Origin of the sequence: Streptomyces bungoensis, assembly GCF_001514215.1 — a bacterium.
Taxonomy (GTDB): Bacteria; Actinomycetota; Actinomycetes; order Streptomycetales; family Streptomycetaceae; genus Streptomyces; species Streptomyces bungoensis.
The window spans coordinates 141,154-196,204 of record NZ_KQ948857.1 but is presented as its reverse complement, the minus strand read 5'-3'; the positions used below and the strand labels follow the sequence as shown (position 1 = coordinate 196,204).

Below are 55,051 nucleotides of genomic sequence, written 5' to 3'. Positions count from 1 at the left end.
CGAAGAGGTGGTCGGTCTCGTCCAGTGAGTCGGAGATGCCACGCAGGTCGTAGACGGTGGCCCCGAGGGCGTAGGCGTCGCGCAGCATCCGCCACTGCATGGCGTTGGAGGGGCGCACCTCACGGCCGATGTTGTCGGAGGCGCCGTAGGAGTACCACACGTGCCCGCCGACGATCAGCATCGTCGCGGCGGACAGGTTCACACCGTTGTGCCGGGCGAAGTACAGCCGCATCCGGTTGGGGTCCTCGCTGTTGAGGGCCGTCCACATGCGCTGGAAGTACGACAGCGGGCGGGGCCGGAAGTGGTCGCGCACGGCCGTGATCTCGTACAGGCGCTGCCATTCCTCGAGGTCCTGGTAGCCGCCCTGGACGACCTCGACGCCGGCCTTCTCCGCCTTCTTGATGTTGCGGCGCCACAGCTGGTTGAAGTTCTTGTGGACCTCTTCCAGGGAGCGGTTGGCCAGCGGCACCTGGAACACGTAGCGGGGCTGCACGTCGCCGAAGCCGGCTCCGCCGTCCTCGCCTTGCTGCCAGCCCATGCGGCGCAGCTTGTCCGCGACCTCGAAGGCGCGCGGCTCGATGAAGTCGGCCTCCATGTCGCGCAGGCGCTTCACGTCCGGGCTCTGGATGCCCTTCTTGATCGTCTCCGCGTTCCAGCGGCGGATGATCACCGGCGGGCCCATCTTCACGGAGAAGGCGCCCTGCTGCTTGAGGTGCGCCAGCATCGGCTGGATCCAGTCGTCCAGGTTCGGCGCGAACCAGTTGATGACCGGGCCTTCGGGGAGATAGGCGAGGTAGCGCTTGATCTTGGGCAGCTGGCGGTAGAGGACCAGGCCCGCGCCGACCATCTCGCCGGTGCGCTCGTCGAACCAGCCGAGGTTCTCCGAGCGCCACTCCGCCTTCACGTCGGCCCAGGCCGGGACCTGCATGTGGCTCGCCGACGGCAGGCTCTGGATGTACGCCAGATGTTGCTCGCGGCTGATGGTCCTCAGGGTCAGGCTCATGTCGGGGCGCTCCTCGGGCTGGTGTGTCCCCATCGTGACAGGGGCTCCGGCTCTCGCGCCGAAGCCTACTGCGCCTTTCGCGCGCCCCGACTGGGCGTACGGCACCTTCGCCCCGGCGCATGGGCTGCCGGGGCGCGGTGGGACGCCAGGGAGAAGCCCTGACGGGCGTGTGCGGCCGGCGGGCTAGAGCAGTCCGCCGAACAGTCCGCCGTTCGCCATGCCGAGGAAGAAACCGATTCCCGAGGCGCCGAGACCGAGGATCAGGCCGAAGCGTTCCCGCGTGGTCTCCGAGATCCACTGGCCGTACGCGCCCGTCAGGATGCCCGCCAGGCCGGCCCAGGAGGCCAGCAGGTGAAGGCTGCCGAAGAAGCAGGTGATGAAGGCGGTCAGGCCGAGTGCCAGCGTCACCACCATGAGGGTGTCCTGAAGGGGATGGGACTTGCCGTCTGTGGCGAAGAGGGAGCCACCTGTGGTGGGTCGCAATGCCTGCGTCATGGGCACCTCCTGCGGAAGGCGGCGCATCGTAGCGCCGCGCACACCGGATGTGTACAGACTGACGGGCTTCACCGCCGGATTTCAACCGGAAGCGGGTGTGCAGGTAGTCTGTACCGTCTGCACCGGTGTCTGCCCGGATCCGCGGCCGGGAATCCCAGCGGAGCCCCGATTGTCAGTGGCGGCCGATACCGTTGCGTACGCATCACAACCCTCCTGCCACGGAACGACCGTGGCCGCTGAGTCCGAAGGAGGTGGGTTCCACATGCGTCACTACGAGGTGATGGTCATCCTCGACCCCGATGTCGAGGAGCGCGCTGTCTCTCCGCTGATCGAGAACTTCCTGTCCGTCGTCCGTGACGGCGGCGGCAAGGTCGAGAAGGTCGACACCTGGGGTCGTCGCCGTCTCGCCTACGAGATCAAGAAGAAGCCCGAGGGCATCTACTCGGTCATCGACCTGCAGGCTGAGCCTGCGGTCGTCAAGGAGCTCGACCGCCAGATGAACCTGAACGAGTCGGTCCTCCGGACCAAGGTCCTCCGTCCCGAGACCCACTGAGCTCTCCCGCTCAGCTGATCTCGGGATTCGAGTAGCAGCAACCAAGCAGCCAGAGCAGCAAACCCGCCGAGAGGTTCCCCCATGGCAGGCGAGACCGTCATCACGGTCGTCGGCAATCTTGTCGACGACCCCGAGCTGCGCTTCACCCCGTCCGGTGCGGCGGTCGCGAAGTTCCGCGTCGCGTCCACTCCCCGCACCTTCGACCGCCAGACGAACGAGTGGAAGGACGGCGAGAGCCTGTTCCTGACCTGCTCGGTCTGGCGTCAGGCGGCGGAGAACGTCGCCGAGTCGCTCCAGCGGGGCATGCGCGTCATCGTGCAGGGCCGGCTGAAGCAGCGGTCCTACGAGGACCGTGAGGGCGTCAAGCGGACGGTCTACGAGCTGGACGTCGAGGAAGTCGGCGCCAGCCTGCGCAACGCCACGGCCAAGGTCACCAAGACCGCCGGCGGTGGTGCTCGCGGTGGCCAGGGCGGTTACGGCGGCGGTGGCGGCCAGGGTGGCGGCGGCTGGGGCGGAGGCTCCGGCGGCGGTCAGCAGGCCGGCGGCGGCGCTCCTGCCGACGACCCGTGGGCGACCGGCGCTCCCGCCGGTGGCAACCAGGGCGGCGGTCAGGGCGGCGGCTGGGGCGGAGGCTCCGGCAGCGGTGGCGGCGGCTACTCGGACGAGCCCCCCTTCTAGGGCTCGCATCCCCACTTCTTGATCACACAGGAGAAACACCATGGCGAAGCCGCCTGTGCGCAAGCCTAAGAAGAAGGTCTGCGCTTTCTGCAAGGACAAGGTCACGTACGTGGACTACAAGGACACGAACATGCTGCGGAAGTTCATTTCCGACCGCGGCAAGATCCGTGCCCGCCGCGTGACCGGCAACTGCACGCAGCACCAGCGTGACGTCGCCACGGCCGTCAAGAACAGCCGTGAGATGGCGCTGCTGCCCTACACGTCCACCGCGCGCTAAGGGAGGGTGACCGACTCATGAAGATCATCCTCACCCACGAGGTGTCCGGCCTCGGTGCCGCGGGCGACGTCGTCGACGTCAAGGACGGTTACGCTCGCAACTACCTCATCCCGCGGAAGTTCGCCATCCGCTGGACCAAGGGTGGCGAGAAGGACGTCGAGCAGATCCGCCGCGCCCGCAAGATCCACGAGATCCAGACCATCGAGCAGGCCAACCAGGTCAAGGCCCAGCTCGAGGGCGTGAAGGTCCGTCTGGCCGTCCGCTCCGGCGACGCCGGTCGTCTCTTCGGTTCCGTCACCCCGGCCGACATCGCCTCGGCGATCAAGGCCTCCGGTGGCCCCGAGGTCGACAAGCGCCGCATCGAGCTGTCCGCCCCGATCAAGACCCTGGGCGCCCACGAGACGTCCGTGCGTCTGCACCCCGAGGTTGCCGCCAAGGTCAACGTCGAGGTCGTCGCGGCCTGATCGCTGCGCTCGGTCTGAGCAGTTCCGACAGGGGCCGCACCCGTCACGGGTGCGGCCCCTGTCGCATGACCGGGAACGGCATGTTTCACGTGAAACGGTCAGCGGCTCGCGCCCGTCACGATCCAGCGGCCCGAGCGGGTACGCAGCCACAGGGTCAGCAGGCGCACCGTCATCATCAGCGCCATGGCCGCCCACAGTGCGGTGAGGCCGCCGCCGAAGGCGGGGACGAGCAGGGCGGCGGGGGCGAAGACCCCCAGGGTGACCAGCATCGCTCCGGCGAGGTAGGGCCCGTCACCGGCACCCATCAGAACACCGTCCAGGACGAAGACCACCCCGCAGATCGGCTGGGAGAGCGCCACCAGCAGCAGCGAGGGCAGCGCCATGTCCTTCACCACCGAATCATTCGTGAACAGGGAGAGGAACAGCGGACGCGCGGCCACCACGAGCAGGCCCAGGACGACACCGGTGGCGATGCCCCACTGGACCATTCGACGGCAGGCCTCCCGGGCTCCGCGGGCGTCGTCGGCACCGAGATAGCGGCCGATGATGGCCTGACCGGCGATCGCGATGGCGTCGAGGGCGAAGGCGAGCAGGCTCCACAACGACAGGACGATCTGATGCGCGGCGATGTCGGCGTCACCGAGGCGTGCGGCGACCGCGGTGGCGATCAGCAGGATCGCCCGCAGCGACAGGGTGCGGACGAGCAGGGGCGCTCCCGCCTGGGCCGAGGCGCGAATGCCGGTGGCGTCCGGACGCAGGGAGGCTCCGTACCGCCGGGCACCGCGCACGACTACGTTCAGATAGACGGCGGCCATGCCGCACTGGGCGATGACGGTGCCCCACGCGGATCCGGCGATGCCTAGCCCGGCGCCGTAGACCAGTCCCGCGTTGAGTCCGGCGTTGGCGACGAAGCCCGCGATGGCGACGTACAGCGGAGTCCGGGTGTCCTGCAGTCCGCGGAGCACTCCGGTGGCGGCGAGGACGACCAGCATGGCCGGAATGCCGAGCGCGGAGATGCGCAGGTACGTCGTGGCGTACGGGGCCGCCGTGGCGGAGGCGCCGAAGAGGTCCACGATGCCGGGAGCCAGGGGGAGGACCAGGGCGATGACCCCCGCTCCGAGAAGCAGGGCGAGCCAGATGCCGTCCATGCCCTGGCGGATGGCTGCCTGGAGATCGCCGGCGCCGACGCGTCGTGCCACGGCCGCGGTGGTCGCGTAGGCGAGGAAGACGAAGACGCTCACGGCGGTGGTGAGGAGGGCCGACGCCACGCCCAGTCCGGCGAGCTGAGCGGTGCCGAGATGGCCGACGATCGCGCTGTCCGCCATGACGAACAGGGGCTCGGCGACGAGGGCGCCGAAGGCCGGGACGGCCAGCGCGACGATCTCTCGGTCGTGCCGACGGCGGGTGGCCTGGGGGATCGCGCGGGCCTGTGTCATGAGCACCAATCTAATCGTCCACAGGTAAGTGACGCAATTGCCTACTGATCCTTACGTCATATCTGGGTCCGTGTGCTTGTGCACACCGCTGCGGGTGATCTTGATCCGACTGGGAAAGTTTTTCTTCTGCACAGCCGGTGGACGTCGAAGCCGCAGGTCAGGGCATTGTGCTCAAGGGGATCGAGGTCTTGTTCACAGGGCTGTCCACCGGCTCGTGCACAGGTTTCGGCGACTTCTCCACAGCATCCGGGCCTTCGTCCACATGGCCTGTGGATAACCAGATTGGCTGACGCTGCCGACGGGCCTACCGTGGTCCGGCGCCCGCTCCTTCCCCCGGCCCGGGAACCGTCACAAATCCGACGGGCTGGAACCGGAGTCGGGCCTCTCATGTGTCAGTGCCGTGCCGTACAACAGAGGGCACGGCGAGGTCCGCCCTGCGGACGGGAGGAGGTGGCTCGGTGAGCATTTCCGAGCCCTTGGACGATCCGTGGGCCGAGGCCGGACCCAGTGATCGTCTGCCCGCCTCCCGCCGACGCGGCGACAGCGGTGGCCGGGGCCGTGAGGAACAGCACGACCGGGGCCGGGAGAGCGGCGGCTGGGACGGCGGGGGTTCCGCCTTCGAACGGGTGCCGCCGCAGGACCTCGACGCCGAACAGTCCGTCCTCGGCGGCATGCTGCTGTCCAAGGACGCCATCGCCGACGTGGTCGAGATCCTCAAGGGCCACGACTTCTACAAGCCCGCACACGAGACGATCTACCAGGCGATCCTCGACGTCTACGCCAAGGGCGAGCCCGCCGACCCCATCACCATCGCCGCCGAACTCACCAAGCGCGGCGAGATCAACAAGGTCGGCGGCGCCGCCTACCTGCACAGCCTCGTCCAGACCGTCCCGACGGCGGCCAACGCCGAGTACTACGCGGAGATCGTCCACGAGCGGGCCGTGCTGCGCCGGCTCGTGGAGGCCGGTACGCGTATCACGCAGATGGGATACGCGGCGGACGGCGACGTGGACGACATCGTCAACCAGGCCCAGGCCGAGATCTACGCCGTCACCGAGCAGCGCACCAGCGAGGACTACCTGCCGCTGGGCGACATCATGGAGGGCGCGCTCGACGAGATCGAGGCGATCGGCTCGCGCAGCGGCGAGATGACCGGTGTGCCCACCGGCTTCACGGACTTCGACTCGCTGACGAACGGCCTCCACCCGGGCCAGATGATCGTCATCGCGGCCCGTCCCGCGATGGGCAAGTCGACCCTCGCGCTGGACTTCGCACGGGCCGCCTCGATCAAGAACAACCTGCCCAGCGTCATCTTCTCCCTGGAGATGGGCCGCAACGAGATCGCGATGCGTCTGCTGTCGGCCGAGGCCCGTGTCGCCCTCCACCACATGCGTTCCGGCACCATGACCGACGAGGACTGGACGCGGCTTGCCCGTCGTATGCCGGACGTCTCGGCCGCGCCGCTGTACATCGACGACTCGCCGAACCTGTCGATGATGGAGATCCGCGCCAAGTGCCGGCGGCTGAAGCAGCGCAACGACCTCAAGCTGGTGGTCATCGACTACCTCCAGCTGATGCAGTCCGGCGGCTCCAAGCGTGCCGAGAGCCGTCAGCAGGAGGTTTCGGACATGTCCCGTAACCTCAAGCTGCTCGCCAAGGAGCTGGAGATCCCGGTCATCGCGCTGTCCCAGCTCAACCGTGGTCCCGAGCAGCGCACCGACAAGAAGCCGATGGTCTCCGACCTGCGTGAGTCCGGCTCCATCGAGCAGGACGCCGACATGGTCATCCTGCTGCACCGCGAGGACGCCTACGAGAAGGAGTCGCCGCGCGCCGGCGAGGCGGACCTGATCGTCGCCAAGCACCGTAACGGCCCCACGGCGACGATCACGGTCGCCTTCCAGGGCCACTACTCCCGCTTCGTGGACATGGCCCAGACCTGAGCCCCCGGCCTGTGCGTTCTCGCGGCGCTGCCCGCGAAATGGACTCGACGCACACCGCCCCAGCGGCTGGACTGGGCTCATGACATCTCAGGAAAAGCTGCTCCCGGGCACCCGGCGGGCACTGCTGCACCGAATCGCCGTGGCGCAGTCCGAGGGCCGGGCGCCGTCGGTGGTCGCCGCGGTCGTGCGAGGGGGACGGGCCGTCTGGCACGGTTCCCGCTCGTCGGTGGACGGACACGCGCCGGACGAGGACGTGCAGTACCGGATCGGTTCGATCACCAAGACGTTCACCGCCGTCCTGGTGCTGCGGCTACGTGACGAGGGCGCGCTGGATCTCGGTGATCCGCTGGAGAAGCACCTGCCGGGTACGGGAGCCGGTGAGGCGACGATCGCCGACCTCCTCGCCCACACCGCCGGGCTGGCGGCCGAGTCGCCCGCGCCCTGGTGGGAACGGACTCCGGGCTCGCTGCGCCCGGAGCTGGGCGACGTCCTCGGCAGCCGGCCCTTTCTGCATCCCGTCGGCCGGCGTCACCACTACTCGAACCCCGGCTACACGCTGCTCGGCGCGCTGGTGGAGGAGCTGAGGGGCGCCCCCTGGGAGGAGGTGCTGCGCAGTGAGGTGCTCGAACCGCTCGGTCTGGAGCGCACCAGCGCTCAGCCGCGGGCACCGCATGCGGGTGGCTGGGCCGTGCATCCCTGGGCCGACGCGCTGCTGCCCGAACCACTGGAGGATCTCGGCCGGATGGCCCCCGCCGGCCAACTGTGGTCCACCACCGGGGACCTGGCGCGGTTCGCCGTCTTCCTGGCCGGGGGAGACGACCGGGTGCTGAGCGCGGAGTCGGTGCGCGAGATGCGGACACCCGCGGCGCCCGCCGAGTCCGCTGACGTGGCGGACGGTGTGTCCTACGGCCTCGGCCTGCAGATCCAGCACCGGGACGGCAGGTTGCTCGTCGGGCACTCCGGATCGCTTCCCGGTTTCCTCGCGAACCTCACCATCGGCGTGGAGGACGACGTGGCGGCGGTCGTGCTGGCCAACTGCACCAGCGGCCCGCTGCTGGGAGCCGTGGGCGCGGATCTCGTGCGGATCGTGGCCGAAGCCGAACCACGCATCCCGGAGCCGTGGCGTCCGCTGCGGCAAGCGGATCCGGCCGTCATGGAACTGGCCGGGCAGTGGTACTGGGGGACCCACCCCTTCGGCCTTCGGGTCACGGCCGACGGGCTCCTCGCGCTGGGTCCGCTGACCGGTGGCGGCCGACGGACTCGTCTGCGGTCGAACGGTGACGGGTCGTGGATCGGGCTGGAGGGGTACTGGGCGGGGGAGCTGTTGCGGCCCGTACGACGGCCGGACGGGTCCCTGAGCCATCTCGACCTCGGCTCGTTCGTGTTCACCCGGCAGCCGTACGAGGAGGGCGCCGGGGTGCCCGGTGGAGTGGACGCGGGGGGCTGGCGAGGCCTCTCGGAGTAGCCGGCCGGCGCTCGGGTGGGCGTTTCACGTGAAACGCCCACCCCGCTGCCGTCAGAGCTGCAGCTTGAAGCCCACGTGGGAGGCGGTGAAGCCGAGCCGTTCGTAGAAGCGGTGGGCGTCCGTGCGGCTGTTGTCGGAGGTCAGCTGCACCAACTGGCAGTTCGCACGCCGCGATTCCTCGATCGCCCATGTGATGAGCCGGGTGCCCAGGCCGCTGCCCCGCTCGTCGGCGTGGACGCGGACGCCCTCGACGATCGAGCGGGTGGCCCCCTTGCGGGAGAGCCCGGGAACGACCGTCAGTTGCAGGGTGCCGACGACCTGCCCCTCGCGCACCGCGACGACCAGCCGCTGGTTCGGGTCCGCGTTCAGCCGTTCCAGTGCCGCCAGGTAGGGCGTCAGATCGTCGGGCGACTCGCGCAGGGCGCCCAGCGGATCGTCGGCGAGCATGCCGACGATCGCCGGCAGGTCGTCCGCGGTGACACGGCGTATCTCGAGATCTCCCATGTCCGCACCCTATGCGGGCACGTGCAGGGACTCCACGACCCGTACCAGCGGGACGAGTTCCGGATTCTCCGCGGCCTCGTCGAGTGCCTCGCGCAGCGCGGCGTCATTGGTGGGCCGGGCCTCTTCCAGAAGTTTCAGACCCGCCTCGGTCACGTTGGTATAGATGCCGCGACGGTCGGTGGGGCAGAGGTAGCGCTCCAGGAGACCGCGGTCCTCCAGCCGGGTCACCAGCCGGGTGGTGGCGCTCTGGCTGAGGACGACCGCGTCGGCGACCTGCTTCATCTGCAGATGGCCCCCTTCGCCGTCGTGCTGCCGGCTGAGCACGTCCAGCAGGGAGTACTCGCGCACGCTGAGGTCGTGGCCGGCCTGCAGGGCGCGCTCGATGTGCGCCTCGATCCTCCCGTGCAGCAGGGAGAGAGCGCACCAGCCCTGGGCGAGGGCGGTGAGCGCGGGATCCGTCGCGGTCATGGGCGTTCTCCTCCGGCTTCTCCGACTCGGAGTGGCTGTGTCCCAGGATAGGGCAACTCCGCAATAGCCATTGGTTGCATTTAACCCGCGTCTGCAACTATTGTGGGCAGTCGTTAAGCGCTCCTGCAATCGTCTGGGAAGGTTCTCCCTCATGCCTCTCGCGCTTCTGGCCCTCGCGATCGGGGCCTTCGGGATCGGAACGACCGAATTCGTGATCATGGGTCTGCTGCCCGAGGTCGCGAGCGACTTCGGGGTCTCCATCCCCACCGCGGGCCTGCTCGTGACCGGATACGCCCTCGGCGTGGTGGTCGGCGCCCCGCTGATGACCGTCCTCGGTACCAAGGTCCCGCGCAAGCGGATGCTGATGCTGCTGATGGCCCTGTTCATCGCCGGCAACCTGCTCTCCGCCGTGGCCCCGACCTTCGCGGTCATGCTGATCGGACGGGTGGTCGCCTCCCTCGCCCACGGCGCCTTCTTCGGCATCGGTTCGGTCGTCGCGGCCGAACTGGTGGCTCCTGACAAGAAGGCCGGGGCCATCGCCATGATGTTCACCGGTCTCACGATCGCCAACGTCGTCGGCGTCCCGCTGGGCACGCTGATCGGTCAGAGTGCCGGCTGGCGTGTCACCTTCGGCATCGTCGCCGCCCTCGGCGTGGTCGGCCTGGTCGGCATCGCCAGGCTGGTTCCCGAGATGCCGAGGCCCGAGGGCGTGCACCTGCGCCACGAGCTGGCCGCCCTCAAGAACGTCCAGGTCCTGCTGGCCATGGCGATGACCGTCCTCGGCTTCGGCGGTGTCTTCGCGGCCATCACCTACATCGCGCCGATGATGACCCACATCGCAGGCTTCGCCGACGGGTCGGTCACCTGGCTGCTGGTGCTGTTCGGTCTCGGCATGGTCGGCGGCAACCTCGTCGGCGGCAGGTTCGCCGACCGGGCGCTGATGCCGATGCTGTACGTCTCCCTGGGCGCCCTCGCCGTCGTCCTCGCGCTGTTCACGCTCACCGCCCACAACAAGATCGCGGCCGCCGTGACCATCGCCCTGATCGGCGCGCTCGGCTTCGCCACCGTCCCGCCGCTGCAGAAGCGGGTCCTGGACCAGGCGCACGCCGCCCCGACGCTCGCGTCGGCCGTGAACATCGGCGCCTTCAACCTGGGCAACGCCCTCTCCGCCTGGCTCGGCGGCATCGTGATCGCGGCCGGCTTCGGCTACACCGCACCCAACGGCGTCGGCGCCGCCCTCGCCGCGGCGGCCCTGGTCCTCGCCGTCCTCTCGGCCACCCTGGAGCGCCGCACCGGCGTCCGGAGCGCCGTGGCCGCCCCCGGAGCACCGGCCGGGCGGCGGACCCCCGTCCACCACTGAGCCCCGCCGCGGCCGCCGGACGACGCCTCGCCCCGGCGGTCCGGGCGCCCAGCCCCGTATCACCCCAGCCCCGCACCACCCACCAGGAGAAACACTCCATGAGCACCACCACTGCCGCCACGCTCACGATCGAGGACGCCGAACTGCTCGTCACCGAGGCCCGGCGAGCGGCCGAGGAGGCCGGCGTACCCGTCAGCGTCACCGTCGTGGACGCCGGCGGTCACCTCCTCGCCTTCCGCCGCGACGACCGTGCCGTGCTGATCTCGGGCGAGACCAGCACCCGCAAGGCCTACACGGCGCTGCAGCTGAACGCCGCCACCGCCGACCTCGTCGACGCCGTCCAGCCCGGCGGGCTGTTCCACACGCTGCCCACGGCGCTCGACCGGCCCCTGCTGTTCATCGGGGGCGGCCTCCCCGTCCACCGGGACGGCCGTCCGATCGGCGCGATCGGGGTGGGTGGCGGCGCGCCGGACCAGGACCACGGCTTCGCCGCCGCGGCGGTGCGGGCACTCGTCTGACCGCACGCTCCGAGCCGCGACGACGCCGGCCACCGCCCTGGAGCGGTGGCCGGGGTCGCAGCCGTGTCCCTCAGCCCGCGGCGACCGTGAGGGGAGCGAACCGGCGCGTCCAGTCCCCCGGCAGGTCCGGGACGCCGAAGGTCATGACGGCGTTGAAGGTGACGGACGTCAGCCCCCGGGCCTTCGCCCAGCTCACCAGCTCCTCGTGGCGGATGTCGATGTCGGTGCGCAGCGGGCGGTCCGTGCGCTGCGCGAGCGAGGTGACCAGGGCCTTGGCGGTCTCCGTGTCCCGGGCGATCAGCGGGCCGACGACGTGGGTGTCCATGTTGGGCCAGGCGGCCGCGTAGCCGGTGATCCGGCTGTCCTCCTCCGCCACGAGCAGCTGGTCGGCGAAGGCGGGCAGGCGGGTGATCAGGGCGGTGCGGTCGGCGCCGAACACGTCCTCGTCGAGACGGAGGATCGAGGGCAGGTCCTCCGCGGTCGCCGCACGCGTCGCCACCTGGGACGTCTCCCCGCTGGGGACGAAGTGCCCCTTCAGCATCTCCGCTTGGCCCGTGACCTTGAAGCCCAGTTCCTCGTACAGCGGGCGGCCGAAAGGAGTGGCGTACAGGGTCAGGGGCGTGGCGCCCATGACCGAGACGACATGGCGCATCAGACGGCGTCCGACTCCCTGGCGGGCGTGTCGTTCCGCCACCAGGACCATGCCGACGGCGGCCAGTTCCGTACGCTCCCATGAGCCGTACTCCGTGACGGCGCACGCGGCGACGAGTCCGCCGTCGGGGTCATCGATGCCGTAGCCCTTGCCGGCCGTGAGGAGCAGACCCCACTTGTGTTCCTCGCGTGGCCACCCCCGATCCTCGGACAGGTCGGCGCAGGCGGTGAGGTCGCGGAACGTCAGACGGCGGATGGGCAGAGCGGCGAGGGAAGGAGTCGGCACGCAGGTCAGGCTGTCCGACAGGCACCCCCGGCGTCCACCTGTTTCGACGCCTACGCAGGTGCTTTTGGCCATGCCGGTGAGCCGCCCCTAGGAGACAGCAGGGGGTTTCACGTGAAACGTCCTGCACCGTTCGGCGGCGCGCCTACCCGAGGTCGGGGGCGTGCATGGCGCGGACGCCCTCGATGTTGCCGTCCAGGTAGTGCCGCAACGACAGGGGAACGAGGTGCACGGAGGCGATGCCCACGCGGGTGAACGGGATACGGACGATCTCGTACTCCCCGGCCGGCTGCTCCACCTCGGGGCCGTGGCGCAGCGAGAGGTCCATGGACTCCAGCCGGCAGACGAAGAAGTGCTGTACCTTCACGCCGGTCGCGCCGCCGTCCTCACCGATGTGCTCCACGGTGTCCACGAAGCAGGGCACCACGTCGGTGATCTTGGCGCCGAGTTCCTCGTACACCTCTCGGTGCAGGGCGTCGACGACGGTCGGGTCGCCGGGTTCGACTCCACCACCGGGAGTGACCCAGTAGGGATCGACACCGGGCTTGGTGCGCTTGATCAAGATCAGGTCGTCACCGTCCAGCAGAACGGCACGGGCGGTGCGCTTGACCACGGGTCGGACGGTCATGGAAGGAATGTGGCCCGGCTGGTTCCACGTGAAACATCGCACCTCCCCTCCGGGCGAGCGCAGGACGTGAACAGTGCGAACAGCACCTCAGCCCCAGCTCGTGGCTGCCCGCTGGAGCCCTTCGTGCGCCCGCGCGATATGCGGCATGGCGAGCGTGCCCGTGCGCACCACCAGGAAGTACGTGCGCAACGGCGGCACCGCCGGGTCGTGCAGCATCACGATCTCACCGCGGTCGAGAACGGCGGCGCACAGATAGCGGGGCAGTACCGCCAGCCCGGCACCGGAGACAGCGCAGGCGAGCACCGCGCGCAGGTCGGGGACGATGACCGTGCCCGAGGCGGCCGGGCGTGAGTCGAAGACGGAGGCCCAGTAGCGCGAGACGAAGGGCAGCGACTCGTGGACCTCGACGACGGGCAGGTTCTCCAGGGCGGGTGCGCCCTTGAGGCGCAGCGCCTCGGGGCCGATCCGCTCGGCCCAGCGCGGGGAGGCGACCAGGACGTGCTCCTCGTCGCACAGCGGGGTGGCGGTCAGCAGGGCCCCGCGCGGGCGGGCGGTGCTGATGGCCAGGTCGTGGTGGCCGGCGGCCAGTCCCTCCAGTGCCTCCTCCGCGGTGCCGAAGGAGGCGCGCAGCGTGAAACCCTGGCCGTCGTCACCCGCCAGTTCCGTCAGGGCGGGAAGGGCACGCTCGCCGGTGAACTCCGGCGGTCCGGCGAGGTGCAGGGTGCGTGACGAGGACTCGCTGTCCAGTCCGCTCTCGGTGATCTCGACCAGTGCGTCGAGATGGGGGGCCGCCTTGTGGGCGAGTTCGTCGCCGATGGTCGTGGGCGTCACCCCGCGGGCCTGCCGCAGGAACAGCGGGCGGCCGAGCTGGCGCTCCAGCGTGCGGATCTGGGAGGTGACGGCCGGCTGGGACAGACCCAGCAGGGCCGCGGCGCGGGTGAAGGAGCCGGCCCGGTGCACGGTGACGAAGGTGCGGAGCAAGGCCAGGTCCATGGCGCGGCCTCCCCTTTCCCTGCCCTCTCCAGCCCCCGGGCAGGCACCAACTATAAATAAGTCGATAGGTCTCTGTCGCTACCGTGATTGGACACTGACACAGAGTCAACTAGCCTTGTCCGCACGGTTCTTCGCGCGCGGAACCGAGGACGGTCCGAGCCACGAGGGGGGAGGCTCGGACCGTCTGCCCGTAGAGAGGCTGTCACCAGCCGGGTCACTCCGCCGATGCGTCGAGGGCGCGCAGGACGTCCGCCACCAGGTCCTCCGGGTCCTCGGCGCCCACGGACATGCGGATGAAGCCCTCCTCGACGGCGTCGCCGCCCCAGCGGCCCCGGCGCTCGGCCGTGGAACGCACCCCGCCGAAGCTCGTCGCGTCCTCGACCAGGCGCAGCGCCTCGAGGAAACGCTCGGCACGCGCGCGCGTGGGCAGCGTGAAGGAGACCACACAGCCGTAGCGGCGCATCTGCTGCGCGGCGACCTTGTGCGCGGGGTCGCCGGGCAGTCCGGGGTAGCGCAGCCCGGACACCTCGGGCCGGCGGCGCAGGGCCTCGGCGACCGCGAGGGCGGTGGCGTTCTGCCGGTCGACGCGCAGCTGGAGGGTGGCGATGGAGCGGTGCGCGAGCCAGGCCTCCATGGGACCGGAGATGGCGCCGACGATCTTGCGCCAGCGGCGCACGGCGGCCATCGCCTCGCCGGTGCGCCCGGCGACGTAGCCCAGCAGGACGTCACCGTGTCCGGTGAGCTGCTTGGTGCCGCTGGCCACGGCGAAGTCGGCCCCCAGCTCCAGCGGCCGCTGCCCGAGCGGGGTGGCCAGGGTGTTGTCGACGGCCACCCGGGCGCCCTGCGCGTGCGCCGCCTCCACCAGCCGCCGGATGTCGCACACGTCGAGCCCCGGGTTCGACGGCGACTCGATCCACAGCAGCCGGGCCCCGGCGAGGACCTCCAGCTGGGCGTCGCCGCCGGTGGGCGCGGTCCGCACCTCGACGCCGTACGCCTCCAGCTGGGCGCGGACCAGCGGCAGCGCCTGGTAGCCGTCGGAGGGCAGCACGACCGCGTCCCCGGCCCGCAGCTGGGAGAACAGCACCGAGGAGATCGCCGCCATACCGGAGGCGAACACCAGCGTCTCGACGTCGTCCCGGCCGGGCGCCTCCAGCTCGCCGATGGCGCGCTCCAGCAGCGTCCAGGTGGGGTTGTCGTCACGGCCGTAGGAGTACGGTCCCGTCACCTCGCCGGGCAGGTGGAAGTGCGCGGCGAACACCGGCCCCGGCAGGGTCGGCTCGTGCTTGACCGGCTCGGGCAGTCCGGCCCGTACCGCGCGCGTGCCGTCGCCGGTGTGGTCCGCGTCCTCGGTGGCGTCGCTCATGCCGCCCGTCCCTCCAGTCGTTCCCGTACGGCGGCGAGCAGACCGCTGCTCGCCCCCTCCACCATCTCAAGGCACTCCTCGAAGCCGTCCCGGCCCCCGTAGTACGGGTCCGGCACGTCGAGGTCGTCGCCCGCCGCCGGGTCGAAGGAGCGCAGCAGGCGCACCTTGCGCGCCTCCTCCTCGGTGGGCGCGAGGCGGCGCAGCGCCCTCAGGTGGCCGGCGTCGAGGGCGATCACCAGATCGAGGCGGGCGAACCAGGAGGGCTGGAACTGCCGTGCGACGTGGTCGCTGCCGTAGCCGTGCTCGTCGAGGACCGAGACGGTACGCGGGTCGGCGGCCTCCCCCTCGTGCCAGCCGCCGGTACCGGCGCTGTCGACCTCCACCCGGTCCAGGAGACCGGCCTCGCCGACGCGCGCGCGGAAGACGGACTCGGCCATCGGGGAACGGCAGATGTTGCCGGTGCACACGAAACAGACGCGGAAGGTCATGGTGCGCTCAGTCCTCGTCGGGCAGGACGAGATGCAGCGCCCAGGAGACGACGGAGATGATCAGGCCGCCGAGCACGGCCGTCCAGAATCCGTCCACGTGGAAGCTCAGATCGAGCTCGCCGCAGACCCAGGACGTCAGCAGCAGCATCAGCGCGTTGACGACCAGGGTGATCAGCCCGAGCGTCAGGACGAACAGCGGGAAGGTGAGGACCTTCAGGATCGGCTTGACCAGGAAGTTCACCACTCCGAAGATCAGTGCGACAACGATCAGCGTGCCGGCCTTCTTGGCCGTGCTGTCACCGGTGAGAGTGATCTTGTCGAGCAGCCACACGGCGGCGGCCAGGGCACCCGCGTTCACGATCGTCTTGACTAGGAAATTCTTCATGTGTCTGATCGTGGCAGACCGGATCGACGGCGAGCAGCGAACGAGGGCGGACAACAGCGATGAAGGCATTCCGGCTGGACGAACTGGAGGCGGAGCGCGCCGCCAACGAGGGGGCCTACCTTCAGTTCCTGCGGGAGCGGAACATGTCGGTCGGCCTCTACGCCCTCGACACGGGCGAGCACGACCCGCAGAAGCCGCACGACCAGGACGAGGTGTACTTCGTCGTCAGCGGCCGCGCGTCGATCACCGTCGGCCTGGAGACCACCGAGGTGGCGCGGGGCAGCGTCGTCTACGTCCCGGCCGGGGTGGCCCACAAGTTCCACCACATCAGCGAGGACCTGCGGGTCCTGGTCGTCTTCTCTCCGCCCGAGGCCTGAGCCCGGCCTCGGGGTTCCCTAGGGGGCGGGTCAGGGGAGGACAAGGGGTGCGGGACCCCCGCCGGGCCCTCTCGCGGCTCTAGCATCGAGAGCAGACATCGAGAACCGGACGCAAAGGACGAGGGCAATGCGAGAGATCTTCGCGGGGCTGCCGTGGTGGGTGAAGTGGGTCGCGGTGCCGGTCATCGCCCTGGTCGTGTTCGGCGGCCTGATAGCGACGGTCGTCGGCTTCGTGATCGGCCTGCTCTTCAAGGCATTGGTCTTCGTCGCGCTGGTCGGCGGACTGATCTACATCGTGCGCAAGTTCACGTCGAACTCCTCGTCGCGCAGCGACTGGTGAGGAGCACGGGGAACCGGTGGCGGTAACGCGCATCGCCGGTTCCCTCGGGGGAGGGAAGTTTCCCCGGCGGGCCGACTGCGCGCGGTGGCGGACGGTTAGAGTCCGGAAATCCACGGGGCCGGACCCCGCGGGCGGCGTACACCCCACCCCGTGTTCTTCCTCCGCACGGGCTGCCCCACCCTTTCGCTTCGGGAGCGACCCTTGGCCACGGTTGACACCGCACCGGCAGAACCCCACGCACCCCCCACCCCTCCGCGGTCCTGCGTGCCCCCCCTGCAGCGGCCGCCCACCGCCACCGTCCCCGCTCAGCCGTCCGCGACCCTCATCGGATCCGTGCAGCGCGCGATGCGCCTGCTGGAGGCCGTCGCCGACCACGAGTACGGCGCCCCCGCCAAGCAACTCGCCCGCGAGACCGGTCTCGCCCTGCCCACCGCCTACCACCTGCTGCGCACCCTCGTGCACGAGGGCTATCTGCGCCGGGACAGGGGCCTGTTCTTCCTCGGGGACGCCGCCGAGAGGCTGAGCAGCAGCGGAGCAGAGCAGAAACGTCGCAGCACGGTGGCCGACACTCTCGCGCACTGGCGGGATTCGATCGGTGTGCCGGTGTACTACGCGAGGTACCGGGACGGCGAGATCGAGGTCATCTGCGTCTCCGCCTCCCGGGAGATCCCGGCGGTCGAGGAGTGGGCCGACTTCCGCGAGAGCGGGCACGCGCACGCGATCGGGCAGTGTCTGCTCTCGCAGCTCGACGAGGACGCCCGCCGCGACCATCTGGCCCGCTATCCGGTGCGGCCCCTCACGCCGTACACCGTGCGCGACAGCCACACGCTGCTGCGCCGGCTGGCCGGGATGCCGCGGATGGAACCGGTGGTGGAGCGCCAGGAGTACGCGCTCGGCACGGTCTGCGCGGCGATCCCGATCACGGCGGGCACCGCGGCGGCCACCATGGCCATCTCGCTCCCCCTCCACCAGGCCGACCGGCTGCTGCCCGCGGCCCGCCGGCTGCAGGCCGAGATCGGACGTCACCTCGGTTCGCTGACGCTCTCTATCAGCATCTGAAAACTCACTCCTTGTGATCTGGTGTGTACGTTGAGCAAGATTTGACCCATGGCCGAGGATCGATCCCGGCCAGTGGACGTCATATGACGGGATAGGCGATGCGCGAATCCGTACAGGCAGAAGTCATGATGAGCTTTCTCGTGTCGGAGGAGCTCTCCTTCCGCATCCCGGTGGAGTTGCGCTACGAGACCTGTGATCCCTATGCCGTGCGGCTCACCTTCCACCTGCCCGGCGACGCCCCGGTCACCTGGGCCTTCGGCCGGGAGTTGCTGATCGACGGGGTCGGCCGCCCGTGCGGGGAGGGAGACGTGCACATCGCCCCCGCCGACTCCGAGGTCCTCGGCGAGGTGCTGATCCGGCTTCAGGTGGGCTGTGACCAGGCCCTGTTCCGTGCCTCGACGCCGCCGCTCGTGGCGTTCCTCGACCGCACGGACAAGCTCGTGCCGCTGGGTCAGGAAGGTGCGCTGGCCGACTTCGACGCTCACCTCGAGGAGGCGCTGGACCGCATCCTGGCCGAGGAGCAGAGCGCGGGCTGAAGCCGCGGCGGAAGGCGGCAGAGGGTGCTTCGTCATGCGCCCTGAAGGCACACGTGCCCGGGGGAGCCGCGCGAGACCATGCAGGAACGCTTCTCCTCAGGGCCCCGGCTGCGTCACGCTCTTCCCCTCGTCCAGCCTCTACCTGCGCCGGCGCCGGCCCCCGCCGCCACGCCTCAGGGCCGGCCCAGCCCCCGCAGGAGCCGCCTCGGCGGGTGCGGGACGGTCGGCGGAGACCACCAGGGCGGCGAGCGCGGTCGTGACCGGGACGGAGGCGACCAGGCCGATCGAACCCACCAGCGTGCGCACGATCTCCTCGGCCACCAGCTCGCTGTTGGCCACCGTCCCCACGCTGCTCTGCGCGATCGAGAACAGCAGCAGCAGGGGCAGCGCGGCGCCGGCGTAGGCGAGGACGAGGGTGTTGACCACCGAGGCGATGTGGTCGCGGCCGATCCGGATGCCCGCCCGGTACAGCGCGCGCCGGCCCATCGCCGGGTTGGCCTCGTGCAGCTCCCAGACCGCCGACGTCTGCGTCACCGTCACGTCGTCCAGAACCCCTAGCGAACCGATGATGACGCCGGCCAGGAGCAGACCGCCCATGTCGATCGACGGGAACAGGCCGTGGATCAGACCGGTGCTGTCGTCCGTGTTGCCGGTGAGCGCGGCCCAGCCGATGAACCCAGAGCCGAGGACGCCGATGAGCAGGAGGGAGACCAGCGTGCCGAGCACCGCGACCGAGGTACGGGCCGATAGCCCATGGCACATGTAGAGCGCGATGAGCATGATCGCGCTCGAACCGACGACGGCCACCAGCAGCGGATTGGACCCCTGCAGGACCGCGGGCAGGATGAAGAGCGTCAGCACCAGGAAGCTCACGGCCAGCGCGACCAGTGCCATCACACCTCGCATCCGGCCCACCACCACGACGGCGAGCGCGAAGATCCCCGCGAGCAGCGCCATCGGGAACTTCCGGTTCACATCGGTGACGGCGTACTGGAGTTCGCGCGGCGCCGAGGGCTCGTAGGCGACCACGACCTGCTCGCCCTGGTGCAACTGCCGTGGCTGGTCCGGCTGCACGATCTCGGTGAACGTCCGGCCCTTGTCCTTGCCGGTGTCGACCCGGACCGTGGCCCTCTTGCAGGTACCGCCGTGCTCCTGCGGCACCGGGTCGCTCCCGGTGGCGGAGGTGTCCCCGGTCGGGGCGGACCCGGAACCGTTCACCGACCTGCAGTTCAGCTCGACGACCCGGGTGACCGTCGCCTGCTGCGTCTGCCGGTCGAAGCCCACGCCGGTCCGCTTGTGCGGCGGCGCTCCACCGGGCCAGAGCACCACCAGGCCGACCAGGACCGCGGCGGTGAAAGGGACGAGGATCGCCGCGATGACCTTGCGCAGATGTTTCGAGACGGGTGCGGCAGGGCCGTGGCTGTGACTGTGGCCGCCCCCCTGCGCGTGGCCATGGCCGTGCCTGCCGCCTTGTCCGTGGTCGTCTCGGTGCGGCGGATGCGGTGGTGGGTGCGGGTGCTGCTCCGTCGTGGTCACCGCCCGATCATCCCAAGAAGGGCGGGGGCCCTCTGTTCACCGCGCCCGACATGACGCTAGCGTGGAGGCACCTTTGCACACGCGGGAGCTCGGAGCACCGGGCTGAGAGGGCGCTGACCTCCGTAGACGCGATGTTTCACGTGAAACGAGTGATGTTCACGGGACGCCGTCGACCTACGGAAACCGCTGCGTCGACCGCCGAACCTGTTACCGGGTAATGCCGGCGTAGGGAGTAGGTCTCATGACCGACAAGGACGCACGCACGCCTGCCTCCGCTCAGGGCGACAAGCCCCAGGAGGCCGGGAAGTCCATCGGCTGGCACAAGGCGTACGTCGAGGGTTCCCGCCCCGACCTGCGCGTGCCGGTCCGTCAGGTGCACCTCACCAACGGGCAGTCCGTCACGTTGTACGACACGTCGGGCCCGTACACCGATCCACTCGTCGACACCGATGTCCGCAGGGGGCTGCCGCCGCTGCGGGAGAACTGGATCATCACCCGCGGCGACACCGAGGAGTACGCGGGGCGGCCTGTCCGTCCCGAGGACGACGGGATCAAGCACACCTCGCCGCGGGGCGGCCTGCGCAACCTGGACGCGGTCTTCCCCGGACGACCGCGTCAGCCGCGCCGCGGGCGGGACGGCCAGGCGGTGACGCAACTCGCCTATGCGCGCCGGGGCGAGATCACACCCGAGATGGAGTACGTGGCCATCCGGGAGAACGTCTCGCCGGAAGTGGTGCGCGAGGAGATCGCAGCGGGGCGCGCGGTGCTGCCGGCCAACGTCAACCATCCCGAGATCGAGCCGATGATCATCGGCAAGCGGTTCCTGGTGAAGGTCAACGCCAACATCGGCAACTCCGCGGTCACTTCCTCCATCGAGGAGGAGGTCGAGAAGATGACCTGGGCGACCCGCTGGGGCGCCGACACGGTCATGGACCTCTCCACCGGCCGCAACATCCACACCACGCGCGAGTGGGTGCTGCGCAACTCCCCCGTCCCCATCGGCACCGTGCCGCTCTACCAGGCACTGGAGAAGGTCGACGGCAAGGCCGAGGAACTGACCTGGGAGATCTACAAGGACACAGTGATCGAGCAGGCCGAGCAGGGTGTGGACTACATGACCGTCCACGCCGGTGTGCGCCTGCCGTACGTGCCGCTCACCGCCCACCGCAAGACCGGCATCGTCTCCCGGGGCGGCTCGATCATGGCGGCGTGGTGCCTGGCGCACCACAAGGAGTCGTTCCTGTACGAGAACTTCGAGGAGCTGTGCGAGATCCTCGCCGCCTACGACGTCACGTACTCCCTCGGGGACGGCCTGCGGCCCGGGTCCATCGCGGACGCCAACGACGAGGCCCAGTTCGCGGAGTTGCGCACGCTCGGGGAACTCAACCGGATCGCCAGGCGTTTCCACGTACAGACGATGATCGAGGGCCCGGGACACGTCCCGATGCACAAGATCAAGGAGAACATCGACCTTCAGCAGGAGATCTGCGATGAAGCTCCGTTCTATACGCTCGGCCCCCTGACGACGGACGTCGCGCCGGCGTACGACCACATCACCTCCGGTATCGGCGCCGCCATGATCGCCTGGTGGGGCACGGCGATGCTCTGCTACGTCACGCCCAAGGAGCACCTGGGCCTGCCCAACCGTGACGACGTCAAGACCGGCGTCATCACCTACAAGATCGCCGCCCACGCAGCCGACCTCGCCAAGGGACACCCTGGTGCGCAGGAGTGGGACGACGCGCTCTCCGACGCCCGTTTCGAGTTCCGGTGGGAGGACCAGTTCAACCTCGCCCTGGACCCGGACACGGCCCGGGAGTTCCACGACGAGACCCTCCCGGCGGAGCCCGCGAAGACCGCCCACTTCTGCTCCATGTGCGGACCGAAGTTCTGCAGCATGAAGATCAGCCAGAGCATCAACGAGCGGTTCGGTGGCACGGCGGCCGAGGGCGCCTCACCTGAGGAGATCTCCGAGGGGATGCTCCAGAAGTCCAAGGAGTTCGCCGAGGCCGGGAACCGGGTCTACCTGCCGATCGCCGACTGAGGGCCGGGCACGAGCGGTCCGGCCCGGTCGCCGGGCCGGACCCGCGGCGGTGGGACGGCGCGCCGGGGCCGTGCCGGGGATCCCGCCGCGCCCCGCCGGAGCGCGGGCCGGGTCACTCCGGCCGGTGCTCCGGACCGCCGAAGTCGGGACTGCTGTAGTCCGGGCTGGTGAACCCGGTACGGCCGGCGGCGGTGCCGTCGTCGGGGCTGCTGAAGCCGGGGCGGTCGTAGCCCAGGCGGGGCATCCTGCCGGTCGGTGCCGAGGGCGTGGTGCGGTGCACGGCGGGCGTGCCGGGCTGGGTGAGGGCCTCGCTCAGGAACGGCAGGATGCCGCGCCGCAGCAGCGCCTCCCGCCACGCCTCCCGGGCTCTGGCGACCTCCTCGGCGGCCGCTTCGTGGGCTTTCGCCTCCGCCGAGGCGCTGTTGCGCAGGGCGGTGAGCAGCAGCCCGACGGCGGCGACGAGGATGGCGGCGGCGGCCACGGCCCCGAACATCCAGCCCGCGGTGAGCATGGTCTGGGCGAAGGCCTGGCCCGGTGCCAGCATCTTCAGGATGTAGCCGACGAGCAGGAAGATGGCCGCCGCGGTCCCGGCGAGGACGGGGGCCAGTACGGCGATCACCGCGACGGCGCCCGCTCCACTGGTCTCGGTGGTGGCCTCGCCGAGGGTGGTGGTGAGGACGGTGGCGCCCGCTCCCGGCTCGGTGGAACCGGTGTCGCCGGTGACCGAGGGGCCGGCCGGGGCCGGGTGGCGCAGGTCTTCGCGGATCTTGACGTAGTGCTGGTACTCGGTCGCCGCGGCCGCCGTGATGAGGGCGGTGGCGTTGAGCGCCATGGTGCGCAGTTGTTCGGGGTTGAGCCGCTGTCCGACAGCGGCCAGTTCCGGTCGGTGTGGTGCGGAGCGCAGCGCCTCATCGAGGACCCGCTCGAATTCCTGGCGGTCCTCGCTCAGCAGGTGCTGCGGAACGCTGTTCATGTGCATCCCCCGATGCTCCGTAGGGCTGGGGGCTCGCACGCCGGCGAGCCGTCGGGCAGAAACGGAGGGGAGCCTGCTACGGATACGCCGATGGTAGAGCCGTTACGGCACACGGTGACAGGGGGTTGCCGGAAATTGCCTGCCCACCTGCGCCCGGACGACGGGGATGCGGGGTCTCGCGAAGGCTCAGTCGCCGAGCGGAAGTTGATGGACCAGTAGCTTTCCGGCCATGGTCACGCCGCCGTCCATGGCGATGGCGAGTCCGTCGGCGTAGACGTGCGGTCCCTCGACGACGGGTCCGCCGCCCTCCTCGCCGTCCTCGGAGCCGACTTCGCCGAGCAGGTAGGGGATGGGGCTGTGACCGTGAACGACGCGGGTGCCGCCATACGTATCGAGGAGGGAGCGCACGGCATCGGCGCCGCCCTCGTCGCGGAAGGAGAAGCGTTTGGTGAACTTGCGGAACAGGTCCCAGCACTCGTCCGCGTCGTTGCGGGTGAGGGTCTCGCGGACGGTGTCGTTGACCGCCTCGATCGAGTCGCCGTAGTCGAGGTAGGCGGTGGTGTCCGAGTGTACGAGCAGGTACCCGTCGACCTCCTCGACGGCGTCGAGGCGGGCCATCCACTGCAGGTGATGGTCCTGCAGGCGGTCCATGTCGGTCTTCTGCCCGCCGTTGAGCAGCCAGGCGGCCTGGAAGGTGGCGGTGCCGGCGCCGGAGTTGACCGGGGTGTCCCCGAACCGCTTGGCGCCGAGCAGCAGCAGTTCGTGGTTGCCCATGAGGGCCTTGCAGTAGCCGCCGGCCGCGGCGGCCTCGGCGGACAGCCGCATCACCAGGTCGATGACGCCGATGCCGTCCGGGCCGCGGTCGGTGAAGTCGCCGAGGAACCACAGCCGGGCGGTGCCGGCGCACCACTGGCCGGAGGCGTCAACCAGGCCCTTCTCCCGCAGGGCGGCCATCAGTTCGTCGAGGTAGCCGTGGACGTCGCCGACGACGTACAGCGGTCCGGGCCCGGCGGCCGACTGGGGGACCGCGGTCGCCGCGGGGGCCGGTTCGACGGGGACCTGGACGGTGTCGCCGCGGTTGATGACGGGCAGGTCGCGCTGGGTGGGCGTGTAGCCGTCGGGGTGGTCCTCGGCCAGGGGCGGGACGGTGTCGCCGGGGTGGGTGTGGACGTACGGACCGGTCTCGTGGACGTACGCGGGCACCCGGAAGTCGCGCAACGTCGCCGTCCGCTCCGCCTCGGGTCCCTGACCGGCCCCCTGAGTCATCAGACCCCTCCACCATCGCGCCGCATCTGCACCGCATCGGACTGCCTGGTCGCAGCGGCCCGCGGTGTCGTGGGCCCATCATAGGAATGCGCGTCGCGCCGTGTGATGACCCAGGGGTGGTGAATCGGAGCAGTACTCCGGTTCGTCGCGGCTTTCGCCCCGTTTGGGCCGCAGTTGGGCCGGCCGCCGGTCCCGGGCCGGTCGTGCGGTCCCCCGGTCGGCCGACCCGTTCGGCTGAGGCAAACCGCCCGGTGCGAGCCGCGGGTGCGGCCCGGCCAGGTCGTGCGCAGGGCCCGCCGCGGCCCGGCAGGGAGCCTGCGGTGGGTGGTCCGGCCGGGCTCGGCAGGCAGGCCGACAAGCGGGCGCGCGCGGTCCGGCCTGCTTCGGGCGGGCGTCCCGTCGGGTCCGTGGGCGGAGCCGCACGCGTCCGGTGGGCGGAGCCGCACGTTTCCGGTGGGCGTGCCGTCCGCCGGAACTTCGCCGGCTACCCCTTCTCCGGGGCGCGCGGCGGGCTGACGGTGGTGCGCGGGGGGCGTCGCTGGGACGAGGTGCGCACGATCAGCTCGGTCGGTATCACCTGCTCGACGGGCTGCTCCGACTCGACCCCCTCGATGGCGTCGATGAGGAGCTGGACCACCGCCGTGCCGATCCGGCGCGGTTTCAGGGAGAGCGTGGTGATGGGCGGCTCGGTGTTGGCGTACACCGTGGACTCGCTGCAGCACACCAGCAGCAGGTCGTCGGGCACGCGCAGTCCGTAGCGGCGGGCGGCGGCGAGCAGGTCGGTGCCGTTGGGGTCGAAGAGGCCGTAGACGGCGTCCGGGCGGTCGGGCCGGGCGAGCAGCCGGTCGGCGGCCACGGCGCCCGCGCACGGGTCGTGCGCCGGATAGGCCTCGTACACCGGGTCCTGGCCGACGCGCTCGCACCAGCGCAGGTAGGCGGTGGTCGACAGATGGGTGTACGTGTCCGTCGTCGTGCCCGTGAGCAGCCCGATCCGGCGGGCGCCGGCGGCGGCGAGGTGGTCGAGGATGTCGAGGACGGCGGTCTCGTGGTCGTTGTCGACCCAGGCGGTGACGGGGAGCGAGCCGGCCGGCCGCCCGTCGGAGACGACCGGCAGCCCCTGGCGGACGAGTTCGCTGACGACCGGGTCCTGGTCGGAGGGGTCGATGACGACGGTGCCGTCGAGGGCGACGTTGGACCACACGTCGTGGCGGGAGGTCGCGGGCAGGATCACCAGGGCGTAGCCGCGGGCGAGCGCCGCCGAGGTGGCGGCCCGGGCCATCTCGGCGAAGTACGCGAACTCGGTGAAGGTGAAAGGTTCATCCCCGTACGTGGTCACGGTCAGGCCGATGAGTCCGGACTTGCCGGTACGGAGGGTGCGGGCGGCGGCCGAGGGACGGTACCCCAGCCGGTCGGCGACCTCGCGGACATGGCGCCGGGTGGCGTCCGGGAGCCGGCCCTTGCCGTTGAGGGCGTCGGAGACGGTCGTGATGGAGACCCCGGCGGCGGCGGCCACGTCTCTGATGCCCGCCCGGCCCGGCCGGCTGCCTCGACGTGAGGTTTCCGCGCGGCTCACCTGGTGCTTCCCTGCTGCTGTCATGGCGAGCCGATAGTAGGGCTCATGCGGTGGGGTAGGGCGGACGCATATGCACGCGTTGACAGGCACGTTTCTGCATGGTCGTTGGCACCCAACTACCTTTGAAAGCATGGTAGTTGAACGATCCAACGTCAGGACGTGACGTGTCGACCCACACGTACCTGCCAACTGCCCGAGGTATCGAAGAGGTCTCAACTCACCTGCACGAGGGATGCGCGCCACGGCGTGAGCTACCGGCGCGTAGATATATGTACGGCGCGCCCCCCGATACGTACGCCTTCGTACGACGATGACCTTGATGCCGGTGGCTCGGGATGAGGTTCGCCTCTCGCCGTCCCCGACCTGTACGCAGCGGCGCCGAATCCTCTTAAGGTGAGCAGTATTGGAAGCCGGCGGCGTCGACGGTCCGCCGGTGGTCGCGAGGAGGACTGCGGTGAGCGAGACGAGCCCCAAGCTGCGCGCCGAGCTGGAGGGTATTCCCACCTACAAGCCGGGCCGGCCCGCCGCGGCCGGCGGGCCGGTCGCCTACAAGCTGTCCTCCAACGAGAACCCCTATCCGCCGCTGCCCGGCGTGATGGAGAGCGTGACGGCGGCCGCCTGCAACTTCAACCGCTACCCGGACATGGCCTGCACCGGGCTGATGGACGAGCTGTCGGAGCGCTTCGGCGTCCCGGTCTCCCACCTGGCCACCGGCACCGGCTCGGTGGGGGTCGCCCAGCAGCTGGTCCAGGCCACCAGCGGGCCCGGCGACGAGGTGATCTACGCCTGGCGGTCCTTCGAGGCGTACCCGATCATCGCGCAGATCAGCGGTGCCCGGTCGGTGCAGGTGCCGCTCACCGAGGGGGACGTGCACGACCTGGACGCGATGGCGGACGCGATCACGGACCGGACGCGACTGATCTTCGTCTGCAACCCCAACAACCCGACCGGCACGGTGGTGCGCCGGGCGGAGCTCGAGCGGTTCCTCGACCGGGTCCCCGGCGATGTCCTGGTGGTGCTGGACGAGGCCTACCGGGAGTTCATCCGCGACCCCGAGGTGCCCGACGGCGTGGAGCTGTACCGGGACCGGCCCAACGTCTGCGTCCTGCGCACGTTCTCCAAGGCGTACGGGCTGGCGGGGCTGCGGGTCGGCTTCGCGATCGCCCACGACCCGGTGGCGGCGGCGCTGCGCAAGACGGCCGTGCCCTTCGGCGTCAGCCAGCTCGCGCAGGAGGCGGCGGTCGCCTCGCTGCGCGCCGAGGACGAGCTGCTGGGCCGGGTCGGCTCCCTGGTGTGCGAGCGCAACCGGGTGGTCGACGCGCTGCGCGCCCAGGGCTGGACCGTGCCGGAGACCCAGGCCAACTTCGTGTGGCTGCGGCTGGGGGAGCGCACGATGGCGTTCGCGGCGGCCTGTGAGCAGCACGGGGTGGTGGTCCGGCCGTTCCCGGGCGAGGGCGTGCGGGTGACGGTCGGGGAGACCGAGGCGAACGACATCTTCCTCAAGGCGGCGGAAGGATTCCGCAAGGAGCTGTAGCTCCGGTGCGCCGAGCGGGGTCCCGCCCGGCGTCCAGGTGTCCCGGCCGGTGAGCGGTGGTCCCGCTCACCGGCCGGCTCGCGTTCGGGGTCGTGAAGGTCACAGCGGTAGGGCCACCCCGCCCTACCAGGCTGAAAATCAGTGCGTCATAATGGCTTGTGAATGTGAACGCTTTCACAAGCGCGTCCCGGTTGCTCCGTATGTGCGCAACAAAAGGGGCAAAGTGCCGCCGCCGCGGCGATGTAAGGAGCTGACGACGTGGACTTGGCTTTGGCGCCGGAGACACTGGCGCGCTGGCAGTTCGGCATCACCACCGTCTACCACTTCCTGTTCGTCCCCCTGACGATCTCCCTGGCCGCGCTCACGGCCGGACTGCAGACCGCCTGGGTGCGCACGGAGAAGGAGAAGTACCTCAAGGCGACGAAGTTCTGGGGCAAGCTCTTCCTGATCAACATCGCGATGGGTGTGGTCACCGGCATCGTGCAGGAGTTCCAGTTCGGCATGAACTGGTCGGACTACTCGCGCTTCGTCGGCGACATCTTCGGCGCCCCGCTCGCCTTCGAGGCCCTGATCGCGTTCTTCTTCGAGTCCACCTTCATCGGCCTGTGGATCTTCGGCTGGGACAAGCTACCGAAGAGGATCCACCTGGCCTGCATCTGGATGGTGGCACTCGGCACGATCCTGTCGGCGTACTTCATCCTCGCCGCCAACTCCTGGATGCAGCACCCCGTCGGCTACAAGATCGACAAGGCCAAGGGCCGTGCCGAGCTGACCGACTTCCTCGCCGTGCTGACCCAGAACACCGCGCTCAGCCAGGCCTTCCACACCCTCTCCGCGGCCTTCCTGACCGGCGGCGCCTTCATGGTGGGCATAGCCGCCTACCACCTGGCCCGCAAGAAGCACATCCGGGAGATGAAGACCTCGCTGCGGCTCGGCCTGATCACCGTGGTCATCGCCGGCCTGCTCACCGCGGTCAGCGGAGACGTGCTCGGCAAGGTCATGTTCAAGCAGCAGCCCATGAAGATGGCGGCCGCCGAGGCCCTGTGGGACGGGCAGGAGCCGGCACCCTTCTCGGTCTTCGCCTACGGCGACGTCGAGAAGGGCCACAACAGCGTGGCCATCGAGGTCCCGGGCCTGCTGTCCTTCCTGGCCAACGACAACTTCTCCTCCTACGTGCCCGGCATCAACGACGTGAACAAGGCCGAGCAGCAGAAGTTCGGGCCCGGCGACTACCGGCCCAACATCCCGGTCACCTTCTGGGGCTTCCGCTGGATGATCGGCTTCGGTATGGCCTCCACGGCCATCGGCCTCGCCGGTCTCTGGCTGACCCGCAAGAAGTTCATGCTGCCGCACCACCTGCGGGTCGCCGACGACGAAGTGCCGCACCTGGTCCTGTTCAGGGGCAAGGCGCTCAGCCCGAAGCTCACCGCCTGGTACTGGCGCATCGCGGTGTGGACCCTGGCCTTCCCGCTGATCGCCAACTCCTGGGGCTGGATCTTCACCGAGATGGGCCGCCAGCCCTGGGTCGTCTACGGCGTGCTGCGGACGCGGGACGCGGTCTCCCCCGGTGTCTCCCAGGGCGAGGTCCTCACCTCGATGATCGTCCTGACCGCGCTGTACGCCATCCTCGCCGTCATCGAGGTCCGGCTGCTCGTGAAGTACGTCAAGGCCGGCCCGCCCGAGCTGACCGAGGACGACCTCAACCCGCCCACGAAGATCGGCGGCGACACCCGTGACGCCGACAAGCCGATGGCCTTCTCGTACTAGGCCGAGGGAACAGTCATGCATCTTCACGACGTCTGGTTCGTCCTGATCGCCGTCCTGTGGACCGGCTACTTCTTCCTCGAGGGCTTCGACTTCGGTGTCGGCATCCTCACCAAGCTGCTGGCCCGGAACAGGGCCGAACGCCGGGTGCTGATCAACACGATCGGGCCCGTCTGGGACGGCAACGAGGTGTGGCTGCTCACGGCGGGCGGCGCGACCTTCGCCGCCTTCCCGGAGTGGTACGCCACCCTCTTCTCCGGCTTCTACCTGCCGCTGCTCGTCATCCTGGTCTGCCTGATCGTCCGGGGCGTCGCCTTCGAGTACCGGGCCAAGCGTCCGGAGGACAAATGGCAGCGCAACTGGGAGACGGCCATCTTCTGGACCTCGCTCCTCCCGGCGTTCCTGTGGGGCGTGGCCTTCGGGAACATCGTGCGGGGCGTGAAGATCGACCGGAACTTCGAGTACGTCGGCAGCCTGGGTGACCTGCTCAACCCCTACGCCCTGCTCGGTGGCCTGGTGACGCTCACGCTGTTCACCTTCCACGGGGCGGTGTTCACGGCGCTGAAGACCCTCGGGGACATCCGGCTGAGGGCGCGCAGGCTGGCCCTGCGGGTCGGTCTCGTCACGGCCGTCCTGGCGCTCGGGTTCCTGCTGTGGACGCAGGCCGACAGCGGGGACGGCAAGAGCCTGGTGGCCCTCGTGGTGGCCGTCGCCGCGCTCGTCGCCGCTCTGGTGGCCAACCAGGCGGGGCGCGAGGGCTGGTCGTTCGCCCTGTCCGGCGTGACCATCGTGGCGGCCGTGGCAATGCTCTTCCTGTCGCTCTTCCCGAACGTCATGCCGTCCACGCTCAACGGGGAGTGGAGCCTGACGGTCAGCAACGCCTCGTCGAGCCCCTACACCCTCAAGATCATGACGTGGCTGGCGGCCATCGCCACGCCCTTGGTACTGCTCTATCAGGGCTGGACCTACTGGGTGTTCCGCAAGCGCATCGGCACGCAGCACATCGCACCCGACCCTGCCGCCGCTCACTGAGTCCGCCGGGGTGTGTTTCACGTGAAACACACCCCACTGGGCCGAAGGGCATGTTTCACGTGAAACCCATCGATCCGCGTCTCCTGCGCTACGCCCGGGCCACCCGCCTCTTCCTGGCCGCGGTGGTCGGTCTCGGTGTCATCGGTGCCGGGCTGGTCATCGCCCAGGCGATGCTCATCGCCGACATCGTGGTCGGAGCGTTCCAGCACGGGCAGTCGGTCGCCGGCCTGCGCACTCCCCTGCTGCTGTTGGCAGCCGTCGCGGTGGGCCGGTCGGTCGTCTCCTGGCTCACCGAACTAGCGGCCCATCGCGCGAGCGCGGCCGTGAAGTCGGAGCTGCGCAGGCGGCTGCTGGAGCGTGCCGCCCGGCTGGGCCCCGGATGGCTGAGCGGTCAGCGGACCGGCTCGCTGGTCACCCTGGCCACGCGCGGGGTCGACGCCCTCGACGACTACTTCTCGCGCTACCTTCCCCAGCTGGGACTCGCGGTGGTCGTCCCGGTGGCCGTCCTGGCGTGGATCGTCACCGAGGACTGGGTGTCGGCGGCGATCATCGTCGTCACGCTGCCGCTCATCCCCGTCTTCATGATGCTGATCGGCTGGGCCACCCAGGCGCGGATGGACCGCCAGTGGCGACTGCTGTCCCGGCTGTCCGGGCATTTCCTGGACGTGGTCGCCGGACTGCCGACGCTGAAGGTGTTCGGCCGGGCCAAGGCCCAGGCCGAGTCCATCCGCCGGATCACCGGCGAGTACCGCCAGGCCACCATGCGGACCCTGCGGATCGCCTTTCTCTCCTCACTGGCCCTGGAGTTGCTGGCCACCCTGTCGGTCGCACTGGTCGCCGTGACGATTGGCATGCGGCTGGTCCACGGCGACATGGACCTGTACACCGGGCTGGTCGTCCTGGTGCTGGCGCCGGAGGCGTACCTGCCGCTGCGCCAGGTGGGCGCCCAGTACCACGCGGCGGCTGAGGGGCTCGCCGCGGCGGAGGAGATCTTCGCCGTGCTGGAGACCCCGGCCCCGGTGTCCGGGACCGCAGGGGTGCCCGCCGGGCCGGTGGCCTTCGAGGGCGTGACGGTCCGCTACCCGGGCCGGTCGGCGGATGCCGTCACCGACGTGTCCTTCACCGTCGAGCCCGGCGAGACCGTGGCGCTGGTCGGGCCGAGCGGTGCGGGCAAGTCGACCCTGCTCGACGTGCTGCTGGGATTCGTACGGCCGGGTGCGGGCCGGGTGCGGGTCGGGGGAGCCGATCTCGCCGGCGCGGACCTGGAGGAGTGGCGGTCGAGGATCGCCTGGGTGCCGCAGCGGCCGCACCTGTACGCCGGGACCATCGCGGAGAACGTACGGCTGGCCCGGCCCGGCGCGGACGACACCGCGGTACGCCGGGCGCTGCGGGACGCGGGCGCGCTGGAGTTCGTGGACGCGCTGCCCGAAGGCGCCGGCACCGTGCTCGGCGAGGACGGCGCCGGGCTGTCGGCGGGACAGCGGCAGCGCCTGGCACTGGCCCGTGCCTTCCTGGCCGACCGGCCCGTGCTGCTCCTGGACGAGCCGACGGCCGCGCTGGACGGGGCGACCGAGGCCGAGGTCGTGGCCGCCGTCCGGCGTCTCGCGGCCGGCCGCACGGTGCTGCTGGTGGTGCACCGGCCGGCGCTGCTGGACGTGGTCGACCGGGTGGTGCGGCTGGAGGGCGCGGAAGCACCGACGGCCTCGCCCCGCACCGGGCCGGCCAAGGAGCCTCGCCCCCTGGACCACTCGCCCGTCACCGCCCCCGGCCACCCGGGACATCACCCGGCGGAGCAGCCCCCGGCGGTTCGCCGGAACCCGCTCGCCCGGGTCCGGGACCTCGCCGGTCCCCGGCGCGGGCGGCTCGTGCTCGCGCTGCTGCTGGGCAGCCTGGCGCTCGGCAGCGCCGTCGGGCTCATGGCCACCTCCGGCTGGCTGATCTCGCGGGCCTCGCAGCAGCCGCCGGTGCTGTACCTGATGGTGGCCGTGACGGCGACGCGGGCCTTCGGTATCGGGCGGGCCGTCTTCCGGTACGCCGAGCGGCTGGTGTCGCACGACGCGGTGCTGCGGATGCTGGCCGACACCCGGGTCGCCGTCTACCGGCGGCTGGAGCGGCTGGCGCCCGCGGGGCTGCGGTCGGTGCGCCGCGGTGACCTGCTCACCCGGCTGGTCACCGACGTGGACGCGCTCCAGGACTACTGGCTGCGCTGGCTGCTGCCCGCGGGTGTCGCGGTAGCCGTCTCCACCGGCTCCGTCGCCTTCACCGCCTGGCTGCTCCCGGAAGCCGGGGCCGCGCTCGCGGCGGGCCTCCTCCTGGCCGGTGCCGGTGTCCCGGCCCTCACCGCGGCCGCGGCACGCCGCACCGAGCGACGGCTGGCGCCCGCCCGAGGCGAGCTCGCGACCCGGGTGACCGACCTGCTCACCGGCACCGCCGAGCTGACGGTCGCCGGCGCGCTGCCCGCCCGTTCGGACGCCGCCCGCCAGGCCGACGGCACGCTCACCCGGATCGCCTCCCGCGCGGCCGCGGTCACCGGGCTGGGCGACGGGCTCACCGCGCTGGTCTCCGGTCTGACCGTCACCGCCACGGCGCTGCTCGGCGCCCAGGCGGTGGCCGCGGGCCGGCTGGACGGCGTGACGATGGCCGTGGTCGTCCTGACGCCTCTGGCCGCCTTCGAGGCCGTCCTCGGGCTGCCGCTCGCCGTGCGCCACCGGCAGCGGGTCCGGCGGAGCGCGGAGCGCGTCCACGAGGTGCTGGACGCCCCCGAACCCGTCCGGGAGCCGGAGCGGCCCCGGCAGGCGCCCGCCTCGCCGTTCCCGGTCGTCGTCAAGGGGCTGGCCGCCCGGCACCCGGGGCAGCGGCGCGAGGCGCTCGCCGGGCTGGACCTCACGCTGGAGCGGGGGCGCCGGGTCGCCGTGGTCGGGCCGTCCGGTTCCGGCAAGACGACCCTGGCCCAGGTGCTGCTGCGGTTCCTCGACCCGGAGGCGGGTTCGTACACGCTGGCCGGTGTGGACGCCCGCGGGCTGGCCGGGGACGACGTGCGGCGGTTCGTCGGGCTGTGCGCCCAGGACGCGCACCTTTTCGACAGCAGTGTGCGCGAGAACCTGCTGCTCGCCCGGAAGGACGCCACCGAGGACGACCTGCGCGACGCGCTGGGCCGGGCCCGGCTGCTGGACTGGGTGGACGGGCTGCCGGACGGCCTGGACACGCTCGTCGGCGAGCACGGCGCCCGGCTGTCCGGCGGACAGGGCCGGCGCCTCGCCCTGGCCCGCGCGCTCCTCGCCGACTTCCCGGTGCTCGTCCTGGACGAGCCCGCCGAGCACCTGGACCTGCCGACGGCGGACGCGCTCACCGCGGACCTGCTGGCCGCCACCGAAGGGCGCACGACCCTCCTGATCACCCACCGGCTGGCCGGACTCGACGCGGTCGACGAGGTGGTCGTCCTGGAGGCCGGCCGGGTGGTGCAGCGAGGCCCCTACGCGGAACTGGCGGCCGTCGACGGACCGCTGCGCGCGATGATCCGGCGGGAGGCGGCGGCGGAGGTCCCGGCAGCGGTGCGGTGACCGCAGCCCGGCGGACGGGGCCGGGCGGCGGGGAGCGCTACGCCAGCAGTTCCTCGATCACGATCGCCACCCCGTCCTCGTTGTTGGCGACGGTGCGGCCGGAGGCGGCGGCGAGGACGTCCGGGTGGGCGTTGCCCATCGCGTAGGACCGGCCGGCCCAGGTCAGCATCTCGAGGTCGTTGGGCATGTCACCGAAGGCGACGACCTCCTCGTGCGAGATGCCGCGTTCGGCGCAGCACAGGGCGAGCGTGCTGGCCTTGGAGACGCCGGGCCCGCTGATCTCCAGCAGGGCGCTGGGGCTGGAGCGGGTGACGTTGGCCCGCCGGCCGATGGCGAGGCGGGCGAGCGTCAGGAAGGCGTCCGGGTCGAGCTCGGGGTGGTAGGCGAGGATCTTCAGCACCGGCTGGTCGGCGTCGGGGCCGTCGGGGGCGAGGAGCTCCTCGGCGGGCAGGAGGTTGTCCGGTATCTCCATGTGCAGCTTGGGATAGGACGGCTCCTGGTGGAAGCCGTAGGTCTGCTCGACCGCGAACACGGTGCCGGGCGCCGAGCCGCGCAGCAGTTCCACGGCGTCCAGCGCGTTCTCGCGGGCCAGCTCGCGCACCTCGACGAAGCGGTGGGCGCCGGGGCCGCCGTGCAGGTCGACCACGGCGGCGCCGTTTCCGCAGATCGCCAGGCCGTGGCCGTGGACGTGCTCGCTGACGACGTCCATCCAGCGGGCCGGGCGGCCGGTGACGAAGAAGACCTCGATACCGGCCTCCTCCGCGGCCGCCAGCGCGGCGACCGTCCTCGGCGAGACCGACTTGTCGTCGCGCAGCAGAGTGCCGTCGAGGTCGGTGGCGATCAGCCGCGGCCGGAGGGCGGCGGACGGGGTCCCGGGCTGTCTGGTCGCTGAGGTCACCGCGTCATTCTCGCGCATATGCCCGCACGCCCGGGCGGGAGTCCGCACATATGAGTCCCCGGAAACGCCGGGAATGGCCGACGGACGCCCCGTGCTCACGCCAGCTGGGCCCGGGTCTCCAGGGCGATCCGCTCGAAGACCTTCTCGTCCGCGGCGAAGTCGGAGTCCGGGATCGGCCAGTGGATCACGATCTCGGTGAACCCCAGCTCCTGGTGGCGGCCGGCGAAGTCCACGAAGGCGTCCAGGGACCTGAGCGGGCGGTCGCGGTCCGGGGTGAAGCCGGTGAGCAGGACCTTGTCGAGTTCCGCCGCGTCCCGGCCGGCCGCCGCGCAGGCCTCGGACAGCTTGGCCAGCTGTCCGCGCAGCGCCTCGACGGACTGCTCCGGGGTACCGGTCTCGTACAGCTTCGGGTCGCCGGTCGTCACCCACGCCTGCCCGTGGCGCGCGGCGAGCTTCAGCCCGCGCGGGCCGGTGGCGGCCACCGCGAACGGCAGCCGGGGCCGCTGGACGCAGCCGGGGATGGTGCGCGCCTCGTGCGCCGAGTAGTACCGGCCCTCGTACGTCACCGCGTCCTCGGTGAGCAGCCGGTCGAGCAGGGGCACGAACTCGGCGAACCGGTCGGCGCGTTCGCGCGGGGTCCACGGCTCCTGGCCGAGGGCGCTCGCGTCGAAGCCGGTGCCGCCCGCGCCGATGCCGAGGGTGACCCGGCCGCCGGAGACGTCGTCCAGCGAGATCAGTTCCTTGGCGAGGGTCACCGGGTGCCGGAAGTTCGGCGAGGTGACCAGCGTGCCGAGGCGGATCCGGTCGGTGGCGGCAGCGGCGGCGGTCAGTGTCGGCACGGCACCGAACCAGGGGCCGTCGCGGAAGCTGCGCCAGGACAGGTGGTCGTACGTGTACGCGGTGTGGAAGCCGAGCTGCTCGGCCCGTACCCAGGCCGCTCGGCCGCCCTCGTGCCAGCGGCGGTGGGGCAGGATCACGGTGCTCAGACGCGGACTCATGCCCCTGAGCGTACGGGGGCCCGGGGAACATGGCCGAAACCGGTCACCGCAGGTGCCGGCTGAGCCACGGACTGAGCAGGATCACCGGGAAGCGCTCCGTGTGCGCCCGGTCGCCGGGCAGCGGGACGACGAGGCGGTAACCGGGCGGGAAGCGGCGCGTGCGGACGTGGGCGAGACCGTCGAAGACGGAGCGGCAGAAGGCGGGGACGTCGTCGCGCGCGATGTCGTCGCAGGGAATGCCCTCGACGGTGATCTGCGCGTCGTCCTCCGGGTAGAGCCGCACCTCGACCCGGGGCAGACCGCCGAACTCCACGTACGCCTCGTGCGGCAGCGAGCCGTCCGGGTCCGTGGTGACACCGACGCCCGCGGCGGTGCGGCGGGAGGTCCGGTCGGCACCGATGTCGTGGGTCACCTCGATCTCGCGCGCGTACGCGGCGGCCAGGGCCCGCAGGGCGGTGACGGCGGCTTCGGTGGTCGGCAGGTGTCCGGGCGCGTGGTCCATGCCCCTGATCATGCAGGGTGCCCGGTGATCAGGAGGGGCGTCCGGCCGGCTGCCGGTGCGGCTCGGAGAACCGCAGGTAGCGGGCGGGGACGGTCCGGGTGAGCCAGACGCCGTTGGCGCTGACGTGGAAGACGTGGCCGTCGCGGTGCATGGCCGCGGCGTCCACGGTGAGCACGACGGGGCGGCCGCGGCGGGCGCCGACCCGGGTCGCGGTCTCGCGGTCGGCCGACAGGTGGACGTCGTGCCGGCTCATCGGCCGCAGGCCGCCGGCGCGGATCGCGTCCAGGCTGCGGGCGACCGTGCCGTGGTACAGGAACGGCGGCGGGGTGGCCGGCGGCAGGCCGAGGTCGACCTCGACGCTGTGGCCCTGGCTGGCCCGGATCCGGGTGCCGTCGACGGCGAACCGCTGCTTGTCGTTGGCGGCCACCACGTGGTCGAGTTCCTCGCGCGTGAACCGGAAGCCGTGTGCGCCGGCCGCGGCGATCAGCGCGTCGATCTCGACCCAGCCGCCCGCGTCGAGCCGGAGGCCGATGCGTTCGGGCTGGTGACGAAGGTGCTTGGAGAGGTACTTCGACACCTTGACGGTGCGTCTTTCGTCCATGGCTCCAGCGTGCGGCACGAGACGCGGATCACGCAGGTTGTTTTCCGCGGGAGGTTTGATCCACAGCAAGTGCGGTTGTCCACAGGCATGTTGGCGGTGCCTGTGGACAACTTGCTGTGTCACAACCTCGGTTCGACCTTCGCCATCCGCCGCAGCACCCCCGGCAGGTAGCGGGACAGCAGGTGCGCCCCCTTGGCCTCCGGTGTCACCGGAACCACCGCCTTGTCGCCGGCCACCGCGTCCAGCACGGCTGCGGCCACCTTCTCCGGCGGGTAGTTGCGCAGGCCGTACAGGCGGGCCGCGCGCTGCTGCCGGCGGCGCTCCTCGGCGGCGTCCACGCCGGTGAAGCGGGCCGTGGCGGTGATGCCGGTGTTGACCAGGCCGGGGCACACGGCCGTGACGCCGATGTCCTGTGCGGCCAGTTCGGCGCGCAGGCACTCGGAGAGCATCAGGACCGCGGCCTTGGAGGTGCTGTAGGCGGGCAGTGCGCGGGAGGGCTGGTAGGCGGCCGCGGACGCGATGTTGACGATGTGCCCGCCCTGGCCCCGTTCGGCCATGCGCGCGCCGAAGAGTCGGCAGCCGTGGATCACGCCCCAGAGGTTGACGTCCAGGACCGCGCGCCAGTCGTCGGTCGTGGTGGTGAGGAACGAGCCCGCCATGCCGATACCCGCGTTGTTGACCAGCACGTCCAGCACGCCGTACGTGCGGTGCACCTTCTCGGCCAGCTTCTCCATGGCCTGCTCGTCCGAGACGTCCGCCGGCTCCGCCCAGGCCTCGGGGGCGCCGCTCAGCCGGGCCTCCTCGGCGGTGCGCGCGGCGGTCGCGGCGTCCCGGTCGACGGCGACCACGCGCGCGCCGGCCCGCGCGAACGCCAGCGCCGTGGCCCGCCCGATGCCGCCGCCGGCGCCGGTGACCAGTACCAACTGGCCGCCGAACCGGTCCGCGTGGCGCCCGGTGGCCGCCACCCGTGCGCGCCCGCCCTCCACGGCGGTGACGAACTCCTCGACGCAGGCGGCCACCCGGTCGGGCCGCGTGCGCGGGATCCAGTGCCCGGCCGGGAGCGTCCGGCGGGTCAGCTGCGGCACCCACTGCTCCAGGCCGTCGTAGAGCCGCTCGGACAGGAACGGGTCGCCCAGGGGCGTGAGGAGCTGCACTGGCGCGTGCGCGTACGCGTCCGGGCGGGGCCTGCGCAGCCGGGCGCGCACGTTGTCCCGGTACAGCCAGGCGCCGTGCGCCGCGTCCGAGGGAAGGGACGGGGCCGGGTAGTCCCCGGCGGGGAGCTTCTCGGCGCGCCGGAGGATTGCGGGCCAGCGCTTGCCGAGCGGGCCGCGCCAGGCCAGTTCCGGCAGGGCCGGTGTGTGCAGCAGGTACACGTACCAGGAGCGGGCGCCCTGCCCCAGCAGCTGGACCGCCCGCCGGGGCGTCGGGCGCTTCACGCGCGCGTCGATCCAGTGCCCGAAGTGGTCCAGGGACGGACCGGACATCGACGTGAAGGAGGCGATGCGGCCCTTCGTGCGGGCCACGGTGACGAACTCCCAGGACTGCACCGAACCCCAGTCGTGGCCGACCAGGTGCACCGGCCGGTCCGGGCTCACCGCGTCCGCCACGGCCAGGAAGTCGTCCGTGAGCTTGGCCAGGGTGAAGCCCCCGCGCAGCGGCCGCGGCGCCGTCGAGCGGCCGTGGCCGCGCACGTCGTACGCCACCACGTGGAAGCGGCCCGCGAGGCGTTCGGCCACCTCGGACCACACCTCCTTGCTGTCCGGGTAGCCGTGCACCAGCAGCACCGTCGGCCGCGCCGGATCGCCCAGCTCGGCCACGCACAGCTCGACCCCGCCGGTCCGCACCCGGCGCTCCCGCGCACCCTTCAGCATCGCTCCGCCTCCGCTGTCCTGCCGCGCCGCCGCCGGCTGCGGTACGCGTCCGTCACGTGACCCGGCGAATCTGTCAGTTGTTAGAGGAAGCGTCAACAGGCTCGACCGGGAACGGGGGGCAAGCCCTGGGCGGGGGATCCCCTAAGGCCCCGTACGACTCGAGTCTGACGCCAAGACGGCTCTGTGGTCTGACGACCGGGGTGGTGCGGATCACTACCGTCGTAGGCGTGACTGTGATCGCGACCGAAAGCCTGAGCAAGCGGTTCCCCCGGGTGACCGCGCTCGACCGGTTGTCCGTGGACATCGGGCCCGGTGTGACGGGACTCGTCGGAGCCAACGGCGCCGGCAAGTCCACCCTGATCAAGATCCTGCTGGGTCTGTCCCCCGCCTCGGAGGGCCGCGCGCGGGTGCTCGGCCTGGACGTGGCCACCGAGGGCGCCGCCATCCGCGAACGCGTGGGCTACATGCCGGAGCACGACTGCCTGCCGCCCGACGTCTCGGCCACCGAGTTCGTCGTGCACATGGCGCGGATGTCCGGCCTGCCGCCCACCGCCGCCCGCGAGCGCACCGCGGACACCCTGCGCCACGTCGGCCTGTACGAGGAGCGCTACCGCCCCATCGGCGGCTACTCCACCGGCATGAAGCAGCGGGTGAAGCTCGCCCAGGCGCTGGTGCACGACCCGCAGCTGGTCTTCCTGGACGAGCCGACCAACGGCCTCGACCCGGTCGGCCGCGACGAGATGCTCGGCCTGATCCGCCGCATCCACACCGACTTCGGCATCTCGGTGCTGGTCACCTCCCATCTGCTGGGCGAACTGGAGCGCACCTGCGACCACGTGGTCGTCGTCGACGGCGGCAAGCTGCTGCGGTCCAGCTCCACCACCGACTTCACGCAGACCACGACCACGCTCGCGATCGAGGTCACCGACAGCGACGAACACCCCGACGGCACCCGCGCGGTCCGCGAGGCCCTCCACGCGCGCGGGGTGGACACCCACGCCGAGGGCGCGGGCCTGCCCGGCGCGGGCCACATCCTGCTGCTGACCGCGGCGGGCGAGGAGACGTACGACCTCGTGCGCGACGTCGTCGCCGACCTCGGCCTCGGCCTGGTCCGCATGGAGCAGCGCCGGCACCACATCTCCGAGGTGTTCACCGGCAGCGACGAGCAGCGGAAGGAGGCCGTCGGACATGGCGGTTGAGCATCCCCCGGCCGGCCCGGGCACCCTGGGGACTTCGCGCGGTGACCAGAGCCGCATCCACGACATCGGCTACCGCGGCTACGACGGCCCGCGCCTCGGCCGCGCCTACGCCCGCCGCTCGCTGTACTCGCAATCCCTGCGCGGCGCCTACGGCCTCGGCCGCTCGGTGAAGTCCAAGGTGCTGCCGATGCTGCTGTTCGCGGTGATGTGCGTGCCCGCGGCCATCATGGTCGCCGTCGCGGTCGCCACCAAGGCGCACGAACTGCCGCTGGCGCACGCCTACACCCGCTACGCGATCGTCACGCAGGCCGTGATCAGCCTGTACGTCGCCGCGCAGGCGCCGCAGGCCGTCTCGCGCGACCTGCGCTTCAAGACCGTGCCCCTGTACTTCTCGCGGCCCATCGAGACCGCCGACTACGTGCGGGCGAAGTTCGCGTCCCTCGCCTCGGCCCTGCTCATCCTCACCGGCGCCCCGCTGCTGGTGATGTACGTGGGCTCGCTGCTCGCCAAGATGGGCTTCGCCCACCAGAGCGAGGAGTTCGCCCAGGGGCTGGTCTCCGTCGCCCTGCTGTCGCTGCTGTTCGCCGGCATCGGCCTGGTCATCGCCGCCGTCACCCCGCGCCGCGGCTTCGGCATCGCCGCCGTGATCGCCGTGCTGACCATCTCCTACGGCGCGGTCTCCACCCTCCAGGCCATCGCCGACGCCCAGGGCAGCGCCGGTGCCGTCCCGTGGATCGGCCTGTTCTCCCCCGTCACGCTGATCGACGGCGTGCAGTCCGCCTTCTTCGGCGGCCGCTCCTCCTTCCCCGGCGGGGTCGGCCCGTCCCACGGCGAGGGCGCGGTGTACGTCCTGGTCGTGCTCGGCCTGATCGCCGCGTGCTACGCCCTCCTGATCCGCCGCTACAAGAAGGTGGGGCTGTGACGACCCTCAGCATCGACCACGTCTCCCGCTGGTTCGGCAACGTGGTCGCCGTCAACGACATCACCATGACCATCGGCCCCGGCGTCACGGGTCTGCTCGGGCCCAACGGCGCCGGCAAGTCCACCCTCATCAACATGATGGGCGGCTTCCTAGCCCCCTCCACCGGCTCGGTCACCCTCGACGGGCAGCCGGTGTGGCGCAACGAGGAGATCTACCGGCACATCGGCGTCGTCCCCGAGCGGGAGGCGATGTACGACTTCCTCACCGGACGCGAGTTCGTGGTCGCCAACGCCGAACTGCACGGACTCGGCGCCAAGGCGGCCCAGCGGGCCCTCGCCACGGTGGAGATGGAGTACGCGCAGGACCGGAAGATCGCCACCTACTCCAAGGGCATGCGCCAGCGCGTGAAGATGGCGAGCGCCCTGGTTCACGACCCCTCGCTGCTCCTGCTCGACGAGCCGTTCAACGGCATGGACCCGCGCCAGCGCATGCAGCTCATGGACCTGCTGCGCCGGATGGGCGACGAGGGCCGCACGGTGCTGTTCTCCTCGCACATCCTCGAGGAGGTCGAGCAGCTCGCCCGGCACATCGAGGTCGTCGTCGCCGGACGGCACGCGGCCAGCGGCGACTTCCGCCGGATCCGCCGCCTGATGACCGACCGCCCGCACCGCTACCTGGTCCGCTCCAGCGACGACCGCGCCCTCGCGGCCGCGCTGATCGCCGACCCGTCGACGTCCGGCATCGAGGTCGACGTCACCGAGGGCGCGCTGCGCGTCCAGGCCGTGGACTTCGGCCGCTTCACCGCCCTGCTGCCGAGGGTCGCCCGCGACCACGGCATCCGGCTGCTCACGGTGTCGCCGTCCGACGAGTCCCTCGAGTCCGTCTTCTCGTATCTCGTCGCGGCGTAGGAGGCCGAAATGTACGACCCCACCGTCGCCCGGCTCACCTACCGGGCCCTGCTCGGCCGCCGCCGGGCCCTCATCCTCGGCGCGCTGCCGCTGCTGCTGATCGTGATCTCCGTGGCCGTACGCGCCCTGACCGGCGCGGACGACCAGACGGCCGCCGACGTCCTCGGCGGGTTCGCGCTCGCCACCATGGTGCCGATCATCGGTGTCATCGCGGGCACCGGCGCCATCGGCCCGGAGATCGACGACGGCTCCGTCGTCTACCTGCTGTCCAAGCCGATCAAGCGGCCGACGATCATCCTCACCAAGCTGATCGTCGCCATCGGGGTCACCATGGTGTTCTCCGCCGTGCCGACCATGATCGCGGGGCTCATCCTCAACGGCAACGGCCAGCAGATCGCCGTCGCCTACACGGTGGCCGCGCTCGTCGCCTCCATCGCCTACTCCGCGCTGTTCCTGCTGCTGGGCACCGTGTCCCGGCACGCGGTGGTCTTCGGGCTGGTCTACGCCCTCGTCTGGGAGGCGCTGTTCGGCTCCCTGGTGCCGGGGGCGCGCACGCTGAGCGTCCAGCAGTGGTCGCTCGCCGTCGCCCACAAGGTGGCCGGCGGGGACCTGGTGACCTCCGACGTCGGGCTGACGACGGCCACGGTGCTGCTGGTCGCGGTCACCGTCCTCGCCACCTGGTACGCCGGCCAGAAGCTGCGGTCGCTGACGCTGGCGGGCGAGGAGTAGGCCGCCGGCGGCCTTGACGGGGACTTCACACCGGTCGCGGCACACTGGGCAAAACGGATGTACGGCTGGAAACGGGGCCTGGGAGGCCGGGTGATGGCGGAGGAGACGCCGCGCAGCAGCGGGGACGAGCGGTCCGGGGGCGACGTGTGGGACGACGTCGTGCTGGACGAGGACTTCATACGCGCCGCCGGCACCTCCGAGCCGTCCGCCCGCGCCCGGATGCTCGCCGCCCGCTGGCGCGCGCAGGAGCCCGAGCCGCGGCCCTGGCGCTCCGACGAGCCGCCCGCGGGCTGGTTCTTCGGCAAGGCGCGCCGGCGCAGGTGGCGGCGCCGCTAGGGCGGCCGGCGTACCGGCGTACCGGTTAATTCGGTGGCGGCGGACTCCTCTGCGGGGCACAGTGGTCATGCCCCGTTCGCCGGGAGTGTCCCGGCGCCGCGATCAGGGAGAGGAGGCGGGCGATGTCCATGCACGGCAGTACGCCCGGCTCCCGACAGGGTGGTCCGAGGCCGGCTCCGGAGTAGTCGCCACCACTCCGTGGAGCCACGGGAACCGCCCGGGGCGGCCGCTTCGAGCACGCGATGCCGCACTCGCGTGGGCCGCCCACCCGGAGGATTGGCCGAGTGGCAAGGCACCGGTTTGCTAAACCGTGGTCGGGTTGGGAAAGCCCGCGCACGTTCGATCCGTGCATCCTCCGCGAGACGTTGTCACCGGGACTCGGGCGCATTTCCGGCGTGCGGCACATGGAGTGGTCGGCCGGTGCCGCGGACGGGGCTGCGCCGTGGGGCTCGGGGCACGTGGCCGAGTGACGGCACCGTCGTGGCTCGTCCTCGTCGCGCGGTTCCCCGCGCCCCTGCTGCCGGGAGCGCCGGCCGTCGGGCGCGCTACGACAGCAACCGCTCCAGCACCTCCGCGATGCCGTCCTCCTCGTTGGAGGAGGTGACCTCGTCCGCGACCGCCTTGAGTTCCTCGTGGGCGTTGGCCATGGCCACGCCGCGGGACGCCCAGGCGAACATCGGGACGTCGTTGGGCATGTCGCCGAAGGCGAGCGTGTCGGCGGCCTTCATCCCCAGACGTCGCGCCGCCAGGGAGAGACCGGTCGCCTTGGACAGGCCCAGCGGCAGCAGCTCCACGATGCCCGCGCCCGCCATCGCCACCGAGACGAAACCGCCGGCCACGCGGCGCGCCGTCTCCGCCAGTTCGTCGTCGCCGAGTGACGGATGCTGGATGTAGATCTTGTTCAGCGGCGCCGCCCAGAGGTCGGAGGCGTCCGTGAAGGGCGTCCCCGGGAGGGATCCCGTGACCGCGTAGCCCGGGCCCACCAGCACGTCCCCGTCCAGGCCGTCCCGGCTGGCCGCCAGGTGCAGCGGGCCCACCTCGGCCTCGATCTTCGCCAGGGCCACGCCCGCCAGCTGCCGGTCCAGGGTGACCGAGGTGAGCAGGCGGTGCGCGCCCGCGTCGTACACCTGTGCGCCCTGGCCGCAGACGGCGAGCCCGTCGTAGCCCAGGTCGTCGAGGATGTGCCGGGTCCAAGGGACGGCGCGGCCGGTCACCACGATGTGCGCCGCGCCCGCCGCGGTGGCCGCGGCGAGCGCGTCACGGGTGCGCCGCGAGACCGACTCGTCGGAGCGCAGCAGCGTTCCGTCGAGGTCGGTGGCGATGAGCCGATAAGGGAAAGCCGTGGTCACTTGGCGACCGGCTCCAGGACCTCCCGGCCACCCAGGTACGGGCGCAGCACGGGCGGCACGTACACGGAGCCGTCGGCCTGCTGGTGGTTCTCCAGGATCGCCACGATGGTGCGCGGGACGGCGCACAGCGTGCCGTTGAGCGTGGCGAGCGGCTTGACCTGCTTGCCGTCACGGACGCGGATCGACAGGCGGCGGGACTGGAACTCGGTGCAGTCCGAGGTCGAGGTCAGCTCGCGGTACTTGCCCTGGGTCGGGATCCACGCCTCGCAGTCGAACTTGCGGGCGGCCGAGGAGCCGAGGTCACCGGAGGCCACGTCGATCACGCGGAACGGCAGCTCCAGCGAGGTCAGCCACTGCTTCTCCCACTCCAGCAGCCGCTGGTGCTCGGCCTGGGAGTCCTCGGGGGCGACGTACGAGAACATCTCGACCTTGTCGAACTGGTGTACGCGGAAGATGCCCCGGGTGTCCTTGCCGTGCGAGCCGGCCTCGCGGCGGAAGCACGGCGAGAAGCCCGCGTAGCGCAGCGGCAGCCGGTCGGCGTCGAGGATCTCGTCCATGTGGTACGCGGCGAGGGGGACCTCGGAGGTGCCGACGAGGTAGAGGTCGTCGGCGTCGAGGTGGTAGACGTCCTGGGCGGCCTGGCCGAGGAAGCCGGTGCCCGCCATCGACTGCGGGCGGACCAGGGCGGGCGTCAGCATCGGCGTGAAGCCGGCCGCCGTGGCCTGGGCGATCGCGGCGTTGACCAGCGCGAGCTCCAGCAGGGCGCCGACGCCGGTGAGGAAGTAGAAGCGGGAGCCGGAGACCTTGGCGCCGCGCTCCACGTCGATCGCGCCGAGGAGCGTGCCGAGCTCCAGGTGGTCCTTGGGCTCGAAGCCCTCGGCGCCGAAGTCGCGGATCGTGCCGTGCGTCTCGAGGGTGACGAAGTCCTCCTCGCCGCCGACGGGTACGTCGGGGTGGACGAGGTTGCCGAGCCGGAGCAGCAGCTCCTGGGTCTCGGCGTCGGCGGCGTCGCGCTCGGCGTCGGCGGCCTTGACGTCGGCGGCGAGCTGGCCGGCCTTCTTCAGCAGCTCGGCCTTCTCGTCGCCCGAGGCCTTGGGGATCAGCCTGCCGAGCTGCTTCTGCTCGGCACGCAGCTCGTCGAAGCGGACGCCGGAGGACCTGCGCCGCTCGTCGGCAGACAGGAGGGAGTCGACGAGCGCGACGTCCTCTCCACGGGCACGCTGGGACGCGCGCACACGGTCGGGGTCCTCACGGAGCAGGCGAAGGTCAATCACGAGCCCAAGGCTACCGGTGCGGGCTCCCCGCCCACGACTCGCTATTCCGGGAGTTCGGATTCGTCGCTTACGTTCCGTAATGCGTCTCCTGCCGACCGTGTCAAGGAATTTCGTCTCACTCCCTGGGACGGGTCAGGTGTCCGGCGTCACGTTGACCTGATTCCCTTGCGGGGAGCGGGACTTGGCGGGCCGGTTGTCCACAGGGGGTGCCCCCTCCCCGAGAGTTATCCACAGCTGTGTGGAAGGTCTGTGGACTTCGGAATTGATCACTCCGGAAGCGTCCGTCCGACCGAAGAATTCCCGGGTCAAAGTACGCCGACACCCACTTTCGGGTGGAAAAGGGTCGCTCTAAAAGATGAACCAAAGGAAACGAATGGACGAAGGGTGACCGATGCGCCGGTGGCCCCGTCTGGGAGCCGTAGGGCGATTTGTCGACCGGGTCGCCGTGCCGTGTCGACTTGTCCCCAGGTCGAGAGGAGCGCCTGTGGATAACCTCTGTGGATAACGACGATATGCAGGTACGACCGGCTGGGAGCAGCCTAAGGCCTTACTGGAACCGGCCGTCCTGGCAGCGCGCCACCCAGTCCGAAGCCGCCAGGAACTCCTGGTCCGAGGTTCCCGGCAGGGCGGTGCGCTCCTGGCCCGGCCGGATGTCGGCGCGCGGATAGGAGCCGAGGAAACGCACCTGGAGGCAGATCCGCTTCAGCCCCATCAGCGCCTCGGCGACCCGCCGGTCGGAGATGTGGCCCTCGGCGTCGATGCAGAAGCAGTAGTTGCCGATGCCGGCCCCGGTCGGCCGGGACTGCAGCAGCATCAGGTTGATCCCGCGGGTGGCGAACTCGCCGAGCAGGTCGCGCAGGGCGCCCGGGTGGTCGTCCCGCTGCCACAGCACCACCGAGGTCTTGTCGGCGCCGGTCGGTGCGGCGGGCCGGGCGGGGCGGCCGACCAGCACGAACCGGGTCTGCGCGTTCTCCGCGTCGTGGATCCCGGTCTCCAGGGCCCGCAGGCCGTACCGGGCGGCGGCGAACTCGCCCGCGAACGCGGCGTCGTACCGGCCCTCCTGGACCAGGCGCGCGCCGTCCGCGTTCGACGCGGCCGACTCCCAGACGGCGTCCGGCAGGTTCGCCCTCAGCCAGTTGCGCACCTGCGGCTGGGCCGCCGGATGGGCGGTGACCGTCTTGATGTCGGACAGCTGCGTGCCCGGCCGGACGAGCAGCGCGAAGGTGATGGACAGCAGCACCTCGCGGTAGATCATCAGCGGCTCGCCCGCGACCAGCTCGTCCAGGGTGGTCGTGATGCCGCCCTCGACGGAGTTCTCGATCGGCACGAACGCGGCCTCGGCCTCGCCCGCCCGCACCGCGTCCAGCGCGGACTGCACGGACACGTAGGGCAGCAGCTCCCGGGTGGCCGCCTCCGGAAGCGTGCGCAGAGCGACTTCCGTGAAGGTGCCCTCGGGACCGAGATACGCATAGCTCGCTGGCATGCCTTCACCCTAATGGCCGTGGGGAAAAGCGGCTTCCGTGTCTCATGAACACCACCCGGCCGGGTGGTTTGCAGGCCCGTGCGGGTGAATCACCGCTCTTCGGCTCACCCCTCCAGCAGCCGCTGGCCCACGTACTCTCCCTCGGCCGCCCCGCCGGGCACCGCGAACAGGCCGCTCGCCTCGTGCCGGATGTACGTCGACAGCGCGTCCCCGCGGTCGAGCTTGCGCTGCACCGGCACGAAGCCGCGCAGCGGGTCCGCCTGCCAGCAGACGAACAGCAGCCCGGCGTCGGGCGTGCCGTCCGCGTCGATGCCGTCGTGGTAGGAGAACGGGCGTCGCAGCATGGCCGCGCCGCCGTTCCGGTCGGGCCGGGTGATGCGGGCGTGGGCGTTGACCGGGACGACGTACGCGCCCTTGGCGTCGGCCTTCTCCAGGTCCATCGGGGTCGTCTCGTCGCCGCCGGACAGCGGCGCCCCGTCGGACTTGCGGCGCCCGATGACCGCCTCCTGGGCCGCGAGCGACAGCTTCTCCCAGTCGTCGAGGAGCATGCGGATCCGCCGGACGACGGCGTACGAGCCGTTCGCCATCCAGGCGGGCTCCCCCGAGGCGGGTACGAAGATCCGCTTGTCGAAGTCGGCGTCGGCCGGCTTCGGGTTGCGGGTGCCGTCGATCTGGCCCATGAGGTTGCGGGCCGTCATGGGGTGGGCGGTGGCGCCCGGGCTGCGGTTGAAGCCGTTCATCTGCCAGCGCACGCGGGCGGCGCCGGCGGCGTCCTTCTGGATCGCGCGCAGGGCGTGGAAGGCGACCAGGGCGTCGTCGGCGCCGATCTGCACCCACAGGTCACCGTCGCTGCGCGCCTTGTCGAGGTGGTCGGAGGAGAAGTCGGGCAGCGGGTCGAGTGCGCCGGGCCGCTGCTTCTCCAGGCCGGTCCGGCCGAAGAAGCTGTGGCCGAAGCCGAAGGTGACCGTCAGCGAGGACGGACCCGCGTCCCGGGCCACGGCGGTGTCGTCGTGCGGCGCCGGCTCGCCCGCCATCAGCCGCTCGGCCGTCGTCGACCAGCGGCGCAGCAGGGCCGCCGCCTGCCTGCGGCCCGCACCCGCCACCAGGTCGAAGGCGACGAGATGGCCCCGGGCCTGCAGCCCTTCGGTGATCCCGGGCTGATGTTTCCCGTGAAACATCGCCCGGTTCGCGCCCACCGAGGTCAGGGGAGTGGCCTGGGCCGGCGCGGCGGCGTAGCCCACGGCTCCGCCGGCGGCTCCGAGGGCGAGGCCGGTGGCTCCGGCGGTGCCGAGCAGGGCGCGCCGGGAGAGGCCCCGGCTGCCGTCGGCGGCCGGCTCCGGCTCCGCGGACCCGTGCGGGCGGGCCTGGGGAAGGGACTGGTCGGGCATGGTGTCGTTCAGCCGATCTGCGCGTTCTTGGAAACGGTCGCCTGGTCGATGTCGGAGGTGCGCACGGTCACGGCGATCTTCCAGTCGCCCGCCATGGGGATCTGCACCCCTTCGGCCGCCCAGTGGCCGGTGGTGATGTGGTCGGGGGTCACGGGCAGCGGCCCGAGCTTCTTCGCCTCCAGGGTGAAGGCGACCTTCACCTCGGGGACGTCGAAGGCGCGGCCGTTGGGCCGCTGCACGTAGACGTGCATCTCGTTGCCGCCCACCCGGGCGGGGTCGAGGTCGAGGCGGACCAGGCCCTTGCCGTCGGTGCCGCCGGTGTCGAACGCCATGTCCAGGGTCACCGCGCCGGACGAGGAGGACGACGCGGAGGAGCTGGAGGACGACGAGGTGGCCGCCTTGGCCTCCTGCTCGGTACGGCCCGGCTCGGTCTGGGTCAGCGCGGTCGTGACGGCGAGCAGGACGACCGCGACGCCCGCCTCGGCCAGCACCGAGCGGCGCAGGCCGAAGCGGTTCGGGTCGGCGTCGCGGAGCCGCTTTTGCCGGGCGGTGTCCGCGGCGGCTTGCTGGCGCGCGAGCTGCGCGGCGCGCTCGGTGTCCGCGGGAGCGGTGTCCGTGCCGGCGGTCTCCAGGCCGGTCTCCGTGCCGGCGGACGCCGACGCGGAGACGCGCTCCTTCTCGGGCCGCCTCCCGGATTCCCCCGCCTCGCCCTCCGCGGGGAGCGCCTCCCCGAGCCGTCCCGTCCAGCGCCGTGAGATCGACGCGATGCCGACCAGCAGCGCCACCAGCCCGATCTTGACCAGCAGCAACTGCCCGTAGCGGGTCTCGGTGAACGCCGACCAGGAGCCGAGCTGGCGCCAGGACTGGTAGGTGCCGGTGGCGACCAGGGCCAGGACGGAGCCGAAGGCGACGCGGGAGAAGCGCCGTACGGCCGCGCTGCCGACCGGAGTGTCCGCGGGTGCCCGGTACAGCGCGACGAGGAGGGCGGTGAGGCCGCCCAGCCAGGCGGCGACGGCCAGCAGGTGGACGACGTCGACGGGCATGGCGATGCCCGGCTGCAGCCCCGTGGAGGCGTGCTCGGCCATGGCCCAGCTCGCCGCGAGCCCGGCGGCCACGACCACTCCGCCGACGGCCAGCCCGAAGCTCAGGTCGCGCTTCTCGTCGCCCTCCTCCCGACGCTCATAGGCGCCGAAGAGCACGGCGATGAACAGCGCGGCGGCGGCGAGCAGCAGCAGCCGGGAGACCAGCGCGGCGCCGGTCTTGGTCTGCAGCACCTGGCCGAGCAGGTCCAGGTCGAGGACGTCGCCGAGCTTTCCCGAGCCGGTGTAGGAGCCGCGCAGGAGCAGCAGCCACAGGGTGGCCGCGGTGAGCGCGAGCCAGCCGCCGACCACGAGCCGCTGCAGGGGCCGTACGCCGGCGCCGCGCTGCCAGCAGGCGAGCACGAAGGCGGCGCCGCCCGCGAGCACGATGAAGCCGGCGTAGGACACGTACCGCCCGGCCGCGTACAGCGCGCCGACGACACCGCCGCCGGCCGTGCCGACGCCCGAGACGACGGTCTGCGAGGGCGCTCCGACGGAGAAGGTGTACGCGCCGGAGACGGGGTGGCTGTCCGCCGAGACCACCTGGTAGGCGACCGTGTAGGTGCCCTTGGCCAGGCCGCTCCTGAGCCGCACGGCGTACGTCGTGCCGCTCACGTTGGCCGGGGAGCCGACCTGGACCTTGCGGCCCTTGGGGTCGAGTACCTGCAGCGAGTCGCCGTTCATCGCGACCGTCTCGGAGAAGGTGAGCGACACCTGGGTGGGCGCCTTGTCGACCACCACCCCTTGTGCGGGGTCGCTGCCGGTGAGCGCGGCGTGCGCGGAGGCCGGACCGGCGCCCGCGAGCAGCGCGCCGGTGACGGCGAGGAGCAGCAGCACCAGGGTCCGCAGGCGGGGGGTGATGGTCCGGGTCAAGGTGGTCCTTCCCTCAGTTGCCGGTCGACGGGTGGTACGTGGCGGACCGCACCGGCATCTCGACGGTGAGCGGTCCGGTCCTGGCGAAGGTGAGTTTCACGGTGACCCGCTGACCCTGCTCCGGCTTGCGCTTCAGCCTCTCGAACATCAGGTGGTTGCCGCCGCTCTTGAACACGAGCCGGCCGTGCGCGGGGACGGCGAAGGAGGTCTTCTCCTCCATGGCGCCGCCGACGGTGCTGTGCATGGTGACCTGGCCGGCGACCGCGCTGGTCACGGAGGTCAGCCGGTCCCGCGTGCCGCCCTTGTTGGTGATCGTGAGGAAGCCGGCCGCCATGTCGGCGGAGACCGGCTGGGGCATGTACGCCCCGCTCACCGACAGCTCGGGCCCGGCGGGGCCGGAATCCGTCCCGCACCCCGCGAGGGCGAGGGTGAGGGCCGCGGCGCCGGTGAGCGCGGACGCGGGCAGGATGGTGCGCCTCACGGCCTGGCTCCCTTGACGAGCTTGGGCAGGTCCTTGGTGTAGTCGTCGACCGTGGTGTCCTCGCCGTACAGGACGTAGCCGCCGTCCGTCTTCGGGGAGAAGGCGATGACCTGGGTGCCGTGCACCGAGACGACCTTGCCGTTCTTGTCCTTCGTCGTCGGCTCGATGGAGATGCCGAGGGAGCGGGCGCCGGCCTGGATGGTGGCGAAGTCGCCGGTGAGGCCGATGAACTGCGGGTCGATGCCCTTGAGCCACTTGCCGAGCTCGGCGGGGGTGTCCCGGGCGGGGTCGGTGGTGACGAAGACGACCCTGAGGTCGTTCTGCTCGGTCTTGGGCAGCGCCTTCTTGGCCACGGCGATGTTGCTCATCGTCGTCGGGCAGATGTCGGGGCAGTGCGTGTAGCCGAAGTAGACCAGCGTCGGGTGGCCCTTGGTCTCGGCGCGCAGGTCGTACTTCTTGCCGTGCGTGTCGGTGAGCACCAGGTCGGGCTTCTCGAACGGCTGGTCGAGTATGGTCGCGGCCTTGCCCGAGTCGGACGCCTCGGAGACCACGGAGACGGGCGACTTGGCGTCGTCGCCGCTGCCGCAGGCGGAGAGGGAGAGGGTGGCGGCGGCGAGCAGCGCGGCCGCGGCGAACGTCTTCTTGCGCATAGAGAAATGTCCCAGATGTGAGGGCTCCGGCGCGCACCGGGGCCGTACGACAGCCTCGCACGACCCCGGTGCGCGGGTGGAACGGCAGGGTCAGGCGGTGGTGCGGCGGCGGCCGGCGAGGACGCCGTAGGCGACGCCCGCGGCGCCGACGGCGATGCCGATCACGCCGAGCACGCGCGCGGTGGTGTCGCTGCCGCCCGTGGACCGCGCGGCGGCCGCCGTCCGGCCGTCGCCCTTGCCGTCGGTCTTCTCGGAGGCGTCCGTGGCGGCCGCGGTGCCGTGGTGGTCGTCGGTGGCCGCGGACAGCTGCAGCACGGGGGCCGGGTTCTCGGGCTCCGCCCGGCCGTCCTGGGGCGCCTCGATCCAGCGCACGACCTCGTTGTCGGAGTACGTCTGGATCGCCTTGAAGACCATCCGGTCGGTGTCCTCGGGCAGGGCGCCGAGGGAGAGCGGGAACTTCTGGAAGTAGCCGGGCTGGACGCCCTTGCCGTCGGCGGTCCAGGTGACCTTGGTGACGGCCTCGTCGATCTTCCGGCCGTGCACCGTGAGCGGCTTGGCGAGCTTGGCCGTGGTCACCTTCACGTTCCAGCCCGGAACCGGCTGGGGCATGACGGAGGCGACCGGGTGGTCGGCGGGGAGGTTCACCTCGAGCCTGGTGGTCGAGGCGTCGTCGCGCTCGTTGGGGACCTTGAAGTCCACGACCGCGTAACCGCCCTTGGCCGCGCTGCCCTCGGGCTGCACGGAGACGTGCGCGAAGGCGGGCACGGACAGGGCGAGGACGGCCGTGCCCGCGACGGCGCCGGCGGCGGCGACACGGGAGGCGACACGAGAAGCCTGCATGGCAGGAACACTCCACTCTGGGTGAGATCCGGTGAGGAAGAGGTGCGCGCGGGTGCGCGCGGGTGGCCGCGCGACGGCGGCCCCTCTCCTTCGATGGCGTGGAGTGGTGGACGCGTCGCGTCAGGCGGCGAGACGGAACGCGGCGGCGGGCGGGCCGCGGCGGATCACCGTGTGCTGGAGTGCGGTGGTGTGCGGGGCGGGCGCCTCGTCCCGCGCGGTGCGACAGTCCCGCGGGAGCGGCCCGGCCGCGGGCAGCAGCCCGGCGTACAGGGCGTGCGCCAGCGCGAGCGCCGCGCGCAGGGATCGTACGAGCGCCCCCTCGGCGACTCCGTGCGCCGACAGTTCGATCAGCCGCAGGACGGCCAGATCGCCGCGGCGCAGCAGCCAGCCGGTGGCGACGGCCGCGAGGACGTGGCCGAGCAGCATCGGCAGGGAGGGCAGCAGCGACGCCGTGGAGCCGGCGGCGCCGGCCATGGGGGGCATGGCCGGCACGGCACCCTCGGGCCGGCCCGAGGCGTCGATGAGGTGGGCGTCCAGCAGGAGCCGGTAGGCGTGCCCCGGGGTGAGCGCCGACGGGCTGGATCCGCACAGCAGCCGGGTGGCCCGCTCGACGAGCGCGCCGTCGCTGAGCGAGGTGCCCACCGGTTTCGCCGGCATCGCGCCCATGGCGGCGGCCGTGCCGTGCCTGCTCAGCCCGAACAGCGTGTGCAGCACGGTCTGGCCGACGGCGAGCAGCGCGGCGATGCCCGGCAGCGAGCGGGTGCGTCCGGCGAGCGGTGCCACGAGCAGCAGCGAGCCGAGGAATCCCGCGCCGAGCGTCCACAGGGGCACGCGCGCGCAGGAGGCCAGGGTGTGCCCGGCCGCGGCCAGCACGACGCAGACCGCGGCGAACACCGCGGCCCGCAGGATCCGGAGCCCGGCTCCGGGACGCGCCGTGCGCGCGTGGGGGGCAGTCATGGCGGGCTCATCATCCCACCGGCCGGCCCGGCGTCCCGCGGCAGGTGCCCCGATTCCGTCACGTGGGGGCCTACGGCACGCCGGAGCGATCGGGGAAAGTGGCCCGCTATACACCTATTCGTCCCGCCGCACATCGGCCGTATGGGCGGAGTCACGCGAACGGTGTGCTTACGGACACGCACGCGCGGCAATAGGTAACGGTATGTCGAGCCGCGGCCTGGAGGCTGGAGCATGAGCATCTGGTGGTCTCTGCATCTGCGCCGCGAGGCCGCGAGCGTGCCGCTCGCCCGGCGACTGCTGATGGGCGCCATGGAGACGGCGGGGGTCGACCCGGACGTCTCCTTCGACCTGTCCGTCGCCCTCAGCGAGGCCTGCGCGAACGCCGTGGAGCACGGCGGCGACACCACCCGTGAGGACGCCGGCGAGGCGTACCGGGTGACCGCCTACCTCGACGGCGAGAGGTGCCGGATCGAGGTGGCCGACTCGGGGCCCGGGGTCCCCGCCGCCCAGGAGTTCCGGCTCGCCCGCCCGGACGCCGAGCACGGCCGCGGGCTCGGTTTGATCAGGGAACTCGCCGATCACGTGCACATCGGGGCCAAGCCGGGCCGGGGCGGGACCGTGGTGAGCTTCGACAAGATCCTCAAATGGCGGAAGGATGCCCACCTGATCGCCGTGTAGCCTGCCCGCTTCAGGCGTCCAGCACCTTCGCCAGCACCTCCAGCGCCTCCGGGTACGCCCGCTCCCGCGGCGTGCCGTAGCCGACGACCAGGCCCTGCGGGCGGTCCTCGCCGGGTGCGTGCCAGTGGCTGCCCAGACGGCCGACGGCGAGCCCCTCGGCCTCGGCGCGGGCCAGGACGGCGTCCTCGTCGGGGACGTCGACCAGCGCGTGCAGGCCGGCCGCGACACCCCGCACCCGCCGGCGGCCGCCCAGCCGGTCCAGCAACCGGTCCCGGCGGCGCCGGTAGCGCAGCCGGCACGCGCGCACGTGGCGGTCGTAGGCGTGGCTGTCGATCAGCTCGGCGAGGGCCAGCTGGCCGATCGTCTCGGTGTGGTGGTCGCTGTGCAGCTTGGCGTCGGCGACCGCGTCGGCCAGGTGGGGCGGCAGCACCATCCAGCCGAGCCGCAGCGCGGGGCCGAGGGTCTTGGAGGCGGTGCCGAGGTAGACCACCTGGCCCGGGGCCATGCCCTGCAGTGCGCCCACCGGCTGCCGGTCGTAGCGGAACTCGCCGTCGTAGTCGTCCTCGACGACGAGCCCGCCCCGCGCGCGTGCCCAGTCGGTGAGCGCGCGGCGCCGTTCGGGGTGCAGGGTGACGCCGGTCGGGTACTGGTGCGCCGGGGTGACCACCACGGCGTCCGCCCCGCCCAGTGCCTCGGGGCGCACCCCGCGCCCGTCCACCGGCACCGGCAGCACGCTGCCGCCGCCCCGCCGCACCACCTCCCGGTGGAAGGGCAGCCCCGGGTCCTCCATGGCGACCGCGGCGCCGTCCAGCACGCGCGTGAGCAGCGCCAGTCCCTGGACGTACCCGGAGGTGATCACGATCCGCTCGGGCGGCGCGAGCACGCCGCGGGCCCGACCCAGGTAGCCCGAGAGCGCGGTGCGCAGCTCGATCCGGCCGCGCGGGTCGCCGTAGCCGTACGCCAGGGACGGCGCCGTCGCCACGGCGCGGCGCAGGGCGCGCAGCCAGGCCGCCGCCGGGAACGCGCCGACGTCCGGGCTGCCGGGGCGCAGGTCGAAACGCGGCGCACGCGCGCGTGCGCCGGTCTGCGGCGCCTCGGCGGCCGGCGAGGGCGGCAGCGGGGCCACCCGGGTGCCGGAGCCCTGGCGTGCCGTCAGGTAGCCCTCGGCCACCAGCTGGTCGTACGCCGCCTTCGCCGTGCCCCGCGACACCCCGAGTTCGGCCGCGAGGCGGCGGGTCGCCGGCAGCCGGGTGCCGGGCGTGAGCCGGCCCTCCCGCACGGCGTCCCTCAGGGCCCGCTCGAGTCCGGCCCGGCGCCCGTCCGCGGCGTCCGGCTCCAGATGCAGGTCGACGCCGACACCCGACCAGAAGTCGTCCACGGAAATTCCCCCCAGGCATGCCGACGGCCGGGCACCTCCCCGGTGCCCGGCCCTCAGTCTCGTATCAGCCCTTCAGCGACGCCATCCACGCCTCGACCTCGTCGGAGCGGC

At 71.6% G+C, this 55,051-nt stretch carries 54 protein-coding genes and 1 tRNA gene (2 of these 55 running past the window's edge); 24 read left to right on the top strand and 31 right to left on the bottom strand.

Features of this window, described 5'->3' with window-relative positions; genetic code table 11:
• Nucleotides 1-1,003 carry the 5' portion of a peptidoglycan bridge formation glycyltransferase FemX gene (femX, locus tag AQJ66_RS17060; protein ID WP_061922170.1) on the bottom strand. 119 nt of this gene lie to the left of the window's left edge, so the window shows 1,003 of its 1,122 coding nt (coding positions 1-1,003); it begins with the start codon at nucleotides 1,001-1,003; the stop codon falls past the left edge of the window.
• A 183-nt stretch (nucleotides 1,004-1,186) separates the two neighbouring features.
• Complete coding sequence (locus AQJ66_RS17055; RefSeq protein ID WP_061922167.1) at nucleotides 1,187-1,498, bottom strand: hypothetical protein; 312 nt, start codon at nucleotides 1,496-1,498, stop codon at nucleotides 1,187-1,189.
• Between the two features lie 262 nt (nucleotides 1,499-1,760).
• Between AQJ66_RS17055 and rpsF the strand changes: the two genes are divergently transcribed.
• The 4 genes from rpsF to rplI all read left to right on the top strand — a co-directional run bounded on the left by rpsF (nucleotide 1,761) and on the right by rplI (nucleotide 3,470).
• Entirely contained in the window at nucleotides 1,761-2,051 is a 291-nt protein-coding gene (gene rpsF, locus AQJ66_RS17050; RefSeq protein WP_003991486.1) for a 30S ribosomal protein S6, read from the top strand.
• Between the two features lie 81 nt (nucleotides 2,052-2,132).
• Nucleotides 2,133-2,729: a single-stranded DNA-binding protein gene (locus AQJ66_RS17045; protein WP_061922165.1), complete on the top strand. Its 597-nt coding sequence runs from the start codon at nucleotides 2,133-2,135 to the stop codon at nucleotides 2,727-2,729.
• 40 nt (nucleotides 2,730-2,769) lie between these two features.
• A complete protein-coding gene (gene rpsR / locus AQJ66_RS17040; RefSeq protein WP_003949403.1) occupies nucleotides 2,770-3,006 on the top strand; it encodes a 30S ribosomal protein S18 in 237 nt (78 codons plus the stop codon).
• Between the two features lie 17 nt (nucleotides 3,007-3,023).
• Complete coding sequence (gene rplI / locus AQJ66_RS17035; protein ID WP_030640106.1) at nucleotides 3,024-3,470, top strand: 50S ribosomal protein L9; 447 nt, start codon at nucleotides 3,024-3,026, stop codon at nucleotides 3,468-3,470.
• Nucleotides 3,471-3,568: 98 nt separating this feature from the next.
• On the opposite strand, the gene AQJ66_RS17030 is transcribed toward rplI, so the two are convergent.
• Nucleotides 3,569-4,906, bottom strand: coding sequence for an MATE family efflux transporter (locus AQJ66_RS17030; protein ID WP_061922162.1), 1,338 nt, complete (start codon nucleotides 4,904-4,906; stop codon nucleotides 3,569-3,571).
• 458 nt (nucleotides 4,907-5,364) lie between these two features.
• Here AQJ66_RS17030 and dnaB point away from each other — a divergent pair, with 458 nt between their 5' ends.
• Nucleotides 5,365-6,846 carry a replicative DNA helicase gene (dnaB, locus tag AQJ66_RS17025; RefSeq protein WP_061922159.1) on the top strand — a complete coding sequence of 494 codons (1,482 nt, stop codon included), beginning with the start codon at nucleotides 5,365-5,367 and terminating at the stop codon, nucleotides 6,844-6,846.
• Nucleotides 6,847-6,925: 79 nt separating this feature from the next.
• Nucleotides 6,926-8,311, top strand: coding sequence for a serine hydrolase domain-containing protein (locus AQJ66_RS17020; protein ID WP_061922156.1), 1,386 nt, complete (start codon nucleotides 6,926-6,928; stop codon nucleotides 8,309-8,311).
• A 51-nt stretch (nucleotides 8,312-8,362) separates the two neighbouring features.
• On the opposite strand, the gene AQJ66_RS17015 is transcribed toward AQJ66_RS17020, so the two are convergent.
• Both AQJ66_RS17015 and AQJ66_RS17010 read right to left on the bottom strand, forming a co-directional pair.
• A complete protein-coding gene (locus AQJ66_RS17015) occupies nucleotides 8,363-8,815 on the bottom strand; it encodes a GNAT family N-acetyltransferase (protein ID WP_061922154.1) in 453 nt (150 codons plus the stop codon).
• Nucleotides 8,816-8,824: 9 nt separating this feature from the next.
• A complete protein-coding gene (locus AQJ66_RS17010; protein WP_061922151.1) occupies nucleotides 8,825-9,283 on the bottom strand; it encodes a MarR family winged helix-turn-helix transcriptional regulator in 459 nt (152 codons plus the stop codon).
• Nucleotides 9,284-9,434: 151 nt separating this feature from the next.
• On the opposite strand from AQJ66_RS17010, the gene AQJ66_RS17005 reads away from it, so the two are divergent.
• Nucleotides 9,435-10,643, top strand: a complete 1,209-nt coding sequence (locus AQJ66_RS17005) for an MFS transporter (RefSeq protein WP_061922148.1) — start codon at nucleotides 9,435-9,437, stop codon at nucleotides 10,641-10,643.
• A gap of 98 nt (nucleotides 10,644-10,741) precedes the next feature.
• The gene (locus tag AQJ66_RS17000; protein WP_061922145.1) at nucleotides 10,742-11,161 is read left to right on the top strand and encodes a GlcG/HbpS family heme-binding protein; all 420 of its coding nucleotides are present in this window, start codon (nucleotides 10,742-10,744) and stop codon (nucleotides 11,159-11,161) included.
• Between the two features lie 70 nt (nucleotides 11,162-11,231).
• Here the strand turns inward: AQJ66_RS17000 and AQJ66_RS16995 are convergent, their stop codons facing one another.
• From AQJ66_RS16995 to AQJ66_RS16970, 6 genes are all read right to left on the bottom strand, one after another.
• Nucleotides 11,232-12,098 (bottom strand): GNAT family N-acetyltransferase, encoded by an 867-nt coding sequence (locus tag AQJ66_RS16995; RefSeq protein WP_061922142.1) that lies wholly within the window; start codon nucleotides 12,096-12,098, stop codon nucleotides 11,232-11,234.
• A 142-nt stretch (nucleotides 12,099-12,240) separates the two neighbouring features.
• The gene (locus AQJ66_RS16990; RefSeq protein WP_061922139.1) at nucleotides 12,241-12,723 is read right to left on the bottom strand and encodes an NUDIX domain-containing protein; all 483 of its coding nucleotides are present in this window, start codon (nucleotides 12,721-12,723) and stop codon (nucleotides 12,241-12,243) included.
• Between the two features lie 87 nt (nucleotides 12,724-12,810).
• On the bottom strand, nucleotides 12,811-13,716 hold the full coding sequence (locus AQJ66_RS16985) for a LysR family transcriptional regulator (protein WP_061922136.1): 906 nt from the start codon (nucleotides 13,714-13,716) through the stop codon (nucleotides 12,811-12,813).
• A 214-nt stretch (nucleotides 13,717-13,930) separates the two neighbouring features.
• A complete protein-coding gene (locus AQJ66_RS16980; RefSeq protein WP_061922133.1) occupies nucleotides 13,931-15,079 on the bottom strand; it encodes a cystathionine gamma-lyase in 1,149 nt (382 codons plus the stop codon).
• A complete protein-coding gene (locus AQJ66_RS16975) occupies nucleotides 15,076-15,567 on the bottom strand; it encodes a low molecular weight protein-tyrosine-phosphatase (protein WP_061922130.1) in 492 nt (163 codons plus the stop codon). The genes AQJ66_RS16980 and AQJ66_RS16975 overlap by 4 nt, the downstream gene beginning before the upstream one ends.
• 7 nt (nucleotides 15,568-15,574) lie before the next feature.
• Nucleotides 15,575-15,952: a phage holin family protein gene (locus AQJ66_RS16970; RefSeq protein WP_061922126.1), complete on the bottom strand. Its 378-nt coding sequence runs from the start codon at nucleotides 15,950-15,952 to the stop codon at nucleotides 15,575-15,577.
• A gap of 59 nt (nucleotides 15,953-16,011) precedes the next feature.
• Here AQJ66_RS16970 and AQJ66_RS16965 point away from each other — a divergent pair, with 59 nt between their 5' ends.
• The 4 genes from AQJ66_RS16965 to AQJ66_RS16950 all read left to right on the top strand — a co-directional run bounded on the left by AQJ66_RS16965 (nucleotide 16,012) and on the right by AQJ66_RS16950 (nucleotide 18,264).
• A complete protein-coding gene (locus AQJ66_RS16965; RefSeq protein WP_061922123.1) occupies nucleotides 16,012-16,329 on the top strand; it encodes a cupin domain-containing protein in 318 nt (105 codons plus the stop codon).
• A gap of 127 nt (nucleotides 16,330-16,456) precedes the next feature.
• Nucleotides 16,457-16,669, top strand: coding sequence for a DUF5326 family protein (locus AQJ66_RS16960; RefSeq protein WP_061922120.1), 213 nt, complete (start codon nucleotides 16,457-16,459; stop codon nucleotides 16,667-16,669).
• 201 nt (nucleotides 16,670-16,870) lie between these two features.
• Nucleotides 16,871-17,728: an IclR family transcriptional regulator gene (locus tag AQJ66_RS16955; RefSeq protein ID WP_244162844.1), complete on the top strand. Its 858-nt coding sequence runs from the start codon at nucleotides 16,871-16,873 to the stop codon at nucleotides 17,726-17,728.
• A gap of 98 nt (nucleotides 17,729-17,826) precedes the next feature.
• Nucleotides 17,827-18,264, top strand: a complete 438-nt coding sequence (locus AQJ66_RS16950) for an SsgA family sporulation/cell division regulator (RefSeq protein WP_061922117.1) — start codon at nucleotides 17,827-17,829, stop codon at nucleotides 18,262-18,264.
• Nucleotides 18,265-18,402: 138 nt separating this feature from the next.
• Here the strand turns inward: AQJ66_RS16950 and AQJ66_RS16945 are convergent, their stop codons facing one another.
• Nucleotides 18,403-19,800: a YibE/F family protein gene (locus AQJ66_RS16945; RefSeq protein ID WP_061922112.1), complete on the bottom strand. Its 1,398-nt coding sequence runs from the start codon at nucleotides 19,798-19,800 to the stop codon at nucleotides 18,403-18,405.
• A 241-nt stretch (nucleotides 19,801-20,041) separates the two neighbouring features.
• Between AQJ66_RS16945 and thiC the strand changes: the two genes are divergently transcribed.
• Nucleotides 20,042-21,844: a phosphomethylpyrimidine synthase ThiC gene (gene thiC / locus AQJ66_RS16940; RefSeq protein WP_061922109.1), complete on the top strand. Its 1,803-nt coding sequence runs from the start codon at nucleotides 20,042-20,044 to the stop codon at nucleotides 21,842-21,844.
• A 112-nt stretch (nucleotides 21,845-21,956) separates the two neighbouring features.
• Here the strand turns inward: thiC and AQJ66_RS16935 are convergent, their stop codons facing one another.
• From AQJ66_RS16935 to AQJ66_RS16925, 3 genes are all read right to left on the bottom strand, one after another.
• The gene (locus tag AQJ66_RS16935; RefSeq protein ID WP_061922106.1) at nucleotides 21,957-22,823 is read right to left on the bottom strand and encodes a hypothetical protein; all 867 of its coding nucleotides are present in this window, start codon (nucleotides 22,821-22,823) and stop codon (nucleotides 21,957-21,959) included.
• Nucleotides 22,824-23,003: 180 nt separating this feature from the next.
• Entirely contained in the window at nucleotides 23,004-24,083 is a 1,080-nt protein-coding gene (locus AQJ66_RS16930; RefSeq protein ID WP_061922103.1) for a metallophosphoesterase, read from the bottom strand.
• 484 nt (nucleotides 24,084-24,567) lie between these two features.
• A complete protein-coding gene (locus AQJ66_RS16925; RefSeq protein ID WP_079060255.1) occupies nucleotides 24,568-25,680 on the bottom strand; it encodes a LacI family DNA-binding transcriptional regulator in 1,113 nt (370 codons plus the stop codon).
• Between the two features lie 430 nt (nucleotides 25,681-26,110).
• Between AQJ66_RS16925 and hisC the strand changes: the two genes are divergently transcribed.
• The 4 genes from hisC to cydD all read left to right on the top strand — a co-directional run bounded on the left by hisC (nucleotide 26,111) and on the right by cydD (nucleotide 33,546).
• Entirely contained in the window at nucleotides 26,111-27,190 is a 1,080-nt protein-coding gene (hisC, locus tag AQJ66_RS16920; RefSeq protein ID WP_061922097.1) for a histidinol-phosphate transaminase, read from the top strand.
• A gap of 258 nt (nucleotides 27,191-27,448) precedes the next feature.
• A complete protein-coding gene (locus AQJ66_RS16915) occupies nucleotides 27,449-28,957 on the top strand; it encodes a cytochrome ubiquinol oxidase subunit I (RefSeq protein ID WP_061922094.1) in 1,509 nt (502 codons plus the stop codon).
• Between the two features lie 15 nt (nucleotides 28,958-28,972).
• Nucleotides 28,973-29,986 (top strand): cytochrome d ubiquinol oxidase subunit II, encoded by a 1,014-nt coding sequence (cydB, locus tag AQJ66_RS16910; RefSeq protein WP_061922092.1) that lies wholly within the window; start codon nucleotides 28,973-28,975, stop codon nucleotides 29,984-29,986.
• 59 nt (nucleotides 29,987-30,045) lie between these two features.
• On the top strand, nucleotides 30,046-33,546 hold the full coding sequence (gene cydD, locus AQJ66_RS16905; RefSeq protein ID WP_061922089.1) for a thiol reductant ABC exporter subunit CydD: 3,501 nt from the start codon (nucleotides 30,046-30,048) through the stop codon (nucleotides 33,544-33,546).
• 37 nt (nucleotides 33,547-33,583) lie between these two features.
• On the opposite strand, the gene AQJ66_RS16900 is transcribed toward cydD, so the two are convergent.
• From AQJ66_RS16900 to AQJ66_RS16880, 5 genes are all read right to left on the bottom strand, one after another.
• Nucleotides 33,584-34,462, bottom strand: a complete 879-nt coding sequence (locus tag AQJ66_RS16900; protein ID WP_208611379.1) for an HAD hydrolase family protein — start codon at nucleotides 34,460-34,462, stop codon at nucleotides 33,584-33,586.
• Between the two features lie 77 nt (nucleotides 34,463-34,539).
• Nucleotides 34,540-35,442: an LLM class flavin-dependent oxidoreductase gene (locus tag AQJ66_RS16895; RefSeq protein ID WP_061922086.1), complete on the bottom strand. Its 903-nt coding sequence runs from the start codon at nucleotides 35,440-35,442 to the stop codon at nucleotides 34,540-34,542.
• Between the two features lie 43 nt (nucleotides 35,443-35,485).
• Nucleotides 35,486-35,956 (bottom strand): hypothetical protein, encoded by a 471-nt coding sequence (locus AQJ66_RS16890; RefSeq protein ID WP_061922083.1) that lies wholly within the window; start codon nucleotides 35,954-35,956, stop codon nucleotides 35,486-35,488.
• Between the two features lie 16 nt (nucleotides 35,957-35,972).
• Nucleotides 35,973-36,545 (bottom strand): RNA 2'-phosphotransferase, encoded by a 573-nt coding sequence (locus AQJ66_RS16885; protein WP_061922080.1) that lies wholly within the window; start codon nucleotides 36,543-36,545, stop codon nucleotides 35,973-35,975.
• Nucleotides 36,546-36,664: 119 nt separating this feature from the next.
• Nucleotides 36,665-38,416: an SDR family oxidoreductase gene (locus AQJ66_RS16880; protein ID WP_107118955.1), complete on the bottom strand. Its 1,752-nt coding sequence runs from the start codon at nucleotides 38,414-38,416 to the stop codon at nucleotides 36,665-36,667.
• Nucleotides 38,417-38,649: 233 nt separating this feature from the next.
• On the opposite strand from AQJ66_RS16880, the gene AQJ66_RS16875 reads away from it, so the two are divergent.
• From AQJ66_RS16875 to AQJ66_RS16850, 6 genes are all read left to right on the top strand, one after another.
• Nucleotides 38,650-39,615 carry an ABC transporter ATP-binding protein gene (locus AQJ66_RS16875; protein ID WP_061922077.1) on the top strand — a complete coding sequence of 322 codons (966 nt, stop codon included), beginning with the start codon at nucleotides 38,650-38,652 and terminating at the stop codon, nucleotides 39,613-39,615.
• Nucleotides 39,605-40,537: an ABC transporter permease subunit gene (locus AQJ66_RS16870; RefSeq protein WP_061922073.1), complete on the top strand. Its 933-nt coding sequence runs from the start codon at nucleotides 39,605-39,607 to the stop codon at nucleotides 40,535-40,537. Before AQJ66_RS16875 ends, AQJ66_RS16870 begins: the two co-directional genes overlap by 11 nt.
• Entirely contained in the window at nucleotides 40,534-41,445 is a 912-nt protein-coding gene (locus AQJ66_RS16865) for an ABC transporter ATP-binding protein (protein WP_061922070.1), read from the top strand. The genes AQJ66_RS16870 and AQJ66_RS16865 overlap by 4 nt, the downstream gene beginning before the upstream one ends.
• Before the next feature lie 9 nt (nucleotides 41,446-41,454).
• Nucleotides 41,455-42,174 (top strand): ABC transporter permease subunit, encoded by a 720-nt coding sequence (locus AQJ66_RS16860; RefSeq protein WP_061922067.1) that lies wholly within the window; start codon nucleotides 41,455-41,457, stop codon nucleotides 42,172-42,174.
• A 93-nt stretch (nucleotides 42,175-42,267) separates the two neighbouring features.
• Nucleotides 42,268-42,510, top strand: a complete 243-nt coding sequence (locus AQJ66_RS16855) for an SGM_3592 family protein (RefSeq protein ID WP_061922563.1) — start codon at nucleotides 42,268-42,270, stop codon at nucleotides 42,508-42,510.
• Between the two features lie 270 nt (nucleotides 42,511-42,780).
• Nucleotides 42,781-42,868: transfer RNA gene (locus tag AQJ66_RS16850), tRNA-Ser, on the top strand.
• Nucleotides 42,869-43,055: 187 nt separating this feature from the next.
• Here AQJ66_RS16850 and AQJ66_RS16845 read toward each other — a convergent pair.
• The 9 genes from AQJ66_RS16845 to AQJ66_RS16805 all read right to left on the bottom strand — a co-directional run bounded on the left by AQJ66_RS16845 (nucleotide 43,056) and on the right by AQJ66_RS16805 (nucleotide 52,884).
• The gene (locus AQJ66_RS16845) at nucleotides 43,056-43,859 is read right to left on the bottom strand and encodes an HAD family hydrolase (RefSeq protein ID WP_061922064.1); all 804 of its coding nucleotides are present in this window, start codon (nucleotides 43,857-43,859) and stop codon (nucleotides 43,056-43,058) included.
• Entirely contained in the window at nucleotides 43,856-45,133 is a 1,278-nt protein-coding gene (serS, locus tag AQJ66_RS16840) for a serine--tRNA ligase (protein WP_061922061.1), read from the bottom strand. The genes AQJ66_RS16845 and serS overlap by 4 nt, the downstream gene beginning before the upstream one ends.
• 547 nt (nucleotides 45,134-45,680) lie before the next feature.
• On the bottom strand, nucleotides 45,681-46,616 hold the full coding sequence (gene pheA / locus AQJ66_RS16835; RefSeq protein ID WP_061922057.1) for a prephenate dehydratase: 936 nt from the start codon (nucleotides 46,614-46,616) through the stop codon (nucleotides 45,681-45,683).
• A 104-nt stretch (nucleotides 46,617-46,720) separates the two neighbouring features.
• Entirely contained in the window at nucleotides 46,721-48,004 is a 1,284-nt protein-coding gene (gene efeB, locus AQJ66_RS16830; RefSeq protein ID WP_061922048.1) for an iron uptake transporter deferrochelatase/peroxidase subunit, read from the bottom strand.
• A gap of 8 nt (nucleotides 48,005-48,012) precedes the next feature.
• Complete coding sequence (locus tag AQJ66_RS16825) at nucleotides 48,013-49,956, bottom strand: copper resistance CopC/CopD family protein (protein WP_061922045.1); 1,944 nt, start codon at nucleotides 49,954-49,956, stop codon at nucleotides 48,013-48,015.
• Between the two features lie 13 nt (nucleotides 49,957-49,969).
• Nucleotides 49,970-50,437: a copper chaperone PCu(A)C gene (locus AQJ66_RS16820; RefSeq protein WP_061922042.1), complete on the bottom strand. Its 468-nt coding sequence runs from the start codon at nucleotides 50,435-50,437 to the stop codon at nucleotides 49,970-49,972.
• Entirely contained in the window at nucleotides 50,434-51,087 is a 654-nt protein-coding gene (locus AQJ66_RS16815; RefSeq protein WP_061922039.1) for an SCO family protein, read from the bottom strand. The genes AQJ66_RS16820 and AQJ66_RS16815 overlap by 4 nt, the downstream gene beginning before the upstream one ends.
• Nucleotides 51,088-51,177: 90 nt before the next feature.
• Nucleotides 51,178-51,927, bottom strand: coding sequence for a YcnI family copper-binding membrane protein (locus tag AQJ66_RS16810; RefSeq protein WP_061922036.1), 750 nt, complete (start codon nucleotides 51,925-51,927; stop codon nucleotides 51,178-51,180).
• Between the two features lie 120 nt (nucleotides 51,928-52,047).
• Nucleotides 52,048-52,884, bottom strand: a complete 837-nt coding sequence (locus tag AQJ66_RS16805) for a hypothetical protein (RefSeq protein WP_061922032.1) — start codon at nucleotides 52,882-52,884, stop codon at nucleotides 52,048-52,050.
• Between the two features lie 231 nt (nucleotides 52,885-53,115).
• Between AQJ66_RS16805 and AQJ66_RS16800 the strand changes: the two genes are divergently transcribed.
• Nucleotides 53,116-53,562: an ATP-binding protein gene (locus AQJ66_RS16800; protein WP_061922029.1), complete on the top strand. Its 447-nt coding sequence runs from the start codon at nucleotides 53,116-53,118 to the stop codon at nucleotides 53,560-53,562.
• Nucleotides 53,563-53,572: 10 nt separating this feature from the next.
• Here AQJ66_RS16800 and pdxR read toward each other — a convergent pair whose 3' ends face one another.
• Entirely contained in the window at nucleotides 53,573-54,940 is a 1,368-nt protein-coding gene (gene pdxR, locus AQJ66_RS16795) for a MocR-like pyridoxine biosynthesis transcription factor PdxR (RefSeq protein ID WP_061922026.1), read from the bottom strand.
• A 64-nt stretch (nucleotides 54,941-55,004) separates the two neighbouring features.
• Nucleotides 55,005-55,051, bottom strand: partial view of an aminopeptidase P family protein gene (locus tag AQJ66_RS16790; protein WP_061922023.1) — the 3' portion only. The gene runs 1,438 nt beyond the window's last position; the window shows 47 of its 1,485 coding nt (coding positions 1,439-1,485); its start codon lies off the right edge, out of view; its stop codon occupies nucleotides 55,005-55,007.

Bases quoted from the DNA above. Each gene is read 5' to 3' on its own strand.
- AQJ66_RS16880 (WP_107118955.1), bottom strand. From the start codon at position 38,416: ATGCTGAAGGGTGCGCGGGAGCGCCGGGTGCGGACCGGCGGGGTCGAG.
- thiC (WP_061922109.1), top strand. From the start codon at position 20,042: ATGACCGACAAGGACGCACGCACGCCTGCCTCCGCTCAGGGCGACAAG.
- AQJ66_RS16925 (WP_079060255.1), bottom strand. From the start codon at position 25,680: ATGACAGCAGCAGGGAAGCACCAGGTGAGCCGCGCGGAAACCTCACGT.
- rpsR (WP_003949403.1), top strand. From the start codon at position 2,770: ATGGCGAAGCCGCCTGTGCGCAAGCCTAAGAAGAAGGTCTGCGCTTTC.
- AQJ66_RS16985 (WP_061922136.1), bottom strand. From the start codon at position 13,716: ATGGACCTGGCCTTGCTCCGCACCTTCGTCACCGTGCACCGGGCCGGC.
- efeB (WP_061922048.1), bottom strand. From the start codon at position 48,004: ATGCCCGACCAGTCCCTTCCCCAGGCCCGCCCGCACGGGTCCGCGGAG.
- AQJ66_RS16930 (WP_061922103.1), bottom strand. From the start codon at position 24,083: ATGACTCAGGGGGCCGGTCAGGGACCCGAGGCGGAGCGGACGGCGACG.
- pheA (WP_061922057.1), bottom strand. From the start codon at position 46,616: ATGCCAGCGAGCTATGCGTATCTCGGTCCCGAGGGCACCTTCACGGAA.
- AQJ66_RS16975 (WP_061922130.1), bottom strand. From the start codon at position 15,567: ATGACCTTCCGCGTCTGTTTCGTGTGCACCGGCAACATCTGCCGTTCC.
- AQJ66_RS16885 (WP_061922080.1), bottom strand. From the start codon at position 36,545: ATGGACGAAAGACGCACCGTCAAGGTGTCGAAGTACCTCTCCAAGCAC.
- AQJ66_RS16890 (WP_061922083.1), bottom strand. From the start codon at position 35,956: ATGATCAGGGGCATGGACCACGCGCCCGGACACCTGCCGACCACCGAA.
- AQJ66_RS16900 (WP_208611379.1), bottom strand. From the start codon at position 34,462: ATGCGCGAGAATGACGCGGTGACCTCAGCGACCAGACAGCCCGGGACC.
- AQJ66_RS16895 (WP_061922086.1), bottom strand. From the start codon at position 35,442: ATGAGTCCGCGTCTGAGCACCGTGATCCTGCCCCACCGCCGCTGGCAC.
- AQJ66_RS16970 (WP_061922126.1), bottom strand. From the start codon at position 15,952: ATGAAGAATTTCCTAGTCAAGACGATCGTGAACGCGGGTGCCCTGGCC.
- AQJ66_RS16815 (WP_061922039.1), bottom strand. From the start codon at position 51,087: ATGCGCAAGAAGACGTTCGCCGCGGCCGCGCTGCTCGCCGCCGCCACC.
- AQJ66_RS16800 (WP_061922029.1), top strand. From the start codon at position 53,116: ATGAGCATCTGGTGGTCTCTGCATCTGCGCCGCGAGGCCGCGAGCGTG.
- AQJ66_RS17005 (WP_061922148.1), top strand. From the start codon at position 9,435: ATGCCTCTCGCGCTTCTGGCCCTCGCGATCGGGGCCTTCGGGATCGGA.
- AQJ66_RS17055 (WP_061922167.1), bottom strand. From the start codon at position 1,498: ATGACGCAGGCATTGCGACCCACCACAGGTGGCTCCCTCTTCGCCACA.
- AQJ66_RS16965 (WP_061922123.1), top strand. From the start codon at position 16,012: ATGAAGGCATTCCGGCTGGACGAACTGGAGGCGGAGCGCGCCGCCAAC.
- AQJ66_RS16935 (WP_061922106.1), bottom strand. From the start codon at position 22,823: ATGCACATGAACAGCGTTCCGCAGCACCTGCTGAGCGAGGACCGCCAG.
- AQJ66_RS16990 (WP_061922139.1), bottom strand. From the start codon at position 12,723: ATGACCGTCCGACCCGTGGTCAAGCGCACCGCCCGTGCCGTTCTGCTG.
- AQJ66_RS16950 (WP_061922117.1), top strand. From the start codon at position 17,827: ATGCGCGAATCCGTACAGGCAGAAGTCATGATGAGCTTTCTCGTGTCG.
- rplI (WP_030640106.1), top strand. From the start codon at position 3,024: ATGAAGATCATCCTCACCCACGAGGTGTCCGGCCTCGGTGCCGCGGGC.
- AQJ66_RS16960 (WP_061922120.1), top strand. From the start codon at position 16,457: ATGCGAGAGATCTTCGCGGGGCTGCCGTGGTGGGTGAAGTGGGTCGCG.
- AQJ66_RS16860 (WP_061922067.1), top strand. From the start codon at position 41,455: ATGTACGACCCCACCGTCGCCCGGCTCACCTACCGGGCCCTGCTCGGC.
- AQJ66_RS16810 (WP_061922036.1), bottom strand. From the start codon at position 51,927: ATGCAGGCTTCTCGTGTCGCCTCCCGTGTCGCCGCCGCCGGCGCCGTC.
- AQJ66_RS17020 (WP_061922156.1), top strand. From the start codon at position 6,926: ATGACATCTCAGGAAAAGCTGCTCCCGGGCACCCGGCGGGCACTGCTG.
- AQJ66_RS17010 (WP_061922151.1), bottom strand. From the start codon at position 9,283: ATGACCGCGACGGATCCCGCGCTCACCGCCCTCGCCCAGGGCTGGTGC.
- cydB (WP_061922092.1), top strand. From the start codon at position 28,973: ATGCATCTTCACGACGTCTGGTTCGTCCTGATCGCCGTCCTGTGGACC.
- AQJ66_RS17030 (WP_061922162.1), bottom strand. From the start codon at position 4,906: ATGACACAGGCCCGCGCGATCCCCCAGGCCACCCGCCGTCGGCACGAC.
- AQJ66_RS17000 (WP_061922145.1), top strand. From the start codon at position 10,742: ATGAGCACCACCACTGCCGCCACGCTCACGATCGAGGACGCCGAACTG.
- AQJ66_RS16805 (WP_061922032.1), bottom strand. From the start codon at position 52,884: ATGACTGCCCCCCACGCGCGCACGGCGCGTCCCGGAGCCGGGCTCCGG.
- rpsF (WP_003991486.1), top strand. From the start codon at position 1,761: ATGCGTCACTACGAGGTGATGGTCATCCTCGACCCCGATGTCGAGGAG.
- AQJ66_RS17045 (WP_061922165.1), top strand. From the start codon at position 2,133: ATGGCAGGCGAGACCGTCATCACGGTCGTCGGCAATCTTGTCGACGAC.
- AQJ66_RS17015 (WP_061922154.1), bottom strand. From the start codon at position 8,815: ATGGGAGATCTCGAGATACGCCGTGTCACCGCGGACGACCTGCCGGCG.
- AQJ66_RS16980 (WP_061922133.1), bottom strand. From the start codon at position 15,079: ATGAGCGACGCCACCGAGGACGCGGACCACACCGGCGACGGCACGCGC.
- AQJ66_RS16855 (WP_061922563.1), top strand. From the start codon at position 42,268: ATGGCGGAGGAGACGCCGCGCAGCAGCGGGGACGAGCGGTCCGGGGGC.
- AQJ66_RS16870 (WP_061922073.1), top strand. From the start codon at position 39,605: ATGGCGGTTGAGCATCCCCCGGCCGGCCCGGGCACCCTGGGGACTTCG.